The following is a 40660-nucleotide window of genomic DNA, read 5'->3' on the forward strand; positions in this document are numbered from 1 at the left end:
CACCCCACCCCGCTCGCTGCGCGAGCGACCCTCCCCCTCCAGGGGAGGGTGATCCTATAGCTCGCTACACCACCGGCTCGGGCGCCGGGCCGATGACCACGCCCTCGTTGCCGCGCAGATCGAGCGTGGCGCCGATGCGTTCGCCGGTGCGGTCCATCAGGGTGGAGAGCAGCACCTCGCCGTCGAGCCCGAACGCGTCCGACGCCGCCGACACCGGCTCGTCGCCGAGATTGAGCGCCACCAGCAGCGACCGGCCGTCGTGCTGGCGGCGATACAGCAGCAGGTCGCCTTCGGCCGCGAGTGGCTGGTAGTCGCCGCGGGTCAGCTGCGGATGGGCGCGGCGCAGCCGCAGCAGCGCCCGATAGAGGTTGAGGATCGACTGGCCGTCGGCGCGCAGATTGGCGACGTTGTCGCGCGCCGCGTCCTCGGCCAGCGGCAACCACGGCCGCCCCTCGCTGAAGCCGGCGTTCGGCGAGGAGTCCCACTGCATCGGCGTGCGGCAGCCGTCGCGGCCGACGCCGATGCCCGGCACGTTCTTCTCGAACGGGTCCTGCACGTCCTGCGGCGCGATCGGCACCTGCGGCATGCCGATCTCGTCGCCGTAATACATCGTCGGGGTGCCGCGCAGCGTCAGCAGCAGCATCGCGGCGACGCGCGCCTGCGCCTCGCCGACCCGGCTCGCCACCCGCGGCCGGTCGTGATTGCCCAGCACCCAGTTCGGCCAGGCGCCGACCGGCAGCGCCCGCTCGTAGCGGTCGATCAGCGCGGCGATTTCGCGAGCGTTCCACGGCGTCGACAGCAGCGCGAAATTGAACGGCAGCTGCGCGCCCTTCAGCTCCTTGCCGTAATAGGCGACCAGCCGCTCGATCGGCAGATAGATCTCGCCGATCAGCAGGCGGTTGTCGAACTCCTCCAGCACGGCGCGCATCTCGGCGACGACGTCGAGCGTCTCGAGTTGGTCGGTCGAATACATCGGCTGCAGCGCGGCGTGCGGCGGCATGCCGGGGGCGAAATCCGGGTTGGGCGGGTTGTCGCGAAACTGATCGTCCTTGATCAGGTGCCAGATCACGTCGACGCGAAAACCATCGACGCCCTTGCGCAGCCAGAACCGCATCGCCTCGTAGATCGCGGCGCGCACCTCCGGATTGCGCCAATTGAGGTCGGGCTGCTGCTTCAGGAAGGCGTGGTAATAATATTGGCCGGTCGCCTCATCCAGCTCCCAGGCGCTGCCGCCGAATTCCGACAGCCAGTTGTTGGGCGGCCCGCCATCCGGCGCCGGATCGCGCCACAGATACCAGTCGCGCTTCGGATTGTGGCGCGAGGCGCGGCTCTCGACGAACCACGGATGCTGCTCGGACGAATGGTTCGGCACCAGGTCGAGGATGACCTTGAGGCCGCGGGCATGGGCGGTCAGCACCAGCGCGTCGAAATCCGCCATGCTGCCGAAGATCGGATCGATCCCGACATAATCGGCGACGTCGTAGCCGAAATCGGCCATCGGCGACGGGAAGACCGGCGACAGCCACAGCGCGTCGACGCCGAGGTCGGACAGATGGTCGAGCCGGTCGATGATGCCGCGGAGGTCGCCGATGCCGTCCGCATTGGAGTCCTGGAACGAGCGCGGATAGATCTGGTACAGCACCCCGCTGGCCCACCAGGACGGGCTCGACACGCTCTCCATCGGCTTTCCTTTTCTTGTTGTGCGTCACACAAGCCCTGGCGGGCCGCGTTGTTCCGCCGCCCCGGACTGCGCCTGATCGCACACAGATGCGTCGGCGGCGTGAACCCCTGTCCGGGCGACGCCGGACAGAATTCTGCGGCGCGATCGGCTAGGCGTCTTCGCAAGCGACTTGCATCAGCAGAAGGCCGGGCCACCGGATCGACGCATCCAGCACCTTGATACCGACAGACGAAAGTCGAGGTAATTTAGTCCGCAGCGGATTGATCCTGAGCAAGCGCATTCACGCGACGCTTACTTAGTCTTGTGCGACGCGTTGTCACCGGTACGCCAATGCCTAAATTAGCTTGCCGCAACGCGAAAATGTGCGAGATTGGGAACCGGGTCACGGGCCGTCGAATTGTCGGTGAATACTGAGATTCCATTGCCCACCCACCACGATCGAGGAAGGTAAGCATGACGCAGATTGTAAAAGTGTATGACGACGCGAAGAAGGCTCAGGCGGCCGTCGCCGAGCTCAAGGCAGCCTCGTTCGACAACGCCGAACTGATCACGAATGGTACAAACGGTACGCTGGTAAGCGTCGATCCGCCGTTCGGCAAGGGTGCCCAGGCCGAAGCCATCCTGAAGCGCCACGGCCCGTCGCAGACGGCGCCGAGCTACGCCAGTGGCTCGCTGAGCTCGTCCGCCAATCTCACCGGCGCGCCGCGGCTGACCGATTCCCGCACCACGCTGGGCGGCATCTTCCCCGAGCTGACCAGCCCGAACTTCTTCCTGTCGTCGATGTTCGGCCCGCTGCTGTCGGCCTCGCAGAAGCCGTTCTCGTCGCTCGCCGCCAGCCAGAAGCCGTGGTCGTCGCTGGCCTCGAATCAGAAGCCGTTCTCGCAGCTCGCCGCTAATCAGAACGGTTCGGCCAAGCTGATCAACGATCCGGCGCCGTTCTCCTCGATGCTCGGCCTGCCGGTGCTGCTCGGCCGCTGAACGCGCCGCCGAATTTCCGAATTGATACCGAGCGCCGGGCCACCGCCCGGCGCTTTTGTTTGCGCGCATCTCGGCCGCGCCCGAGAATCAGCTTGCGCGGCGGACGGCATTCCGGAATCAATTAGTTCCCGAGGGCCGAGGATGCGACTTAGTTGTACTCGACATGCTGATCGGACGGGCGGGCTGGACTTAGCAGCCCGGCGCCCGGCGTCGTCTCGGCCGCTTTGCCCGGCGACGGCGGCTGGCGATGCTTGACGCGACGATGCTTGAAGCGCCGATGCTTGAAGCGCCGATGCTGGAGGCGACAATGCTGGAGGTCGGCATTCTCGGCGTCATCGCGCTGGCGGCCGCGTATTGGATGGCGCTGTGGCTGGTCGGACGCCACGAGGATGTGCTGTACGGCTCGTTCGTGACGCCGTCCGCAGGCATCTCCGGAAGCGAGCCGCCCGCGCCCGAACAACATCCCCTGCAGCAGGTCGCGCGGTCGCAGCCGCCCGAGCAACCCCGCCGGCCGCGCGGCGCGCCGTCCGGCGCTCTGCCGGACGCATCCGCCGCCAAGCCGGAAACCCCGGCGCTGCGGACATCAGTGCTGCGGCCGGGACTTGCCGCAGTGCAGCGTAGCGAGGCGGCCGGACGGACTGACCCACCGCAGCAAACCGAGCTACTGGTGTCCCTGCTGGAGACGATCAAGCGGGACCTCGGCGAGAGTCCCCGCCGTTAGCAGCTACGGTGACTTGCGAGCTGTCTGGCCCGGACGGCCGTCGCTGTTGCTTAGTCGCGATGCCGCGGCGGCATCGCAGCCTTGGCGTGCTGATGCTCCGCCTCATGGTCGCTCATGATCACCACACCGAACAGGATCACAGCGGTGGACAGCGCCCCGGCTGCGATCAGCAGCATGTCGAAATTCATCATGATCGGATCCCCCTGCACGAGATGCAGTGGCAGCAGCTTCGCGCTGCTTCGGCACCACGACGTTGACGCCGATCAACTCCGCCCCCCGTCTTTAGGGGGCAGCGATGCGATCGGCGCTTAGCTCGCGGCCGTAGCCGCCACCCGACGGAGTACTTGGCCGACCGCGTCAGCGCGCGCGGACGTGGAGCCGCAGCAGCGTCGCCACCGCCCGCAGCGTCGGCATCGGCTGGCCGACCAGTTCGGCCAGCTCCAGCGGCGCCTGGGCGATGGCGCCGAGTTCGGGCTCGCGGCCGTGGCGGACGTCCTGCAGCATCGAGGTGGCGAACGGGCCGGCGCTGCGCAGCACGGCAAGTAGCTCATCGATCTCCGGATCGACCGCGCGGCCGACGCGCGCCGCGAGGTTGGAGACTTCCAGTGCGATGTCGGTGACCAGGCGGATGGTCTCGGCATCGTGGCCGAGCTGCTCCAGCGTCGCGCCGGTCAGCGCGGTGACGACGTTGGTCGCCGCATTGCGGATCAGCTTGCGCCAGACGGCGCGGCGGATATCCGGCTCGACCCGGACGGCGATGCCGGCGTCGGAGAACTGCGTAGCGAGGGTCGCGAGCGGCGGCGCGCCGCCGACGGCGCCAAGCTGCAGCTCCTGCCGGCCGCTGACGATGACGTGGCCGCTGCCCAGCATCGTCACCCGGCTGTAGACCACGCAGCCGATCAGCCGCTGCGGCGCGAACAGCGGCAGCAGCGCGCCATCGGGATCGACCGCCGCCAGCGGCCGGTCGCCGAGCGGCGCGCGTTCGCCGAGGGCGTACCACCACGGCAGGCCATTGATGGCCGGCATCAGCAGCGCATCCGGCCGCATCGCCGGCGCCAGCCGCGCCGGCAGCGCGCCGGCCTTCACGGCGACGATCACCAGATCATAAGGCGACAGGTCGGCAAGATCGGCCAGCGCCGGGCGGAAGGCGAAATCGCGGTCGCCGTCGCGCAGCGTCAGGCCGTGGGTGGCGATGAAGGTCTGCCGCGCGCCGCGCGCCAGCACCGCGACCTCGTGGCCGCCGGAAGCGAGCCGCACCGCCAGCGCGGTGCCGATCGCGCCGGCGCCGACCACGCAGAGTTTCAGGCGAGCGGGCGCCACCGATGCCCCGATGGCGCCCGTGCCTTGCGCCCCGCCGCTCATGGCGTTCAGAACGCCGGCCCCTGTGCCTTGGTCATCCGCCGCACCGCGGCGTCGAAGAACAGCCGCGCGAAGGCGCTCTCGGCGATCAGGTCGCTCGAGCTGTCGACGCATTGCTGTTTGACCTGATCCGGCAGCGGCGTATCGGCGCCCGGAATGCCGCCAGCCGCGCACTGGATCTCGCAGGCGCGCTGCACCGTCCACAGCAGCATGAAGGCGCGCGGGATGTCCGGCGCGCCGACCGCGACGCCGTGGTTGCGCAGGATCAGCACGTCGCCTTGGCCGAGGCTGGCCAGCATGCGCTCGCGCTCGTCGTCGTACAGCGTGATGCCCTCGAAGGTGTGATAGCCGACGCGCCCGGTCAGTTGCGCGCCGTAGAAGCTGTCGTGGCTCAGCCCGCCGGCCTTCTGCGCCACCGCCGACATCGGCGTGGTGTGGGCGTGCAGCACGCAGTGCAGATCCTCGCGCGCCGAATGGATCGCGCCGTGCAGCGCGAAGCCGGCCGGATTGGGCCTGTAGTTGGAGGTGCCGATCAGCTCGCCGGAGACGTCGACGGTGAGCAAATTGTCCGGCGTCACCTCGTTGTAGTTGAGGCCGAACGGATTGACGAGGTAGCGCTTCTCGGCGCCGGGCAGCCGCACCGAGACGTGGTTGAAGATCATCTCGGTCCAGCCGAAGAAATCGATCAGCCGGTAGCACAGCGCCAGCTCGGTGCGGAGCTGGGCTTCGGTCATGTGGTCCAACTTGGCATGCGCGTTCATGAGCGGTCGCTCCTGGTTGCTGCGAAACTCTGTCCCCGCCGGAGCGACGCTTCGGCGGGCCGCGTGTCAGTGAGCGTCCGCCGCCGCGGCGGTGCGCACGCCCAGATAGGAGGCGATGACGTCCGGATTGGCCGCGATCTCGGCGGCCGGGCCTTCCAGCACGAAGGCGCCGGATTCCATCACATAGGCGTAGTCGGCGATGCGCAGCGCCGCCTTGGCGTTCTGCTCGACCAGGAGGCACGACATGCCGAGGTCGCGCAGGCTCGCCACAGTCCGGAGAATGTCGCGGGTGATCAGCGGCGCGAGGCCGAGGCTCGGCTCGTCGAGCAGCAGCAGCTGCGGCTTCGACATCAGCGCGCGGCCCATCGCCAGCATCTGCCGCTCGCCGCCCGACAGCGTCTTGGCGGCCTGCGCCTTGCGCTCGCGCAGCCGCGGCATCAGCGCATAGACTTCTTCGAGCCCGGCATCGAGATCGCGGTGGCCCTGCTGATAGCGCGCGAAACCACCGAGCAGCAGATTGTCTTCGACGCTCATTGGCCCGAACAATTCGCGCGTCTCCGGGATCAGCGTCACGCCGCGCCCGACCAGCGCCTCGACGCTCGGCTGCTCCGTCGCGGTCTCGCCGAAGAAGGTCAGCGCGCCCTTCACCGGCAGCAGCCCCATCAGGCCGCTGAGCAGCGTCGTCTTGCCGGCGCCGTTGGGGCCGATGATGGCGATGATCTGGCCGCGGCGCACGGTCAGGCTGACGCCGTGCACGACGTCGACGCGGCCGTAGCCGATGCTGATGCTATCGGCTTGCAGCAGAAGGTCGCTCGTCGTCGCGGTCATTCGGCGCCTCCGAGATAGGCCTCTATCACGGCCGGGTTGCGCTGGATCTCGCACGGCGTGCCTTCGGCGAGCTTCTGGCCGAACTGCATCACCACGATGCGGTCGGCGAGGTTCATGACGAAATCCATGTCGTGCTCGACCACGATCACCGCGATGCCCTCGGCCTTGAGCTGCTTTAACAACCGCGCCAGCGCCTGCTTTTCGAGATGGCGCAGGCCGGCCGCGGGTTCATCGAGCAGCAGCAGGCAGGGATCGGAGGCGAGCGCGCGGGCGATCTCCAGCACGCGCTGCTGGCCGAGCGACAGGCTGCCGGCCGTCTGCGTCGCGCTGGTGTCCAGCCCGACGCGGCCGAGCTGGCGCAGCGCCTCGCCGATCAGCCGGGCTTCGGTCGGCCGGTCAAGCCGCAGCGCCGCCGCCGCGAACGAGGTGTCGACGCGGGCGTGGGTGCCGAGCGCGGTGTTCTCCAGCACGGTCATTTCGGGAATGATGCGGACGTGCTGGAAGGTGCGGCCCATGCCGGCGCGCGACAGCGTCCGCGGGAAGTAGCTGCTCTCACGGCCGAGGAAATGTACGGTGCCGCTCGACGGCCGCTGCACGCCGGAGATCAGGTCGAACAGCGTGCTCTTGCCGGCGCCGTTCGGGCCGATCAGCGCCAGGATCTCGCCGGCCCGCGCGTCGAGGCTGATGTCGCGGTTGGCGGCGATGGCGCCGAAATTCTTGGAGACGCCGCGCACCGCCAGCACGGTCTCGCCCGGCTGCGGCTTGTCGCGCGCCGGCAGCGGCGCGGTGTCGGTTGACATCGACCAGGCCTTGGGCAGCCGCATCCCGGTGAGATCGAGCAGCGCCGGCCAGATGCCGCGCGGCAACAGCTGCAGCATCGCCATCGCGACGACGCCGAAGATGATCACCTGGAAATCGCCCTGCATGCCGAGCAGCAGCGGCAGGTTGGTCTGCAGCCACTGATTGGCCAGCACCACGATGCCGGAGCCGACCAGCGCGCCGCCGATCGAGCCGGCGCCGCCGATCACCGCCATGAACAGATATTCGATGCCCTGGTTGAATGAGAACGGCGACGGATTGAGGAAGCGCTGGTAGTGCGCGTAGATCCAGCCCGCGAGCGCCGCCAGCAGACAGGCGATGACGAAGGCGGCGATCTTGGCCTTCCAGGTATCGACGCCGAGGCTCTCGGCCATGATGGTGCCGGACTTCAGCGCCCGGATGGCGCGGCCGGGGCGGGAGTCGAGCAGATTGGTCATCGCCAGCTGCAACAGCAGCAGCGTGCCCCAGATGCCGATGTACCAGGCTTTCGGGCTGTGGACCGCCCAGCCCGCGATGGTCAGCGGCGGGATGTTGGTCATGCCGGCCTGGCCGCCGGTCTGCGGCAGCGCGGCGAACAGATAATAGGCAACGACCGCGAGCGACAGCGTCGCCAGCGGCAGATAGTGACCGGACAACCGCGCGGTGATCAGCGAGCCGAACAGCGCCAGCACGAACGCGACCGCGAGCGCCAGCGGCAGCGTCAGCCACGGCGACAGGCCGTAGGTCGAGGACACGTAGCCGGTGATGTAGGCGCCGATCCCCACATAGGCGGCCTGGGCGAACGAGGTCAGCCCGGCGACGCCGGTGAGCAGCACCAGGCCGAGCACCACGATGGCGGCGAGGCCAACATAGTTCAGCAGCGCGATCTCGTAGTCCGAGATCAGAACCGGCGCGGCCGCGACGGCGAGCACGAAGGCGATGCCGAGCCCGGTCTTGATGCGGCGGCGAAGCTGCAGCGCCTGCGGCGACCAATCGGGCTGCGCCGGCAGCGCCTCGGCGCCGTGATCGTCGTCCTCCTTGATGCGGTGCTGGCGCAGCGTCTGCACCAAGAGGATCGGGATGATCAGGCTGAAGACGATGACTTCCTTGTAGGTCGACGCGAAGAACGACGAGTAGCTTTCCAGAAGGCCGATCAGCAGCGCGCCGAGCGCCGAGATCGGATAGGAAGCCAGACCGCCGAGGATGGCGCCGACAAAGCCCTTGAGGCCGAGCAGGAAGCCGGTGTCGTACAGGATCGTGGTGGTGGGCGAGATCAGCACGCCGGCCAGCGCGCCGATGAAGGCGGCGACCAGGAACGAGGCGCGGCCGGCCAGCGAGGTCGAGATGCCCATCAGCCGCGCGCCGGTGCGGTTCAGCGCCACCGCCTGCATGGCCTTGCCGTACAGCGTGTGCTGCGAAGCGAAATACAACGCGGCGATCACCACCACGGTGACGCCGAGGATCAGCAGCGTCTGGCCGGCGATCGGCACGCCCATCACCGGGAACGTGATGTCGAGCAGCGGCGCCGAGCGCTGGCCGCTCGGGCCGAAGATGTACAGCGCCAGCCCGGTCATGACGAAATGCAGCGCCACCGACACGATCAGCAGCACCAGCACCGAGGCATCGGCGAGCGGCTGATAGACGATGCGATACAGCAGCGGACCGGCGGCGGTGACCACCGCGATCGCGATCACCGCTTTCAGCAGCAGCGGCAGGTCGAAGCTGGTGGCCGCATAGGCCAGCGCCAGCACGATCAGCGCAGCCGCGACGCTGCGCAGGCTCGCCAGCAGCAGAGCAGCCGGCCTCTGTTTACGCCAGCCGCCGACGAAATCGAGCACGACATGCAGCGCGATCAAGAGGCCGAGCAGCGGGATCGTGCCCGGCCGCTGGCCGTCCTGCATCGTCACGAAGGTCAGCGCCCCGTAGGAGACGAACTCGCCCTGCGGCACGAAGGTGATGCGGGTGACCGAGAACAGCACCACGATCGCCACCGCCAGCAGCGCATAGACCACGCCGTTGGCGATGCCGTCTTGAGCCAGGAACAGAGCGACGACGAGATTCACGAAGATCCTTTCGGCGACGCGAGCGGTGCGTCGTCTGCCGTGCGGTGGTTCAGCAAGGTGGCGGCCGGAACTGAGCGCGCCGCGGGCCGCGCGAGGCGATCCGCGGCGAGCGAGGCTGTTACTTCAAGAGCTGCCAGGCGCCGTCCTTCACCGTGATGGTGACGATGCTGCGGGCGTCGAAGCCGGAGTGATCGGCGGGGGTCATATTGTAGACGCCCTGCGCGCCGGTCAGCTCCTTGACGTTCTCCAGCGCGTCGCGCAGCGCGGCGCGGAATTCAGGCGTGCCCGGCTTGGCCTTGGCGGCCGCGATCGGCACGGTGCGCTCGAGCAGCAGGCCGGCATCCCAGACGTTGGCGCCGAAGGTGCCGGGGGCGACGTTGTACACCTTGGTGTAGGCGTCGATATACGCCTGCCCCGACGCCTTGGACGGCACGTCGTCGCCGACCTGCGACTGCACCAGCATCGGGCTCGCGGCGAGAATGGTGCCCTCGACCTTCTTGCCGCCGAGCTTGAGGAACTCCGGCGTCGCGGCGCCGTGGGTCTGGTACAGCTTGCCCTTGTAGCCCTGATCGACCAGCGTCACTTCCGGCAGCACCGTGGTGGCACCGGCGGCGCCGACCAGCACGGCGTCCGGCGAGGCCGACAGGATCTTCAGCGCCTGACCGGCCACCGACGTATCGGAGCGGCCGAAGGTTTCCTCGGCGACGAGCTTGATGCCTTCCTTGTCGATCACCGACTTGAACGCCTTGGCGAAGTTGGCGCCGAGCGGGTCGTTGGTGCCGATGAAGGCGACCGTCTTGACGCCGTTCTTCTTCATGTGCGCGACCAGCGCGTCCATGACGAGATTGTCGTTCTGCGTGGTCTTGAACACCCACTTCTTCTTCTCATCCATCGGCAGCACCACCGCGGTCGAGCCGACCGGGGCGAGCATCACGGTCTGGGCGTCGGCGATGAACGGCAGCACCGCGACCGCATTGGGCGAGCCGGACGGGCCGATGATGGCGTCGACCTTGTCCTCGATCAGGAACTTCTGGACGTTCTTGGTCGCCTGTGTCGGGTCGCTGTTGTCGTCCATGTAAATGTAGTCGACCGTGACGTCGCCGATTTTCTTGGGCAGCAGCGCCACCGTGTTCTTCTGCTGCAGGCCGACCACCGAGATCGGTCCGGTCGACGACGCGATGACGCCGACCTTGACCTGGGCCATCGCCGGGCCGGCCAGCGCCGTCAGGATCGCCGCGGCCGCGAACGCCTTGAATGTCTGCATGAGTCCCTCTTCCGATCCGTCGTTGCGGGCCGCTGCCGGCTTCGCGGCTGCGGCCGCTCGGGTCAGGCGCGGGGGTGGTGCAGAGGGTTTTGAACGCGACTAATTCCCGTCTGCATGACGGGTCTAATTAGTGAAATATTCCAGCGAACAATCAAGCAACTTATAACGGCGGCCTGCACAATATCTCGCGACGGTTTGCTGCTTTCGCAGTCAAATTGCCCGTGTGCGGCGCACGCACAAAGTCCCACTCGGCGTCCGCTCAGCCACGAAAATGATCGCGATTTCCGTGACTTGCTGACTCGGCGGGCTATGGCGACAGGTTGTCGTAGATCTTGACCGACAGTGTATTGAGAAGTTGCACCTCGGCCTTGGTCAGCCCGCGCAGCGCTTCCTTGAACAAATAAGCGACCTTGTCCCGCACCAGTTCGAGCACCTGCTCGCCCGCCTCTGTGATGAACACTTCGGTCGAGCGGGCGTCGGTGCTGGAGGTGCGGACCGTCACCAGGCCGTCGTCGGTCATCCGGTTGATGATCTTGGCCATGGTGGAGATATTGACCACCGCCTCGTCGGCGATCTGCGACACGGTGATCGGCCGGCCTTCGACCAGCAGCATCAGCACCCGCCATTTCGGCACGTCGAGGCCGGCGGGTTTCAGGATCGCATTCATCCGCGCCGAATAGCGCGCCAGCATCCGCACGTTATGAAAGAACGGCGAGCGGTTGGAGAGAAACCGGCTGTCATCGGCCCGGATTCTCCGCTTCATGCCGTCGTTCTTGCTCTGCATCTGTCCGTCCTGGTCGATCCGTGGCGCTGCAGCGCCGCTCGCTGCAGCGCACGACACTTCCCGAGATTGTGGAAAATGACAATATCTCAGCCCGCAAATCGACAACTATTCCAGCCGGAGCCACACGACATATCGTGAAGAATGCCGAGCAGTTCCTGCCGTCGTCAGCTACGCGAGGGCTTTAGGTCGAGCCAATGCTAGCGCAGTTGCGCCTCTAATAGGATCAGAGCTGGCAAAGATGGCCTAACCACAGGCACACCTCATGGTGAGGAGGCGCGAAGCGCCGTCTCGAACCATGGGCCGCGAGTCCCGCGCGGCCCATCCTTCGAGACGCCCGGCTTCGCCGAGCTCCTCAGGATGAGGATTCAGTGCCTGTGGAGAGCGACAGCGCATCAAATCAATCTATGAACCGCTCTAGCCGCTGCGCGCGTCGTGCAGCGTGCGCCGCAGCATCGCCCGATTGCCTGTCCGGTTCGCACGATGAGCAGATCGCGTGCAGGCAAACGCCCGAAATTGATGCGCGGACGCTCGATAATTCACTGGAATGTTCGAGTAGTTCATGATTGTCTTTTGCAGGTAGCGAGGTCGTCGATGCGAGGTTCGCAGCATCGAAGGTCCTCACAGCGCGGACGCCAGCGCCAACCGCAAAGAGGACACCATGACCGACGTCGCCAGCGTGATCCATTTGAAGCCGGCCGCGCCGATCGAGGATTTCGACGCGCTGGTGGCCGATGTCCGCGCCCGCCGCGCCGAATTCAGCAGCCAGCAGCACGTCTCGCAGGACATCATCGAACGGCTGCGCAAGGCCGGCATCTACCGGGCGATGGTGGCGCGGATGTTCGGCGGCGACGAGAAGAGCCCGGCGGAGTTCTGCCGGATGATCGAGAAGATTTCCCAAGCCGACGGCTCGACCGGCTGGGTCGCCAGCTTCGGCGCCGCCGCCACGTATCTCGCCGCACTGCCCGAGCCGACGCTACGCAAGCTCTACGCGAACGGCCCCGACGTGGTGTTCGCCGGCGGCCTGTTTCCGCTGCAGCCGGCCAAACGCACGGCCGATGGCTTCCTCGTCAACGGCACCTGGAAGTTCGGCAGCGGCTCGACCGGCGCCTCGCTGATCGGCGTCGGCATCCAGGTCGAAGGTGATAGTGCCGGCGGCCTGCCGCGGGTCGCGGTGATGCCGGCCGACAAGGTCGAGATTCGCCCGAACTGGAACGTGATCGGCCTCGAAGGCACCGGCAGCCACGACCTCGTGGTCAAGGACGTCGTCGTCCCCGAAGAATGGACGCTGATCCGCGGCGGCGCCGCCTCGGTCGACGCCGACATCTATCGCTATCCGTCGCTCGGCCTCGCCGCGCAGGTGCTGGCGGTGGTCGGCCTCGGCGTCGCCCGCGCGGCGCTCGACGATGTCATCGAGATGGCCGGCGGCCGGGTGTCGATCACCGGTGCGCCGAAGCTCGCCGATCGCGGCTATGTGCAGGTCGCGGTCGCCAAGGCCGAAGCCGAGCTGCGCTCCGCCCGCGCCTTCTTCTACGAGGCGACCGACGAGGTCTGGGACATCGTCCGCGCCGGCGACAAGCCTTCGGTGGAAACCACCACGGTGCTGCGGCTCGCCGCCAGCCACGCGGCCAAGACCGGCGCCACCGTGGCGCGGATGGCGACCGAACTCACCGGCACTACCTCGATCTATCAGGGCCATCCGCTGGCCCGCGCGCTGACCGACAGCTTCGTGGTGGCGCAGCACGCCTTCCTCAACGAGGGCACGCTGCAGAGCGCCGGCCGCGTGCTGCTCGGCCTGCCGAGCGTCCCCGGCTTCCCATGATGCCGCGCCTCCATCCGCTTCCGCCGATTTCCCAGCGACAAGGACCCGACCGATGACCAGCCTCGCGGAGCTCACCAGCAATCCGGACGAATTGATCCGCAAGGATCGCGTCCGCACGCCGCTCTACACCGACCCGGCGATCTTCGAAGCCGAGATGACCAAGATCTTCCACAACACCTGGGTCTGGGTCGCGCATGTCAGCGAGATCCCGAACAACGGTGACTTCAAGATGGCGCAGGTCGGCCTCGAGCCGGTGATCGTGGTGCGCGACCGCAAGGGCGAGGTTCACGTCCATCTCAATCGCTGCCGTCATCGCGCCGCCACGCTGTGTGAAGTCCGCAAAGGCAAGACCTCGAGTTTCGTCTGCCCGTATCACGGCTGGGGCTACTCGCTGGACGGCAAGCTGCGTGGCGTGCCGTATGAGAACGGCTACAACGAGGAGCAGATCGACCGCAGCAAGCTGTCGCTGAAGTCGCTGCGCGTCGAGGAATATAACGGCCTGCTGTTCGCCACCTTCCGCGACGATATCGAGCCGCTCGCCGACTTCCTCGGCCCGGCCAAGAAGTGGATCGACCTGTTCATGAAGCAGGGCGGCGGCTATCCGGTGAAGACGCTGGGCGAGCACAAATTCCGTTTCCCCGGCAACTGGAAGATCCAGCTCGAGAACACCACCGACGCCTATCACTTCCCGCTGGTGCACAAGTCGTTCCTGACCGCGGTCGACAAGGAAACCGAGCAGCAGCTCGACATGCTGAACAATGGCGGCTTCGTCGAGGACCTCGGCAACGGCCACAGCGTCATGGTGATGATCCCTGAACTGATCGACCTCGACGACAATCTCGAGGCGCCGATCCCGGAGAAATTCGCCGACCTCGCCAAGGAGCTGGCGGCCGAGGGCTACTCCGACCTCGAAGTCCGCCGCATCGTCCGCGCCGTCGGCGGCTCCGGCTTCAACATCAACCTGTTCCCCAACCTCGCCTGCTCGATGGCGTTCTTCCGCGTGCTGCAGCCGGTGTCGGTGAACGAGACCGAGATCCGCCATATCGCGATCGGCATGGACGGTGGCCCGGCGGCCGCCAACCGCGCCCGCATCCGCCTGCACGAATTCTTCCAGGGCCCGATGGGCTTCGGCAGCCCCGACGACGCCGAAGTGTGGGACCGCGTTCAGCACGGCGCCAAGGGCGGCGAGGATATGTGGATCATGCTCCACCGCGGCCTCAACAAGGAAGACAGCCTGCCCGACGGGCGGCACCGCAGCGACGTCAGCGCCGAGACCGGCATGCGCGCCGCTTATGATCAATGGAAGCGGATGATGACGGTCTGACCATGAACATCGCCATGACAATCCCCACCACCACCGCCACGACCATCACGCTCGCCGAGGCGATGGAATTCGCCTGGACCGAAGCCGATCTGCTCGACCATGCCGTTTACGAGGAGTGGCTGTCGCTGTGGACCGACGACGCCCGCTACATCGTGCCGATCGAGCCCGGCGTCACCGACTTCGAGAACGCCGTGAACTACGCCTATGACGACCACGAGATGCGCAAGAAGCGCGTCGAGCGGCTGCTCAGCGGCCAGTCGGTCTCCGCCTCGCCGGTGGCCCGCACGGTGCGCTCGCTGTCGCGCTTCCGGATGTTGAAGACCAGCGAGACGGCGTGCGAGCTGCGCTGCGCGCAGATCATCACCGAATTCCGCCGCGGCCGCGAGCGGACCTACACGGGCGACGTGGTGTTCGAGCTGGTGCGCGGCGAGTCCGGCCTGAAGATCCGCCGCAAGGTGATCTGGCTGATCAACTCGACCGAGGCGCTCGGCGGTATCGGCTACATCCTATGAGCGCTGCGCCGACCAACAGCGGGCGCGTTGCGCTGGTCACCGGCGGTGGCGGCGGCCTCGGCGCCATCATCGCCGCGGCGCTGCACGGCGCCGGCTATCGGGTGGCGATCGGCGATATCGACGAGGCGGCCGCCAAGGCCGTCGCGACGCGGCTGGATGCCGCCGGCGCGGCGACGCTCGGGCTGAAGCTCGACGTCCGTCGCAAGAGCGATTTCGATGCCGCGCTGGCGGCAGTGCTGTCGCGCTGGAACGCCGCGCATGTGCTGGTCAACAACGCTGCCGTCACGGTGGCGCGGCCGGTGATGGAGATCTCGCCGGAGGAATTCGACGAGGTGATCGCCGTCAATCTGCGCGGCACCTTCCTCGGCTGCCAGGTGTTCGGCGCGTACTTCCGCGACGCCGGCCACGGCCGCATCGTCAACATGGCGTCGCTCGCCGGCCAGAACGGCGGCACCGCCACCGGTGCGCATTACGCCGCCTCGAAAGGCGGCATCGTCACGCTGACGAAGGTGTTCGCGCGCGATCTCGGCAAGTCGGGCGTCACCGTCAACGCGATCGCGCCCGGCCCGCTCGATCTGCCGATCGTGCACAAGACCGTGCCGGCCGAGCGCTTCGCCGAGTTCAAGGCGAACATCCCGGTCGGCGACATCGGCGATCCCGCTTTCGTGGCGCAGATGGTGCTGCAGCTCGCCTCTGCCGAATCCGGTTTCGTCTCCGGCGCGACCTGGGACGTCAACGGCGGCCTGTTCATGCGATGAGGGCGGCGATGATGACGACGGTCGAACGCAGCGAATTTCGCGAGGCGATGAGCAGGCTGGGCGCAGCCGTCAACATCATCACCACCGATGGCTCGGCCGGGCTGCACGGCCTGACCGCATCGGCGGTGTGTAGCGTCACCGACGATCCGCCGACGCTGCTGGTCTGCGTCAACCGCGCCTCCAACGTCCACGCCGCGCTGTCCGCCAACGGCGTGCTGTGCGTCAACGTGCTGGCGAGCCGACATCAGGACCTATCCAATCTGTTCGGCCGCGGCGGCATCCCGGTGCACGAGCGCTTCGCCGGCGCGGAATGGCGCGTGCTGCATACGGGTGCGCCGGCGCTCGCCGACGCCGTCGTCAGCCTCGACTGCAGCATCGCGCAGGTGACGGACGTCGGCACCCACAGCGTATTCTTCTGCCGCGTCCAGGCGATCGCGCTCGGCGCGCATCCCGAAGGGCTGATCTACTTCAACCGCGCCTATCACGACATCGCGCCGCGCGCGCACGACGTCTGCCATTCGTAACGAGGCTCGCATCATGACCATCGACCAACTCGCCGCTACCGTGCAGGCGCTCCAGGACCAGGTTGCGACGCTGAGCGCCGAAGCGGAGATCCGCCGCATCCAGGCACGCTACATGTTTCTTTGCGATACGCCCTGTCCGGAGTTCGGCGTTGAGGACGACGCCGAGCGGATCGAGCGCATCGTCGATCTCTACGCCGAGGACGCGATCTGGGAAGGCGTCGGCGCCTATTACGACAATCAGTTCGGCCGCAGTGTCGGCAAGGCGGCGATCCGCAAGCACTTCCAGGGCTTCTGGGGGCAGAAGCGCGATCCCGCGCTGGTGCTCAACGTTCACTATCTCACCTCGGAGCAGATCCACGTCCGCGGCGACGAGGCCGATGGACAGTGGGTGCACTGCCAGCCCTGGATCTTCAGCGACGGCTCGTCGCTGCTGCGCTCCAGCCGGCTGAACAATCTGTTCCGCAAGGAGGCCGGCGTCTGGAAGATCGCCCGCACCCGCACCGAGAACCTGTTCGTGGCGCCGCTCAAGGCGGGCTGGGCCGAGAGCGTGCCGGAGAAATCCGTGCTGATGCGGCCCTGAGCGACTACGCCTCATTCGACGATTGAAGGACACCCGATGACCACCACGCCCGCTCTGTCATTCGCCGACGCCGTCCCGCTCGAAGCCGACGCGCTGCACCGCCTGCTGCAGGCCTGGTTCCGCGCCGAGGGCAGCGACGATCCGGCGGCCATCCGCGCCCGCTTCGACGACGGCTTCAACATGGTGAGCCCCGCCGGCAAGGTGCTGCCGTTCGCGCAGTTCTCCGCCGGCCTGCCGGCGATGCGCGGCTCGCGGCCGACGCTGATCATGGAGATCAGCGAGGTTGTGGTGCGCTATCAGGACGAGAAGACGGCCGTCGTCACCTATCGCGAGCGCCAGATCCAGGACAGCGGCACCACCGACCGCCTCTCCACCGCGCTCCTGATCAAGCGCGACGACCGGCCGACGCCGGTGTGGCGGCATCTGCAGGAGACCTGGATCACCCCGTGACCGCCGTCACGCCCGACACGACAGAGCTGCAGGAATCTCCGATGGCCGAGGCCGAGATGTGGAAGACCTATCGCTACAACGGCTTCCGGGTGATGGTCATCCAGCAATGGGACGACCCCTTCGGCCGCCGCATGGTCCGCATCGAAAGCCTCGACGACGGCGGCGAACACGCCACCGGGATGTTCGAGGCGGATTTTTTGAGGGATGCGGAGCCGGAATAGCGGGCGCTGATCGGGCCGCCTACAAGCGAAGTGCGTTTACAGCCTCGCTGGGCCTGCTGACTCCTCGTCCGGATCGACTCCAGCAAGGATCGGCTCTTCGCCGAACGGACGGTTGATGATGGCGAGTGCTTCGGGCGCCGCGTAGACGCGGTTGCGCGCGTATCCGGTCCTCTCTTGCAGAATGCCCACTTCCTGCAATTGCGCGATGGCCTGATTGATCTGCGCCGGCGTGACATCGAGGAGTTGGCCGAGGCGCTTCGCCGTCACCACCGGATAGTTGTGCAGCTCGTCCAAGGCGCGTAGCGCCGCGGACCCCTTTCGAAATTTCCTGCGCTCCCTCCAGCGCTCGGACAGTTCCGACAGCGCCGTCCGCGTGCGCATCAGCTCTTCGACGGTACCGGTCACGGCGTCGGCCATGAACATGATGATGGGCTCCCAGTCGAGCCGTTGCTGGGCGTCTTTCAGCGATGCGTAGTACGTGCCCTTTCGGCTTTCGATGTAGGGCGACAGATACAGCGGCACGTGTTTCTCGGCCGCCATCATCAGGGGAAGCAGCAGGCGACCGACGCGGCCGTTGCCGTCGCGGAACGGGTGCACGGCCTCGAAATGGGTATGCGCGATCGCCATACGCGTGACGAACCCTTGGGTCATCTGCTGCATGCCTTCGTTCCGGAGATAGTCGACCGTCTGGGCGAGACAGTCCGGGACATCTGCGGGAGGCGGAGGATTGAGGCTCGAATAGGCGATGCCCCCGTTCCCACCGATCCAGACGACGCGCGTTCGGAGTTCTCCAGGAATGTCCTGATAGTCGGGATCATCCTTCATCACGGCGCGATGCAGATCCTTGATCAGGTCCAGCGTGAAGATGCCGTATCCGTCCGCGGCGGCCTTCGGAATGAACCCGTCCAAGGCGACCGCGTAGTTGCGCACTTGGCGCGCTTCTTCGCGCGAGCCCTCGTCGCCCGTCTCCTCGACGGACAAGAGTTCGTCGAGGGTGCTCTGTGTCCCCTCGATGGAAGAGGAACTGACCGCCTCGCGCCGGGTCAGGACCCGGCTGACGATGTAGGGGTCCTTCATCTGGGCCGCGATCGCGTCAACCTTGCCGAACGCCGCTTGAGCGGCTTCCAGGGCTTTGGTCGCCCCTGGGGCAAAGACGCCGCCTTCAGGGGGCGCCGGCGGGACGATCCCATAATGGGCCTCGTAGGGCGGCGGCAGCCGCTTCAGGGCCTCGCGGATCGTATGGCTGAGGTCGCTGCGCTTCATCGGAACCCAAACTAAGAGCCGCGCTCCCGCTTTCATATTTTGGCTTTTATAAAAAAACCATAACATAAAGCGATTCCACTGACCCTTCTTTTGGCTTTTTGTCTTTCAGCCGGGCCCCGCCCACGGCGGGGTGCGTATGCGGAGAGCGGACGGCGGAGAGGGCGGAGGTAACCGCTCTACGGCGGACCCGAGCATGAGCCGCCGATCTGAAGGATGAGCCGGGAACTTAGATGGATCGGCTGGAGCGGGCGAAGGGAATCGAACCCTCGTATGCAGCTTGGGAAGCTGCCGTTCTACCATTGAACTACGCCCGCGCACTGGCGCGAAAGCCTGACCGCGTCGCGGCCGGTCCCTCTGATTAGCCGAGACGGCGGCCATCGCCAAGAGGCTGCGGCGCGATCCGCTGACGCGGCGGCTTCCCGCATTTGCCGTATTCCGCGGCGCAAACTGCGACGCTCGTATCTGAAATTAACAATTCGGTAAGAATTCAGATGCGCGGCCCGAGCCCGTTGGTATATTCGCGCCATGGCGGGGGCTGCGTACACGATCTTCGATACGCTGATGGGCCGGTGCGGCATCGCATGGGGCGACGACGGCGTTCTCGCCGTGCAGCTCGCCGACAGCCGCGAGATCGACACCCGGCGCAGGCTGCTGCGGCAGTGTCCCGACGCCCGCGAGAGCCGGCCCTCGGCCGAGATTGCCGGCGCGATCGACGGCATCGCCGCGACGCTGCGCGGCGCGCCGCATGATTTTTCCGATGTGTCGCTCGATCTCGGCGGTCTGCCGGCGTTCGATTGCCGGGTCTATGCGGCGATCCGGGCCATTCCGCGCGGCGAGACCGCGACCCACGCCGAACTGGCCAAGCGGGTCGGCTCGTCCGGGGCGCTCTACGCCGTGGGCCACGCCATCCGCCGCAATCCGTTTGCGCTGATCGTGCCGTGCCACCGCGCGCTGGCGACGGCTGGCGACACCAGCGGCATCTGCGCCAATGGCGGCGTCATCACCCGGCGCCGGCTGCTGGCGATGGAAGGTGCGATTGCCGCCGGCGGCCCGAGCCTGTTCGACGTGCTGCTGACGGCCGCACCACGCCAGCCGGAGCGCTGAGCAACAGCCCTCAGTCGACCATCGGCGGCGTGATCACCGCCACCTTCTTCGGCTCCCAGCGCGTCACCAGCACGCTGAGGGCGCAGCCGAGGCCGAGCAGCACCATCGAGGCGGCGGCCAGCGCGAAGAAATTGCCGGCGGTGCCGTGGCTGGCCATCAGCAGCCAACCGCCGATCACCACGAAGACCAGCCGCGCGGTCTGCGCCAGCACCGGGCCCAGCACCTTGGCGGCGCCCTGCGCCGAAAAGTACAGCGAGATCGACAGGCCGATGAAGGCATAGAACGGCGCCGCCACCTGCAGATAGCGCTCGCCGGCGAGCTTGACGCCTGGATCGCTAGAGAACAGATCGACCCACAGATGCGGGAACACCGCGATGGCGCAGCCGAATACGCCCACCGACAGGAACGACACCAGCGCCGCCGTCCAGGCGATCCGCCGCGCCCGCGCGATCCGGCCGGCGCCGATCGCCATGCCGATCATCGGCACCGAGGCGATGCCGACCGCGAACGCGACCGAGGTCAGCATGAACTCCAGCCGTGCGCCGATGCCGTAGCCGGCCAGCACCGCGGTGCCGAAATGCGCCAGCATGTGGGTGAAGATGGTGATGGTCAGCACCGACTGCAGCGGCGTGAAGCACGCCACCGCGCCGACCTTGAGGATGTCGAAGAACATGCCGCGCTCGATCCGCAACCCGCTGAAGCTCGGCTGCACCCGGGCGCGCCCGGAGAAAATGTACCAGGCCATCACCGCAACGCTGGTCGAGAACGCCGTCAGCGTGCCGGCGGCGACGCCCGGCATGCCGAAGCTCGGGATCGGGCCGAGCCCGAGGCCGAGCGTCCCGCCGAGCACGATCTGCAGCACCGCCGAATTCAGGATCATCAGCGACGGCAGCTTCATGTTGCCTGTGCCGCGCAGGATCGCCGCCAGCGTGTTCATCAGCCACGGCACCACCGCGCCGGCGAAGAAGATGTGGACGTAGCCGATCGCCTGCGCCAGCACGTTGCCGCGGCCGCCGAGCAGTTCCAGCGCCCGCGCGCCGAACATCAGCATGCCGACCGTGAACACGGCGCCGAAGCCCAGCCCGATCAGCAGCGCGTGCATCGCCAGCAGCGCGGCGCGGTCCGGATCGCCGGAGCCGAGCGCGCGGGCGATCGCCGAGGCGACGCCGCCGCCCATCGCGCCGCCCGACATCGTCATGGTCAGGATCACGAACGGGAACACCAGCGCCATCGCGGCCAGCGCCTCGGTGCCGAGCCGGCCGATATAGGAGGTCTCGGCCACCACCACGCAGGTGCCGGCGGTCAGCGCCAACACGTTGGGCCAGGCCAGCCGCAGCAGCGTCGGCAGGATGGCGTCGTCGAGCAGCGGATTGTGCGGAGGCGGCGGCTCGGCGCCGGGCCGCAGCAGCGGCTCGGCCGCGACGGGCGGCAGTTCGGCGACGGCGACGTCGGACATGTTTCCTCCGGGGCCCGGTCTGACCGCCGTGCCTCGGCTCGTTCCTAGCATCGATCCGCCGCAAAGCGAGCGCGCCGGACGCATAGGTGAAGGCCGGGAAGATCAGGGCGCGATCAGCGCACCGACCACAGCAGCGACGCCGGACCGTCCGGCTGCGACAGCCCGACCGCGATCCGCCGCCCGCAGGCCGCCGCCAGCCCCTCGACCAGCCCCTCCAGCATCCGGACGCAGACCGGGTGCGCATCGGCGACGCCGTCCATCAGCTTCCAGCCGCTCTGCCGCAGTTCGAAGCCGCCGCCTGCGCGTTGCAGATCGACGGCGTCGTCCTGCGCCGCAAGCAGCGCCTGCAGCAGCCGCGCGAAGCCGGCGGCATCGCGGCCGGTCTCGCCGAGGCCGGGTGCGAGATCGTCATACGACTGCATGCCAATCAGCTTGCCGGTGAGATGCAGCAGATAGGACGCGTCGACCGGGCCGAACAGCTGCACGGCGACCGGCGCGGCGGTGCGGACATATTCCATCGCGTAGTTACGATAGGCCTTCTCCAGCCGCGGCCGCGGCCAGCTCTCGACCGGCAGCGCCGGCGCCTGCGCGGCATCGAACAGCGGCGCCTCGAGATGCCGCGCGAACACCACGCGCTGGTCGAGTTCGAGCGGATGATCGTAATCGTAGTAATAGCCTTCAAGGCCGTCCTGACCGTCGACGCTCTGCTTGGTGCAGACGAAACCGAGGCTGGGATGGCCGAGCGCCACGCCGTTGTTGCCGTGCCAGCCGCGCAGCATCGCCTTCGAGACCTCGCTTGGCACGCCGCAGATCGCGGTGCCGCGCCAGATCCAGCGCGGCGGCGGATAGCGGATCCACGCCTTGCGGTCGCTCTCGTGCATGTACTCGACGTGGACGCCGCCGATCCAGTTCGACAGATAGTGATACTGCGCGGCCGCGACGGCCGGCGGCAGATGCGCGATCCCGAGCTTGGCGAGGCCGGCGACGAACCGCTCCTGTTGCTGGCGGCGAAACACTCTGAACACGAATTCGGCGGCGCCCGGCGTGCCGCGGCGGCTCACCAGCGTCAGCACCAGCCCGGTGAAGCAGGCGTGGTACAGATCGGCCACGCTGCGCCAGCGGCGCCACTGCGCCTCGCGTTCGGCATCGGACATTTCGTCTCCCGTTCCCGCGGCGTTGATTGTCATTTTGTCGCTGCGTCACTGCAGCAAGCCGCCTCACAGACTTTTCATGGCTTCTAAACGAACGCAACCCGGCCTGCGCGATTGGCGTTGCGTGATTGCCGAGTGGAGAGACGTGATGCACCGACCGACGATCAGCCGCCTTGCTTTGTGTGTCGCCGTGGCGCTGCCGCTGGCTGCCTGCGGCGACCAGAGCCAGATCGCCAAGGGCGAGGATTACGGCCCGTCGCCGAAACTGCCGGAGCCGAAGAACCAGTTGCTGCCGACCGTCAACATCGCCCCCGCGACCCGTTTTCCGGAGGGCGGCAAGCCGAAGCCCGCCGAGGGCATGGCGGTCACCGCCTTCGCGCAGGGGCTCGACCATCCGCGCACGCTGCACGTGCTGCCGAACGGCGACGTGCTGGTCGCCGAGACCAACGCGCCGGAGCGGCCCGAGCAGGGCAAGAGCATCAAGCGCATCGTCGCCGAATACGTGATGGGCCGCGCCGGCGCGCGGACGCCGAGCGCCAACCGCATCACGCTGCTGCGCGACGCCGATGGCGACGGCGTTGCGGAAGTCCGCACCACCTTCCTCGACGGCCTCAACTCGCCGTTCGGCATGGCGCTGGTCGGCAACGATTTCTACGTCGCCAACACCGACGGCATCATGCGCTTCACCTACAATCAGGGCGATACGCGGATCACCACGCCAGGCACCAAGCTGGCCGATCTGCCGGCCGGGCCGCTCAATCATCACTGGACCAAGGATCTGATCGCCAGCCCCGACGGCAGCAAGCTGTATGCGACCTCCGGCTCCAACAGCAATGTCGGCGAGCACGGCATGGATCAGGAGGTCGATCGCGCCGCGGTGATCGAGGTCGACCGCCAGAGCGGCGCGACGCGGCTGTTCGCGACGGGCCTGCGCAATCCGAACGGGCCGGCCTGGGAGCCGCAGACCGGCAAGCTGTGGGTGGTGGTCAACGAGCGCGACGAAATCGGCAGCGACCTCGTGCCGGACTACATGACGTCGGTGCAGGACGGCGGCTTCTATGGCTGGCCCTACAGTTACTTCGGCCAGAATGTCGACGAGCGGATCAAGCCGCCGCGGCCCGATCTGGTGGCCAAGGCGATCAAGCCGGACTACGCGCTCGGCAACCACACCGCCTCGCTCGGCCTCGCCTTCAACACCGGCGACCTGTTCCCGGCCGAGATGAAGGGCGGCGCCTTCATCGGTCAGCACGGCTCGTGGAATCGCAAGCCGCATTCCGGCTACAAGGTGATCTACGTGCCGTTCAAGGACGGCCAGCCCTCCGGCCCGCCGCGCGACATCCTCACCGGCTTCCTCAACGACAAGGAAGAAGCCATGGGCCGCCCGGTCGGCGTCGCGATCGACCAGCGCGGCGGCCTGCTGGTCGCCGACGACGTCGCCAATTCGGTGTGGCGCGTGACGCCGGCGGGACGGGAGCAGGCGGCGCGGTAGGACGGAGTTTGCAGGGTCGGCAAAGCGGAGCGTGCCCCACCATTACGACGCAGGATCGAATTCTAAGCGATCCGCGTGGGCACGGAGCTACGGCCCTTGCCACCCTACGAATGCCTTCGCCGCGAACTAACTACACCTTGAAATGCTTGCTCAGCTTCAGGCTTTGGCCCTGATAGTTCGAGCCGATGCGCTGGCCGTAGAGCGAGGCCGGACGTGAGAGCATCTTTTCGTAGATCAGGCGGCCGACGATCTGGCCGTGTTCGAGGATGAACGGCACTTCGCGCGAGCGGACTTCCAGCACCGCGCGCGAGCCGAGGCCGCCGGCGCCCTCGTAGCCGAAGCCGGGATCGAAGAAGCCGGCGTAGTGCACGCGGAATTCGCCGACCAAGGGATCGAACGGCACCATCTCGGCGGCGTAGTCCGGCGGCACCTGCACCGCTTCCTTCGAGGCCAGGATGTAGAACTCGCCGGGGTCGAGGATCAGCGTGCCATCGGGCCGCGCCGCGATCGGCTCCCAGAATTCGCCGACCGCATAGCCGCCGCGGCGGTCGATATCGACCACGCCGGTGTGGCGCTTGGCCCGGTAGCCGACGAAGCCGTTGGAATTGACGCCCGACAGATCGACGCTGACCGCGACGCCGCCATTGAGGTCGGCATCGTCGGCATCGACCAGCCGCTCGGCGTCGTGCAGCGCGTCGAGCTCGTCGGCGTCGAGCGCGGCGCGGCCGACGCTGAAGCGGACCTGCGACAGCCGCGAGCCCTCGCGCAGCAGCACCGGAAAAGTCTTCGGGCTGATCTCGGCGTAAAGCGGGCCGTGATAGCCGGCGCCGATCATGTCGAAGCGGCGGGTGCCGTCGGCGATCACGCGGGTGAAGACGTCGAGCCGGCCGGTCGAGCTTTTCGGATTGGCGGCAGCCACGATGCTCTTCGGCAGCGCCAGGCTTTCCAGCAGCGGCACGATGTAGACGCAATTGGTCTCCAGCACCGCGCCGTCCGACAGATCGATCTCGTGCAGCTTCAGCTCGTCGATCCGCTCGGCGACGGTGCAGTCCGGTCCCGGCAGGAAGCTGGCGCGGACCCGGTAGGCGATCGGGCCGAGCCGCAGATCGAGGCTGGCCGGCTGGATCTGGCTCTCGACGAACGGATATTCCGGCAGGATCAGCCCGGCCTCCGCCATCGCCGCGATCATGCGGTCGGGCAGGATTCCTGCGGCATCGGGCGGCAACGCAAACGGCACGGCGATCCTCACGGCGGGACGGGCCGCCAGACGCGGAAAATACTGGATTTCACCGGTTATCCGAAGGCTGCCTTGACGGGAAGTGTGCGGAGGATTATGAGCCGACTTATCCCGTGGTGATTTGAGCCGGCCGGCTTGCAGCCACGTTAAACAAGTCGCTAAACAGGCCGGGGACAGTGCGCTCCCGGCCCGAGGGTTGATCCCCAGGCCGGTTTTTTTGTGCCCGCGCCGCCCGGCGTGGTCACGAAGGGAGACCACATGTCCGACACCACCACCCCGGCTGCGAAGCCTTCGATTGCCATTCCCGATACCGCGCATTTCCGCCGCGAGACCCGCCTGGTGCATTCCGGCAGCCTGCGCTCGCAATATGGCGAGACCTCCGAGGCGCTGTTTCTGACCCAGGGCTTCGTCTACGACAGCGCCGAGCAGTGCGAGGCGCGGTTCACCGGCGACGACGCCGGCTTCCAATATTCGCGCTTCTCCAACCCGACCGTGTTCAGCTTCGAGCAGCGCATGGCCGAGTTCGAGGGCGCCGAAGCGGCGCGCTCGACCGCCACCGGCATGGCGGCCGTCACCGCCGCGATGCTGGCGCCGCTGCGCGCCGGCGATCACGTGGTCGCCTCCAAGGCGATGTTCGGCTCCTGCCGCTACGTCGTCGAGGACCTGCTGCCGCGCTACGGCATCGACTCGACGCTGGTCGACGGGCTCGATCTCGACCAGTGGCAGAAGGCGGTGCGTCCCAACACCAAGACGTTCTTCCTCGAGAGCCCGACCAATCCGACGCTCGACGTGCTCGATATCGGCGCGATCGCCGAGATCGCGCACGCCGCCGGCGCGCGGCTCGTCGTCGACAACGTGTTCGCGACGCCGATCTGGCAGAGCCCGCTCGAACTCGGCGCCGACGTGGTGGTGTACTCCGCCACCAAGCACATCGACGGCCAGGGCCGCTGTCTCGGCGGCGTGGTGCTGTCGTCCCAGGCGTTCATCGAAGAACACATCCAGATGTATCTGCGCCAGACCGGCCCGTCGCTGTCGCCGTTCAATGCCTGGGTGCTGCTCAAGGGCCTCGAGACGCTCGCCGTCCGCGTCCGTCAGCAGACCGAGAACGCCGCCGCGATCGCCGAGGCGCTGGCCGGGCATCCCAAGGTGCCGCGGCTGGTGTATCCGGGCCGCGCCGATCATCCGCAGGCCGCGACGGTGAAGAAGCAGATGGGCGCCGGCTCGACGCTGGTCGGCTTCGAGGTCAAGGGCGGCAAGGCCGAGGCGTTCCGCTTCCTCAACGCGCTGGAGCTGATCAAGATCAGCAACAATCTCGGCGACGCCAAGAGCCTCGTCACGCATCCGGCGACCACCACGCATCAGCGGCTCAAGCCGGAGGCCCGCGCCGAGCTTGGTATCAGCGAAGGCTTCATCCGGCTGTCGGCCGGGCTGGAGCACAAGGACGATCTGGTCGACGACCTGATCGCCGCGCTGGAGAAGGTGTGAGCTCAAGAGGCACGCCGACCAGGCCGAAAAGACGGCCGCAGGGACCCTGCAGTTCCGCTCTTACTTCCGTCATGCCCGCGCTCGTCGCTGGCATGACGCGGGGCGAGATCATCGATCAATGCGATGGCTGACTACGCGGCGCCCCCGCGCAATTAGTTGCGACACCACCACACCCGGAACTCGCGGGCGTCGACATGCCGCAGTTGCGAAGCGTCGCGCGGACGGCCGGTGATGCTATCACCTGTCTGCTGCCTCGGTGACGACGCAGCGATGCGTCCGACGAGGTTGCGGCCGCGCCAACGCCGGTCCAGAGATAGGGGCGCGGCCGAAGCGAAGCCGTCAAAGCGAAATCAGCGAATTCGATTGTCCCAATGAAATTTCCCGCCCTGCTTGTCCTCGCTGCCGCCGCGCTCGCGCTCGGCGGCTGTGTCACCGATTCCCAGTCGCCGATCGGCGTCTCGCCGTCGCTGGTGAGCCCGGCGGTCGCGGCGCGCTATGCGGCGATCGACACCGAGAAGTTCCCGATCGACGGCATCGATGCCGGTGACCTCAACCCGGCCTATGTCCGGCAAGTGGTGGACTACACCGGCGGCGAACCGCCCGGCACGGTGGTGGTCGAGCCGCGCAAGCGCTTCCTCTATCTGGTGCTCGACGGCGGCAAGGCGCTTCGTTACGGCGTCGGCGTCGGCAAAGCGGGGCTCGCCTTCACCGGCACCGCGCAGGTCGGCCGCAAGGCCGAATGGCCGAACTGGACGCCGACCTCGAACATGATCGCGCGCGAGCCGGAGCGCTACGGCAAATGGGCGAGCGGCATGGCGGGCGGCGCCAACAATCCGCTCGGCCCGCGGGCGCTATATCTGTATCGCAACGGCAAGGACACGATGTTCCGCATCCACGGCACCACCGAGCCGTGGACGATCGGCGAAGCGGTGTCGTCCGGCTGCATCCGGCTGCTCAATCAGGACGTCGTCGATCTCTACGAGCGGGTGCCGACCGGCGCCAGGGTCGTGGTGCGCTGAGCAATATGCTCGGCGCAGTCCGGGCTTACGACGTCGCCGCTGCGTCATCGCAGCCAAGCTGTCTCGCTGTTTGAACCGCGAAGGGGCTGCGGTCCGGGGCGCAGGAGAGCTTCACTTTCTCCCCGAACGCTTTATTGGTGACGGTCAAGCCCGCGGGCGCTCACGACACGTCCGGACATGCAGCGTCCTTCAGGGCCGTCCTGGCCGATCTATTACTTCGATATCGTCCACGACTATCCCGGGATGGGAGGCGTGGTCGAATTCTCGCGGATTCTGTTTCGCCAGCTCGCGGCGCATTACCAGCAGCGGCTGGTTTCCGTCCGCGCGTTCACGGCCGCTCTGGGCTGCGCGCATGACGACATGCTGTATCTGGACCGCGAGCGCAAAGTCGCCGAGATCCTGGCCGGAATCGAGCCGAACGCGGTGTTCTTCTTCCCGAATTTTCAGTCGCCGGTCGCCAGACAGCCGAACACCGCCGGCCCGGCGATCATCAATGTGATCCACGACCTGCAGTTCGCCTTTCTGCCGGACCTGTTTCCACCGGAACGACGCAGCTGGCTGCACCAGACCTTCGCGGTGACGAAGCGCAACGCGGACCGGATCGTGTTCATCAGCCGGAGCACGAAGCAGGACTTCATCGACCTGTTCGGCAAGCCGCGGCGTTGCAGCGTGATCTACAATCCGATCGAGGCACATCCGGTCGCCGATCTTTCCGACGCTGCGGACAACGAAGCCCCGTTCCTGCTGGCGTCCTTCCATCACCATCCGCACAAGAATTTTCCCGCGCTGCTGGAATTGTTCGCAGCGCTGCTCGCGCTCAGGCCGGGCTTGAGGCTGGTGGTGACCGGGCATGGACAGGAGCGGCTTGCAGAGAATCTGGCGACGCTGCCGGACGCGGTCAGATCCGCCATCCGGCATCTCGGCTACGTCTCACGCGGCGAACTCGACGCGCTGTATCGCCGTGCTGATGCGTTCATTACGGTGTCGCGCTTCGAGGGTTTCAACATGTCTGCGGCCGAGGCGGCATGTCATGGCACGCCGCTGATCCTCTCGGATCTGCCGGTGCATCGCGAACTATTTGGCCCCAATGCCTGCTTGGTCGATCTGACGGATTCGTCCGCCAGATCCGCCGAGAGAGTTGCGGTCTATCTTGAAAGCCGCCCGCGCCGGACCAGCTGGCGGTTTCGCAGCCAATGCGAGCCGTCCAGCGTCCGGGAGGCGTACGTTCGCGTCATCGACTCCTGCAGACCGGCGGCGCGCTGACCGCCCGCCGCCGCAACCGTAAATCAGCTTTGATTGAGTCCGCGTGAGCGGACTCAATCAAAGCGAGGCAGCACTCACCATTGATAACGGACGACACCCTTGCCGGCATAGGATCGGGTGACGTCCGAGAATTCTCCCTCGAAGATCGCCGCTACCGAGAAGCCGCTGTGCCACTTGATTTCGGCGGAAGCGGAGGTCAACGCCGCGTCACGAGCCTGCTGCGCGCCGTTGACGATGAAGGACGCGCCCGGCACCGACTGGAAGGTCGCCGCCAGACTGCGATCGGTGTTGAACTCGTGCGCCCAGGCGAGGCGGCTGCGCAACGTCAGGATCGAATCGGCCAGCAGGTAGGCTTTGTCGGTGCGAACACCGAGTTCGCTGCGCGTGGACGTGACGTCCTTGCCGGCGTAGTTCAGCGCGAACACGCCCGGACCCGAGATCACCTGCTCGCTATACGCCGGCAGATCGAACACCGTGACCTGAACGCCCGCGTAAGGCGTCGCGCCCACGCCCATCCAGGGCGTGACGTAGCGCGTCCCGGCTTCGAGCCGGCCGGTGAAGGCATTGACGTTGAACCGGGCCTGCAACTGATCGATCCCGGCGACGTTGCGGGTCGTCGTCACATCCTGCCACGCGTAGCTCATCGCCGCGGCCAGATAGCTCGCGCCGAAGCTGTGCCGCATGAAGCCGCCGAGCTGGAACATGTCGGACCGGCCGCTGCCGCTGTTGGCGACCGAGAAGTTGGTGCCGCCGCCCGACATCGCAAAGCCGGCGACCGTGCTGGGCGAAATCCGATAATCGAGTCCGACCGCCGCGCCGTAGATCCGGCTGGTGGAGGTGTTGGTGCCCGCCGACCCATTCCCGTCGGTGGTCTGCGAGCCGCCAAATCCGGTCGCCCACACCGACCATTGCGGCACTGGCGGAGCGGCCTTCATCGGTACGGCCTTGGCGAACATCGCATAGGCATCGCGCGGATCAGGCTGGCCGGCATACGACATCAAGCCACTGCCGCCAGATGCGCCCGCCTCGCTACGCCCCGCCGCGAACGGATCGATCATCGCTCCCATGAACAGGTTCATCGCATCGAAGGTGGTCTGCTGCGAGCCCGTCGCCGTCTCGCCGGCTGCCTGGGTCAGCCCCGCCGGCGTGAGACTACCCAGCACCACCGGAATCGGACGGCCGGCATTGAAGGCGCCGGTCAACGCGTTGGCGACGTTGAGCTGATTCTGGTTCAGCGGGGTGAACACCGGCCCGGACGGGGTCGGCGTGTAGTTCAGCGCGAGGTCGAGATAGACGTTGTTCGCGCCGTAGCTCAGGCTGGACGTGAAGTTGGCGGGCAGGTTGGTGTTGACCAGCGACGAAAACGTGCCGCTGACCGCTCCGGTCGAATTCAGGATGGTGTACTGCTTGGTCACGTAGCTGCCGGACGCGAACACCGCATTGACGGTCGCGCCGCCCAAGGTCGTGGCGCCGTTGACGGTCACGCGCCCCGATGACGCGGGCGAGACTTCGACCATGTAGGTCGATGCGGCCGTGAAGGTCAGGTTTCCATTGAAAGCGAGCGAGTTCGTGCCGTTGACGGCAGTGAGCGTGCCGCCATTGATCAGCGTCTCGCCGACCCGGCCCGCGCCAGTCAGAACGCCGCCGGCATTCACCGTTGTCAGCGATGCGGACGAAAGATCGCCGTCGACGCGCGCGGTGCCGCCGATCGTCCACGGATTCGTCGACGTCGCGGTCCCGGTGAGCGTCCAGTTGCCGCCGGCAGCCACGCCGTATTTGCCGAAGCCGATATAAGGCGCGGTCGTCCCGAGCGTCGATACGTCGAACGAACCGGCCGTCGCGCCGCCGAGGCGGAACGTATCAGCCGCCGAAAATGCAACGACGTTGCCGAGGACCGTGCCGCCGGACTGCAGTTCGAAGACGTTGGTGCCGCCGGTGAAGGTGACGGCATTGGCCCGCGTCACGCCGTCTCCGCTCAGCCCGCCGGCGATGCTGCCGGTGGATCCGAGGATCACCGTCAGATTGCTGGCGCCGGTGAGGCCGACGCCGCCTGCTCCGTCCACGGCCGGAAAGAAACCGGTGCCTGCGGCACCGCCGTTGCCGCCCGTCACGGAGCCCAGAATGGTCACGTTGTAGGAGGGCGACGCGAGATAGAGACCCGTGCCGCCCGATCCGCCGTTGCCTGGATTGCCGATGGCGTTGCCGCCGGCACCGCCGGCGCCGGCGCTCACATTCGCCGAGAACGTCCCGCTTCCGCCGCCGCTGATCACCGCGCCATAGCCGCCGCCACCACCGCCGCCGCCATAGTAATCGCCGTCACCGCCCGCGCCGCCATTGCCGCCGGTCACCGCCGACGAAGGCGCAAGGCTGCCGACATAGCCATGAGCGCCACCGCCGCCGCCGCCACCGCCGCTCGTGGCGCCGGCTCCCGACGCGCTTGCTCCCGCCGAGCCATCGGCTCCAGCCGTTGCGCCGCCAGCACCGCCCGGGAAGACGCCGCCTCCCATCGAGGTTCCCTGACCGCCGCTGCCGCCGATGGTGCCGGAGCCACCGCCGCCGCCGCCGCCACCACCGCTGCTATTGCTGCCCGCGGTGCCCGCGCCGCTGACGGAGTCGCCGCCACCGGCGATACCAGACCCGCTGGCGCCACCGGCCGCGAAGGCCGGCTCCAGCGCAGACGATGTCGCGATCGCGAAGGCAACAACGCCCGCAAGTCCGCTCAGCGCCGTGGTGCGCTTCAGGCGGGACGTCGAGGAGCGCAGCCGTCCAGCGGCTCCGACGTGTCGCGGACCTGCCCCGGGGCGTTCGTAAACTTGCATTCCCTGCCTCTGCGATTCGCCGAATCCGGCTGCGCGTGAACCTTTCCGGGAAAGGTGCACGGGCCGGACAGGGCGAAAACCGCGCGCACGAAATACGTATTCGGATTGCGAACGGGGCCTTCAACAAAACAGGGGTGTGTTGGATTTGTATCACGCAACCAGCGCGGGCTTACAACCAGTGAGGGAGTTCGCTTACTTGGTTCGCCTGCGTTCCATCGTGACGGACGGCAGTTCGCCGAATCTCCGGCGATATCTCTGGGCGAAATCGCCGAGGTTGCTGAAATAGGCGGAGGCGATGGCCGAGACGCGGGAGCCGGGAGGCGCTCCCTGAATGAGTGCGCGCACCTGTTCCAGCCGCTGATCGTTGACCCATTGCATCGGCGAGCAGCCGAAGCGTTCGCGGAAAGCGTATTGCAGCACGCGCGACGACAGCCCGCTGATCGGCTCCAGATCGCTCAGCGTGAGTTTCTGGTCGAGATTGGCCAGGATGTAATCGCAAACGTCGTCGATCTGATAGCGACGAGGAGGCTTCGGCCGGACCGGATCGCCCAGGAACATCTCCGGCTGCAGCAGCATCACCAGCAGGCGGTGGAGCGCGTCGTCGAGCCCGCTTCGATCGAGCATCTGCGGCGCAGCGCTGCACTGGTCGATCGCGAACAGAAGATGGGTGAACGCGGTGCTGAACCGCACGTTGCCCCAGACGAGCTGTAGCTCGCGCGGCGTGGACAGATCGAGTCGCGCCGGGCCACCCGGATCGCGGTCGAGCATCCGGGCCGCGAGATTTTCGAGCAGATCGGGCAGCACCGGAATCCCCACCGCGGAGCGGCTACTGAAGACGCCGGATGTATCGGCGGCCGGAAGGAAGGCCGCGCAGGCATCCGCCCGCCACGTCAGTTGCCGCTTGTCCTGCGTGATCAGCGCGTCGCCCTTCAGCGGCAGCATCACGATCGAATGGGCGGGGTCGATCGATGTGAATTCGACCGCCGTGCAGGCATTCGCCACGATCGTCGAGGTACCGACCTGCTTGATCAGCGAGACGCTGCGAAATTCCGCATCGCGGGTCGGCAGTCGATAGCTGGTCTTCGACCGGCCGTTCGACAGGCGTTCCGACATCACTTCGATATCCAGATCCTCGACCGCGTTGGCGATGCGAAACGGCAGATGCGGCAGCGGGATTCTGGAACGTGACATCGGCCTCTTGCTTCATGCAAGTTGAGCGCGGGCCTCGATCGAGGCCTTCGCGGAAGTTCCTGCGTCGTCGGCGAACGCGTACGCAGCAACTATCTCGCCGAGGTCAGTCTGTGTTCGATCTTCTGATTAGATCAGCTCGACGAACGATCGCAAGAGCGGCGTCATGCCGCGAAGCGCAACTGAGTCATGATGAATGATAACAGCCGCCAGTTCGCAGCCGGGGATTGCACCGAGCGGCCAGCGCAACAGAGTGCAGGCGATTACATCGGCCGATAGGCGCGCACGTCCGCCGGGACGGTGACGCCGAGCTTGATCTGCCCGACCGAGCGGATGATGTCGTCGCCGAGCAGTTGCGCGAAGCAGGCGTAGCCCCAGTCGTTCATGTGCAGCCCGTCGGCGGTGACGAAGCTGTCGAACGGCAGCGCCTGGCGCTCGTGCCAGTCCTTCATCACCTCGAAGCGCGGGAAGATGCCGACGCGGCGCAGCTCGGCGAGCCGGCCGAGCGCAGCGATCATCTTGCCGGCACTCTCGCCGCGCTCGTTGACGCGCGGCACGTATTGCGGATCGACCAGCACGATGTCGGAGCCGGCGGACTGGATCGCCGAGATGCCCTCCTCGACCAGCTTGCCGGTCTCGGCCGGATCGAGGTTGCGCAGGATCGCGTTGGTGCCGACCTGCCAGATCACCAGGTCCGGCTTGGCGTCGAGCACGGTGCTCTTCAGCCGCGCCATCATCTCGGGCGCGTCCTCGCCGCCCTTGCCACTGTTGATCACCGTGATGTCCGCGGTCGGATATTGCCGGCGCAGGCGCTGTGCGAGACGGTTGGGATAGTTGTAGGCGGGCGAGGTCGAGCCGTAGCCCTGGGTCGAGGACGAGCCGAACGCCACGATGACGACCGGCTCGCCATCGGCCAGCTTGCGCGCCACGTGCGGCAGCGAGCCCATCGACTTGCTGCCGCCCTTCGGCGGCAGGCAGGGCACGCGGGTGAGGATGTCGCCGGCCTGCTTGGCGGCCTGCTTGACCTTGTCGATCGCCTGCCCGGCGAGCCCCTTTTGGGCCGGCGGAGCCGCCGGAGCCGTGTCTTCGGCGCGGGCCGGCGCGGGTTCGGTATGCGCGGTCTGCGCGAAGGCACCGGATATCAGCACGCCGAACGCCATCGCCGCCCAGATGCCCAGGGCGGCGGACTTTGCGCCAACTCGTCTCCTCATCTCAACGCAGCGTCCTCAGCTCCGACGGATTGATATGCGTCGCGTCGAGCACGAACGTCGACAGCGCACGCGCCAGGCACCCGTGAACCCGCATCGCGAGGTCGATTCCCGGCGCCGGGCTGAACAGGTCGAATTCGCCGGTCTCGTTCCAGTGCCGCATCAGGGCGAAGCGGTCGAACAGCGGCACGTCGTGCTCCTGCGCCACCACCCGCATATTGTCCAAATACGGCGTGGGGTTGATCATGGTCTCGGTGCGGGGACTGTATTGCAGATTCATGAGAATAACGTCGGCGCCGGCCTTCTGCGACGCCTCGATGCCCTCGCCGAGCGCGCTGCGGAAGTCGTCCGGGTCGATCGAGCGGATCGCGTCGTAGGTTCCGGTCTGCCAGATCACCAGGGAAGGTTTGCGCTCGGTCACGAGCTGGCTGATCCCGGAAGCGACCTCGGCGGCGGTCCGCTTCATCCGCATTTCCAGGGTGACGTTCACGTTGACGCCAGGCAGCTTGTCGCGCAGCAGCGCCTGCAGCCGCGCCGGATAGCCGGTGTTTTCCGCCGCGCTGATGGTCGAGGAGCGGCTGCCGATCACCAGGATGTCGAGCTTGCGGTCGTTCTTGAGAGAGGCCACCACCCGGTTCAGGGTCAGGTCGGTCGCCAGCATATAGGCCGGGGCTTCGCAGCCGACCGACGCCACCTCCGGCGCCGCCATGGCGGGCCGCACGGACAGCAGCGCCAAGCCCAGGACGCCGGCCAACGCGCCGATCATCGGGCCCGTCAGGACACGCATCTCTCTCCAGCTGGCCATCCTGCCGGCCATCATGCATCGCCTCCCGCGAGGTCGGCGTCGGGGCTCCCCTTGGGGGTTCCGCCCTTGGCCACCTCGTTCTTGTACCACGAAAAAAGCCACGCCGCGGCCGACATGATAACGATACCCGTTAGGCTGACGAAGAAATGCATAACGGGCCCACCCGAGACCTCCGCCAGCACGAAGTAGCCTGCGAAAGCAAGGAAGATGCCGATGCAGAAGATCTCGAGCGAGTGCTGACCGCACAGGATCAACGGCCGCAACCAGGGCGAGTTCAGGCCGCGCCAGTCGCGGTGCAGGAAGCGCACGGTGATGGCCGCCAGCGCCAGGAAATGCGCGAACCGCAGCACGTCGAGGTTCGGCTTGTCGATCGGGTACATCCACTGCTCCAGCCATTTTGGCAGGATGTGGAACAGCTGCGGCATGTGCCAGGTGAGCGTGACGAAGAACGCCGCCAGCAGATAGGCGACCGACACCCACAGGGTGATGGGCGAGGCAAGCACACGCGCAAGTCGCTGCGCTCCGCCCATCGCGCACCAGACGCCGAACACAAACAGCAGCTGCCATGCGTAAGGATTGAACGCCCATACGCCGCTTGGATAGGCAGTGAGATGCAGATCGAACTGCCAGGTCGCGGCATACAGCGCCGTGGCCAGCGCCAATGCGATGTCGGGTGAGCGACGGGTGATCCAGAGGATCGCCGGCAGGAAGAACATCAGCACGATGTACAGCGGCAGCACGTCCATATTGACCGGACGAAACCGCAGCAGCAGCGCCTGGACGATGGTGACGTCGGGCTGCTTCAGGAAATCCAGAATGCCCATTTCCTCGGTGTAGAGCGGGTTCTGGAAACTGGTGGCGACGTAGGAGATCTCGGCCAGGAAGATCGTGAACAGGAACACGTGGGCGACGTAGATCTGCCAGACCCGCTTCATGATCCGCGCCGACGCCACCACGAAGCCTTGGTCGCGCATCGCCCGGCCGTACACGAAGGCCGCGGTGTAGCCGGAGATGAAGATGAATATCTCGGTGGCGTCGGAGAAGCCGTAATTGCGGATGGTCAGCCAGGTCAGCACGTTCGCCGGCAGATGATCGATGAAGATCAGCCACAGCGCCAGGCCGCGGAACAGGTCGAGCCGCAGTTCCCGCTTCGGCACCGTCTTGCGGATCGCCGGCTTCGGTGGAGGAGCCGGCGGCGGCGCGGCGTCCGTCGGCGGGGAAATCTCCGCGAGCGGCGTTGCAGCAACCGGTTCGGCGACGGTGGAGGCGACGGGAGTCATGGGGCTCCGGACGGGCGCAGCATCGCGCCGTGACGCTGATATACCAGCCTGCTTCGGCACAGGCGAGATGTTGCGAAGCGCCGCACCTCACAGCCGAACGGCGACGGCAGCGACCGCAGGACGGCGCGCCCCGCACCATGCCCGGTTTCGTGCAGACCGTCGGTGCGACCCGGCGTCGCCGCGGAACTACGCCGCAACTATGTTGAAACCGCGGCCCGTCGCGCGCCGTAGACTGAAAATCGTTCCGAGCGGCTGGTTTCGAAATGGGAATTTGCGATATGATTGCGACGCAAGCTGGAACAACGTCCATGTACCGCGCCATAACCCGCCAGATCGAGGTGACCGTCGAGCCGAACTACCTGCCGGAACGGTCGTCCGCCGAGAACCGACAGTTCTTCTGGTCCTACACCGTCGTCATCACCAATGCGGGCGACGAGACCGTGCAGCTCCGCACCCGGCATTGGGTGATCACCGACGCCTCCGGCCGCACCCAGGAGGTGCGCGGCGAGGGCGTGGTCGGCGAACAGCCGGTGCTCGCGCCCGGCGAACGCTTCGAATACACCAGCGGCGTCCCCCTCCCCACCGCCTCCGGCTTCATGGCCGGCCGCTACCAGATGGAAAGCGAAACCGGCGAACGGTTCGAAATCGACGTGCCGGCGTTCTCGCTGGACAGCCCGGAGGGCAAGCGGACGTTGAATTGAGGGGGCACACGCGGATGTCTGCGTGCCCCGGACGCTGCGCAGCGCGCCGAAGGCGTGGTGCGCTGGAGATCCGGGGCCCCGGTTGGGATCGACGAAGCAGCTTCGAGATATGTCGTATCGGGCGGAGTCACCGGGGTCCCGGATCTGCGAAGCAGCACTGCGTGCTGCATCGCGTCCGGGACACGGGGGCTGATGGCGAGGAGCGAACTACTCGTTCGGCGCTGCGCCGGTCGCCTCTGAGTTCGTCGCTTCTGCACCCGGCTCCACCCCCGCCTCTTCCGGCGTGAATTCGTAGACCGAAGAGCAGAACTCGCAGGTCACCACGACCTTGCCGTCCTTGACCATGTCGGCGCGATCCTGCGCGGAGAAGCGGGACAGCATGCCGGAGACGGCGGTGCGCGAGCAGGAGCATTGCGCGCGGAGCGGCAGTGACGAGAACACGCGGACGCCGCGCTCGTGGAACAACCGATACAGCAGCCGCTCGCCGGACAGGTCCGGATCGATCAGCTCGATGTCTTCGACGGTGCCGATCAGCGACTGGCCTTCGACCCAGGCGTCGTCTTCCGTGACGGCGTGAACTTCGGCGCCCTCGGGCGCGTCGCCGGGATGCAGATCGGGCTGGCGCGCACGCTCCGGCGCCTTCGGCAGGAATTGCAGCAGCATGCCGCCGGCGCGCCAATGGTGTCGGCCGCCCTCGCCGCCGCGCCATTCCTCGCCGACCGCGAGCCGCACCTTGGTGGGGATCTGCTCGGAGCGCAGGAAGTATTCGTGCGCGGCCTCCTCCAGCCCGCCGCCGTCGAGCGCGACGAGGCCCTGGTAGCGGCTCATGTCGGGGCCCTGGTCGATGGTCATCGCCAGATGGCCCTTGCCGAGCAGCGCGCCGGAACTCAGCCCCGGCTCCAGCCGGCTCTCGTCGAACCGCGCATAGGCACGCAGCCGGTCGGGCGCCTGGAAGTCGACGATCAGCAGCGAGACCGGACCGTCGGTCTGGGTCTGCAGGATGAAGCGGCCATCGAACTTCAGCGCCGAGCCGAGCAGCGTCGCCAGCACGACGGCCTCGCCGAGCAGCTTGCCGACCGGGGTCGGATAGGCGTGCTTCTCGAGCAGCTCGTCGAGCGCAGGGCCGAGCCGCGTCAGCCGCCCGCGCAGATCGAGCGGGCCGACTTCGAACGGCAGCACGCTGTCGTCGATCGGCACGGCCGACGGCGCGCGGATGGGCGTTTCGGGAGTGTGGGGATCGGGGGTCTGTGAGGTCATGGGCGCTTATCTGGGGGCGGGAGGCGGGGATCGAAAGGGCTGCGGGGGTCGAGCGACGTATGGCAGCCCTGTTGTACAACAGCCTTGCAACGCGCCGTTCTTCCTTCTCCCCTTGTGGGAGAAGGTGGCGCGGACGCAGTCCGCGTCGGATGAGGGGTCGAGAACAGCGCAGTGGCCGCCGCCCCCTCATCCGGCTTCGCTGCGCGAAGCCACCCTCTCCCACGAGGGGAGAGGGTTAGAAGAAGGAGCCGCCGGCTGCTACGCCACCGCGCCGAGGCACCAGGCCAGGATGCCCTTCTGCGCGTGGAGGCGGTTTTCGGCTTCGTCGAACACCACCGACTGCGGGCCGTCGATCACCTCGTCGGTGACTTCCTCGCCGCGATGCGCCGGCAGGCAGTGCATGAAGATCGCGTCCTTGTGGGCGAGCGACATCAGCTTGGCGTTGACCTGATACGGCTTGAGCAGGTTGTGGCGATGCTCGCCGTCCTTATCGCCCATCGACACCCAGGTGTCGGTGACGACGCAATCGGCGCCGCGCACCGCCTGTTCCGGATCGGTGCCGATGCTGATCGCCGCGCCGCTCTGTTTGATCCAGTCGCGCAGCGCCTTGTTGGGCGCGAGCTGCGGCGGGGTGGCGATGTTGAGCTTGAAGTCGAAGCGCTGCGCGGCGTGCGCGAACGACGCCAGCACGTTGTTGTCGTCGCCAGTCCAGGCCACGGTCGCGCCCTTGATCGAGCCTCGATGCTCCTCGAACGTCATCACGTCGGCCATCACCTGGCACGGATGCGACTTGCGGGTCAGGCCGTTGATCACCGGCACGGTGGCATTGGCGGCGAGCTCGAGCAGCGCATCGTGATTGAGGATGCGGATCATGATGATATCGACGAAGCGCGACAGTACCCGCGCGGTGTCGGCGATGGTTTCGCCGCGGCCGAGCTGCATCTCCTGGCCCGTCAGCATGATCGACTCGCCGCCGAGCTGGCGCATGCCGACATCGAATGACACCCGGGTGCGGGTCGAGGGCTTGTCGAAGATCATCGCCAGCGTCTTGCCGGCGAGCGGCTTTTCGTCGATCGCGCCCGCCTTGCGCTTGGCCTTCATCGACACCGACGCGGCCAGCATGTTGCGCAGTTCGGAGGTCGGCACTTCGGTGAGATCGAGGAAATGCCGCGGGGCTTTGAGAACGGCGTTGCTCATCACACCGCCTCCCGCTGCGTCGCCTGACCGCTCAGCACCGTGCAGGCCTGCTCCAGCCGCGTCACCGCTTCTTCGATCTCCGCCTCGCTGACGATCAGCGGCGGCAACAGGCGAACGACGTTGTCGCCGGCCCCGACGGTGAGCAGCTTCTGATCGCGGAGCGCAGCGACCAGATCGGGCGACGGCACCACAGCCTTGAGGCCGATCAGCAGGCCCTCGCCGCGGACTTCGCTGAGCACCTGCGGATGGCGATCGACCACGCCGGCGAGTTTCTGTTTCAGCAGCAGCGAGATCTTCTTCACGTGATCGAAGAAGCCGGGCTTCAGCATCACGTCGAGCACGGCGTTGGCCGAGGCCACGGCCAGCGGGTTGCCGCCGAAGGTCGAGCCGTGCGAGCCCGGCGCCATGCCGGACGCGGCCTCGGCGGTCGCCAGGCAGGCGCCGATCGGAAAGCCGCCGCCGAGCGCCTTGGCGAGCGACATCAGGTCGGGTGTGACGCCGATCCGCTTGTAGGCGAACAGCTCGCCGGTGCGGCCCATGCCGGTCTGCACCTCGTCGAAAATCAGCAGCAGGCCGTTGCTATCACACAGCTCGCGGAGCGCGCGGAAGAACGCGATTTCCGGGGAGCGCACGCCGCCCTCGCCCTGCAGCGGCTCGATCAGGATGGCGGCGGTGTGCGGGCCGATCGCCTTCTTGACCGCCTCGATGTCACCGAGCGGGACCTGGTCGAAGCCGCTCAGCGGCTCGCCATAGCCTTCGAGATACTTGGCCGAGCCGGTGGCGGCGAGCGTTCCCAGCGTGCGGCCGTGGAACGCGCCCTCGAAGGTGATGATCCGGGTGCGCTCGGGATTGCCCTTCGCGAAGTGATAGTGCCGCGCCATCTTCAGCGCGCATTCCATCGCCTCGGCGCCCGAATTGGCGAAGAATACCTTGTCGGCGAAGCTTTGTTCGCACAGCCGCGCCGCCAGCCGCTCGCCATCCGGGCTCTTGAACAAATTGGACATGTGCCACAGCTTGGTGGCCTGCTGCTGCAGCGCCTCGACCAGATGCGGATGGCAATGGCCGAGCGAATTGACCGCGACGCCGCTGGTGAAATCGAGGTAGCGCTCGCCGGAGGTCGCGTGCAGCCAGACGCCCTCGCCGCGCTCGAAGGCGACATCCGCCCTGGCGAATACCGGCAGAAGATGGGACGTAGAAGCTGCGCTCGACATGGCCGATCCAATCGGAAAAGCGGGCCGCGGGCCGGCCGCCTTGCGATGCGGTCGCGGACCAACGTACCCCGAAAACGAAACGTGCCGCCTTTCCAGGCGGCA

General features: G+C 67.1%; 36 protein-coding genes, 1 tRNA gene and 1 riboswitch. Of the genes, 16 read left to right on the forward strand and 21 right to left on the reverse strand.

Annotated elements, in window-relative coordinates:
• Window positions 1-64: 64 nt before the first annotated feature.
• Window positions 65-1681: an alpha-amylase family glycosyl hydrolase gene (locus IP86_RS22100; protein WP_054164589.1), complete on the reverse strand. Its 1617-nt coding sequence runs from the start codon at window positions 1679-1681 to the stop codon at window positions 65-67.
• Window positions 1682-2134: 453 nt separating this feature from the next.
• On the opposite strand from IP86_RS22100, the gene IP86_RS22105 reads away from it, so the two are divergent.
• Together IP86_RS22105 and IP86_RS22110 are read left to right on the forward strand one after the other, a co-directional pair.
• Window positions 2135-2659 (forward strand): hypothetical protein, encoded by a 525-nt coding sequence (locus IP86_RS22105; protein ID WP_054164590.1) that lies wholly within the window; start codon window positions 2135-2137, stop codon window positions 2657-2659.
• Window positions 2660-2906: 247 nt separating this feature from the next.
• Window positions 2907-3380, forward strand: coding sequence for a hypothetical protein (locus IP86_RS22110; protein WP_054164591.1), 474 nt, complete (start codon window positions 2907-2909; stop codon window positions 3378-3380).
• A 50-nt stretch (window positions 3381-3430) separates the two neighbouring features.
• On the opposite strand, the gene IP86_RS29165 is transcribed toward IP86_RS22110, so the two are convergent.
• The 7 genes from IP86_RS29165 to IP86_RS22140 all read right to left on the reverse strand — a co-directional run bounded on the left by IP86_RS29165 (window position 3431) and on the right by IP86_RS22140 (window position 11237).
• Window positions 3431-3571: a hypothetical protein gene (locus IP86_RS29165; RefSeq protein WP_197279953.1), complete on the reverse strand. Its 141-nt coding sequence runs from the start codon at window positions 3569-3571 to the stop codon at window positions 3431-3433.
• A gap of 166 nt (window positions 3572-3737) precedes the next feature.
• On the reverse strand, window positions 3738-4700 hold the full coding sequence (locus tag IP86_RS22115; protein WP_197279955.1) for a ketopantoate reductase family protein: 963 nt from the start codon (window positions 4698-4700) through the stop codon (window positions 3738-3740).
• A 47-nt stretch (window positions 4701-4747) separates the two neighbouring features.
• Window positions 4748-5500, reverse strand: a complete 753-nt coding sequence (locus IP86_RS22120) for a class II aldolase/adducin family protein (protein WP_054164593.1) — start codon at window positions 5498-5500, stop codon at window positions 4748-4750.
• A 66-nt stretch (window positions 5501-5566) separates the two neighbouring features.
• Entirely contained in the window at window positions 5567-6328 is a 762-nt protein-coding gene (locus tag IP86_RS22125) for an ABC transporter ATP-binding protein (RefSeq protein ID WP_054164594.1), read from the reverse strand.
• Window positions 6325-9189 carry a branched-chain amino acid ABC transporter permease/ATP-binding protein gene (locus tag IP86_RS29655; protein WP_054164595.1) on the reverse strand — a complete coding sequence of 955 codons (2865 nt, stop codon included), beginning with the start codon at window positions 9187-9189 and terminating at the stop codon, window positions 6325-6327. The genes IP86_RS22125 and IP86_RS29655 overlap by 4 nt, the downstream gene beginning before the upstream one ends.
• 118 nt (window positions 9190-9307) lie before the next feature.
• On the reverse strand, window positions 9308-10453 hold the full coding sequence (locus tag IP86_RS22135) for an ABC transporter substrate-binding protein (protein WP_054164596.1): 1146 nt from the start codon (window positions 10451-10453) through the stop codon (window positions 9308-9310).
• Window positions 10454-10760: 307 nt separating this feature from the next.
• Entirely contained in the window at window positions 10761-11237 is a 477-nt protein-coding gene (locus IP86_RS22140) for a MarR family winged helix-turn-helix transcriptional regulator (RefSeq protein ID WP_054164597.1), read from the reverse strand.
• Between the two features lie 658 nt (window positions 11238-11895).
• On the opposite strand from IP86_RS22140, the gene IP86_RS22145 reads away from it, so the two are divergent.
• From IP86_RS22145 to IP86_RS22180, 8 genes are read left to right on the forward strand one after another with little or no spacing between them, the layout of a single operon-like run.
• Window positions 11896-13056, forward strand: coding sequence for an acyl-CoA dehydrogenase family protein (locus IP86_RS22145; RefSeq protein ID WP_054164598.1), 1161 nt, complete (start codon window positions 11896-11898; stop codon window positions 13054-13056).
• 52 nt (window positions 13057-13108) lie between these two features.
• Window positions 13109-14380 (forward strand): aromatic ring-hydroxylating oxygenase subunit alpha, encoded by a 1272-nt coding sequence (locus tag IP86_RS22150; RefSeq protein WP_054164599.1) that lies wholly within the window; start codon window positions 13109-13111, stop codon window positions 14378-14380.
• 14 nt (window positions 14381-14394) lie between these two features.
• Window positions 14395-14892, forward strand: a complete 498-nt coding sequence (locus tag IP86_RS22155) for an aromatic-ring-hydroxylating dioxygenase subunit beta (protein WP_245290710.1) — start codon at window positions 14395-14397, stop codon at window positions 14890-14892.
• Entirely contained in the window at window positions 14889-15650 is a 762-nt protein-coding gene (locus IP86_RS22160) for an SDR family NAD(P)-dependent oxidoreductase (protein WP_054164600.1), read from the forward strand. Before IP86_RS22155 ends, IP86_RS22160 begins: the two co-directional genes overlap by 4 nt.
• 8 nt (window positions 15651-15658) lie before the next feature.
• On the forward strand, window positions 15659-16174 hold the full coding sequence (locus tag IP86_RS22165) for a flavin reductase (protein ID WP_245290711.1): 516 nt from the start codon (window positions 15659-15661) through the stop codon (window positions 16172-16174).
• 13 nt (window positions 16175-16187) lie between these two features.
• Window positions 16188-16754 carry a nuclear transport factor 2 family protein gene (locus IP86_RS22170; protein ID WP_054164602.1) on the forward strand — a complete coding sequence of 189 codons (567 nt, stop codon included), beginning with the start codon at window positions 16188-16190 and terminating at the stop codon, window positions 16752-16754.
• 36 nt (window positions 16755-16790) lie between these two features.
• Window positions 16791-17204, forward strand: a complete 414-nt coding sequence (locus IP86_RS22175; protein ID WP_054164603.1) for a DUF4440 domain-containing protein — start codon at window positions 16791-16793, stop codon at window positions 17202-17204.
• Window positions 17201-17425, forward strand: coding sequence for a hypothetical protein (locus IP86_RS22180; protein ID WP_054164604.1), 225 nt, complete (start codon window positions 17201-17203; stop codon window positions 17423-17425). The genes IP86_RS22175 and IP86_RS22180 overlap by 4 nt, the downstream gene beginning before the upstream one ends.
• Before the next feature lie 36 nt (window positions 17426-17461).
• Here the strand turns inward: IP86_RS22180 and IP86_RS22185 are convergent, their stop codons facing one another.
• Together IP86_RS22185 and IP86_RS22190 are read right to left on the reverse strand one after the other, a co-directional pair.
• Window positions 17462-18688 (reverse strand): Fic family protein, encoded by a 1227-nt coding sequence (locus IP86_RS22185; RefSeq protein WP_054164605.1) that lies wholly within the window; start codon window positions 18686-18688, stop codon window positions 17462-17464.
• 240 nt (window positions 18689-18928) lie between these two features.
• A tRNA-Gly gene (locus IP86_RS22190) sits at window positions 18929-19002 on the reverse strand.
• A gap of 211 nt (window positions 19003-19213) precedes the next feature.
• On the opposite strand from IP86_RS22190, the gene IP86_RS22195 reads away from it, so the two are divergent.
• Window positions 19214-19792: a methylated-DNA--[protein]-cysteine S-methyltransferase gene (locus tag IP86_RS22195; protein ID WP_054164606.1), complete on the forward strand. Its 579-nt coding sequence runs from the start codon at window positions 19214-19216 to the stop codon at window positions 19790-19792.
• Window positions 19793-19802: 10 nt separating this feature from the next.
• Here IP86_RS22195 and IP86_RS22200 read toward each other — a convergent pair whose 3' ends face one another.
• A complete protein-coding gene (locus IP86_RS22200; RefSeq protein WP_054164607.1) occupies window positions 19803-21248 on the reverse strand; it encodes an MATE family efflux transporter in 1446 nt (481 codons plus the stop codon).
• Between the two features lie 113 nt (window positions 21249-21361).
• On the reverse strand, window positions 21362-22402 hold the full coding sequence (locus IP86_RS22205) for a hypothetical protein (RefSeq protein WP_054164608.1): 1041 nt from the start codon (window positions 22400-22402) through the stop codon (window positions 21362-21364).
• A 145-nt stretch (window positions 22403-22547) separates the two neighbouring features.
• Between IP86_RS22205 and IP86_RS22210 the strand changes: the two genes are divergently transcribed.
• Entirely contained in the window at window positions 22548-23888 is a 1341-nt protein-coding gene (locus IP86_RS22210) for a PQQ-dependent sugar dehydrogenase (RefSeq protein WP_082364196.1), read from the forward strand.
• 130 nt (window positions 23889-24018) lie between these two features.
• Here IP86_RS22210 and IP86_RS22215 read toward each other — a convergent pair whose 3' ends face one another.
• Entirely contained in the window at window positions 24019-25125 is a 1107-nt protein-coding gene (locus IP86_RS22215; RefSeq protein WP_054164620.1) for a 2'-deoxycytidine 5'-triphosphate deaminase, read from the reverse strand.
• Between the two features lie 103 nt (window positions 25126-25228).
• Window positions 25229-25308, forward strand: a riboswitch (SAM riboswitch).
• Between the two features lie 75 nt (window positions 25309-25383).
• Between IP86_RS22215 and IP86_RS22220 the strand changes: the two genes are divergently transcribed.
• From IP86_RS22220 to IP86_RS22230, 3 genes are all read left to right on the forward strand, one after another.
• The gene (locus IP86_RS22220; protein WP_054164621.1) at window positions 25384-26610 is read left to right on the forward strand and encodes an O-succinylhomoserine sulfhydrylase; all 1227 of its coding nucleotides are present in this window, start codon (window positions 25384-25386) and stop codon (window positions 26608-26610) included.
• 371 nt (window positions 26611-26981) lie between these two features.
• Window positions 26982-27629, forward strand: coding sequence for a L,D-transpeptidase (locus IP86_RS22225; RefSeq protein ID WP_054164610.1), 648 nt, complete (start codon window positions 26982-26984; stop codon window positions 27627-27629).
• Between the two features lie 177 nt (window positions 27630-27806).
• Window positions 27807-28892, forward strand: a complete 1086-nt coding sequence (locus IP86_RS22230; protein WP_082364198.1) for a glycosyltransferase — start codon at window positions 27807-27809, stop codon at window positions 28890-28892.
• A gap of 74 nt (window positions 28893-28966) precedes the next feature.
• Here IP86_RS22230 and IP86_RS22235 read toward each other — a convergent pair whose 3' ends face one another.
• The 5 genes from IP86_RS22235 to IP86_RS22255 all read right to left on the reverse strand — a co-directional run bounded on the left by IP86_RS22235 (window position 28967) and on the right by IP86_RS22255 (window position 36192).
• The gene (locus IP86_RS22235) at window positions 28967-31711 is read right to left on the reverse strand and encodes an autotransporter domain-containing protein (RefSeq protein WP_082364200.1); all 2745 of its coding nucleotides are present in this window, start codon (window positions 31709-31711) and stop codon (window positions 28967-28969) included.
• Between the two features lie 192 nt (window positions 31712-31903).
• Window positions 31904-32902, reverse strand: coding sequence for an AraC family transcriptional regulator (locus IP86_RS29170; protein WP_197279957.1), 999 nt, complete (start codon window positions 32900-32902; stop codon window positions 31904-31906).
• Between the two features lie 260 nt (window positions 32903-33162).
• Window positions 33163-34059, reverse strand: coding sequence for an SGNH/GDSL hydrolase family protein (locus IP86_RS22245; protein WP_245290713.1), 897 nt, complete (start codon window positions 34057-34059; stop codon window positions 33163-33165).
• 52 nt (window positions 34060-34111) lie between these two features.
• Complete coding sequence (locus tag IP86_RS22250) at window positions 34112-34894, reverse strand: SGNH/GDSL hydrolase family protein (protein WP_054164613.1); 783 nt, start codon at window positions 34892-34894, stop codon at window positions 34112-34114.
• Window positions 34895-34923: 29 nt separating this feature from the next.
• Complete coding sequence (locus IP86_RS22255) at window positions 34924-36192, reverse strand: OpgC domain-containing protein (protein WP_054164614.1); 1269 nt, start codon at window positions 36190-36192, stop codon at window positions 34924-34926.
• A 308-nt stretch (window positions 36193-36500) separates the two neighbouring features.
• Between IP86_RS22255 and apaG the strand changes: the two genes are divergently transcribed.
• The gene (apaG, locus tag IP86_RS22260; protein ID WP_054164615.1) at window positions 36501-36893 is read left to right on the forward strand and encodes a Co2+/Mg2+ efflux facilitator ApaG/CorD; all 393 of its coding nucleotides are present in this window, start codon (window positions 36501-36503) and stop codon (window positions 36891-36893) included.
• Window positions 36894-37100: 207 nt separating this feature from the next.
• Here apaG and IP86_RS22265 read toward each other — a convergent pair whose 3' ends face one another.
• From IP86_RS22265 to IP86_RS22275, 3 genes are all read right to left on the reverse strand, one after another.
• Complete coding sequence (locus IP86_RS22265) at window positions 37101-38150, reverse strand: Hsp33 family molecular chaperone (protein ID WP_054164616.1); 1050 nt, start codon at window positions 38148-38150, stop codon at window positions 37101-37103.
• Window positions 38151-38408: 258 nt separating this feature from the next.
• Window positions 38409-39347, reverse strand: a complete 939-nt coding sequence (gene argF, locus IP86_RS22270; protein ID WP_054164617.1) for an ornithine carbamoyltransferase — start codon at window positions 39345-39347, stop codon at window positions 38409-38411.
• Entirely contained in the window at window positions 39347-40558 is a 1212-nt protein-coding gene (locus IP86_RS22275; RefSeq protein ID WP_054164618.1) for an aspartate aminotransferase family protein, read from the reverse strand. Before IP86_RS22275 ends, argF begins: the two co-directional genes overlap by 1 nt.
• Window positions 40559-40660: the final 102 nt, after the last annotated feature.

Origin of the sequence: Rhodopseudomonas sp. AAP120 (genome assembly GCF_001295845.1) — a bacterium.
In the GTDB taxonomy this organism is placed as follows: domain Bacteria; phylum Pseudomonadota; class Alphaproteobacteria; order Rhizobiales; family Xanthobacteraceae; genus Rhodopseudomonas.

What these genes read in the sequence shown, in the direction of transcription:
- IP86_RS22100 (WP_054164589.1), bottom strand. Translation starts at nt 1,681, where the DNA reads ATGGAGAGCGTGTCGAGCCCGTCCTGGTGGGCCAGCGGGGTGCTGTAC.
- IP86_RS22105 (WP_054164590.1), top strand. Translation starts at nt 2,135, where the DNA reads ATGACGCAGATTGTAAAAGTGTATGACGACGCGAAGAAGGCTCAGGCG.
- IP86_RS22110 (WP_054164591.1), top strand. Translation starts at nt 2,907, where the DNA reads ATGCTTGACGCGACGATGCTTGAAGCGCCGATGCTTGAAGCGCCGATG.
- IP86_RS29165 (WP_197279953.1), bottom strand. Translation starts at nt 3,571, where the DNA reads ATGATGAATTTCGACATGCTGCTGATCGCAGCCGGGGCGCTGTCCACC.
- IP86_RS22120 (WP_054164593.1), bottom strand. Translation starts at nt 5,500, where the DNA reads ATGAACGCGCATGCCAAGTTGGACCACATGACCGAAGCCCAGCTCCGC.
- IP86_RS22125 (WP_054164594.1), bottom strand. Translation starts at nt 6,328, where the DNA reads ATGACCGCGACGACGAGCGACCTTCTGCTGCAAGCCGATAGCATCAGC.
- IP86_RS22135 (WP_054164596.1), bottom strand. Translation starts at nt 10,453, where the DNA reads ATGCAGACATTCAAGGCGTTCGCGGCCGCGGCGATCCTGACGGCGCTG.
- IP86_RS22140 (WP_054164597.1), bottom strand. Translation starts at nt 11,237, where the DNA reads ATGCAGAGCAAGAACGACGGCATGAAGCGGAGAATCCGGGCCGATGAC.
- IP86_RS22145 (WP_054164598.1), top strand. Translation starts at nt 11,896, where the DNA reads ATGACCGACGTCGCCAGCGTGATCCATTTGAAGCCGGCCGCGCCGATC.
- IP86_RS22150 (WP_054164599.1), top strand. Translation starts at nt 13,109, where the DNA reads ATGACCAGCCTCGCGGAGCTCACCAGCAATCCGGACGAATTGATCCGC.
- IP86_RS22155 (WP_245290710.1), top strand. Translation starts at nt 14,395, where the DNA reads ATGACAATCCCCACCACCACCGCCACGACCATCACGCTCGCCGAGGCG.
- IP86_RS22160 (WP_054164600.1), top strand. Translation starts at nt 14,889, where the DNA reads ATGAGCGCTGCGCCGACCAACAGCGGGCGCGTTGCGCTGGTCACCGGC.
- IP86_RS22165 (WP_245290711.1), top strand. Translation starts at nt 15,659, where the DNA reads ATGATGACGACGGTCGAACGCAGCGAATTTCGCGAGGCGATGAGCAGG.
- IP86_RS22170 (WP_054164602.1), top strand. Translation starts at nt 16,188, where the DNA reads ATGACCATCGACCAACTCGCCGCTACCGTGCAGGCGCTCCAGGACCAG.
- IP86_RS22175 (WP_054164603.1), top strand. Translation starts at nt 16,791, where the DNA reads ATGACCACCACGCCCGCTCTGTCATTCGCCGACGCCGTCCCGCTCGAA.
- IP86_RS22185 (WP_054164605.1), bottom strand. Translation starts at nt 18,688, where the DNA reads ATGAAGCGCAGCGACCTCAGCCATACGATCCGCGAGGCCCTGAAGCGG.
- IP86_RS22195 (WP_054164606.1), top strand. Translation starts at nt 19,214, where the DNA reads ATGGCGGGGGCTGCGTACACGATCTTCGATACGCTGATGGGCCGGTGC.
- IP86_RS22200 (WP_054164607.1), bottom strand. Translation starts at nt 21,248, where the DNA reads ATGTCCGACGTCGCCGTCGCCGAACTGCCGCCCGTCGCGGCCGAGCCG.
- IP86_RS22205 (WP_054164608.1), bottom strand. Translation starts at nt 22,402, where the DNA reads ATGTCCGATGCCGAACGCGAGGCGCAGTGGCGCCGCTGGCGCAGCGTG.
- IP86_RS22210 (WP_082364196.1), top strand. Translation starts at nt 22,548, where the DNA reads ATGCACCGACCGACGATCAGCCGCCTTGCTTTGTGTGTCGCCGTGGCG.
- IP86_RS22220 (WP_054164621.1), top strand. Translation starts at nt 25,384, where the DNA reads ATGTCCGACACCACCACCCCGGCTGCGAAGCCTTCGATTGCCATTCCC.
- IP86_RS22225 (WP_054164610.1), top strand. Translation starts at nt 26,982, where the DNA reads ATGAAATTTCCCGCCCTGCTTGTCCTCGCTGCCGCCGCGCTCGCGCTC.
- IP86_RS22230 (WP_082364198.1), top strand. Translation starts at nt 27,807, where the DNA reads ATGCAGCGTCCTTCAGGGCCGTCCTGGCCGATCTATTACTTCGATATC.
- IP86_RS22235 (WP_082364200.1), bottom strand. Translation starts at nt 31,711, where the DNA reads ATGCAAGTTTACGAACGCCCCGGGGCAGGTCCGCGACACGTCGGAGCC.
- IP86_RS29170 (WP_197279957.1), bottom strand. Translation starts at nt 32,902, where the DNA reads ATGTCACGTTCCAGAATCCCGCTGCCGCATCTGCCGTTTCGCATCGCC.
- IP86_RS22245 (WP_245290713.1), bottom strand. Translation starts at nt 34,059, where the DNA reads ATGGCGTTCGGCGTGCTGATATCCGGTGCCTTCGCGCAGACCGCGCAT.
- IP86_RS22250 (WP_054164613.1), bottom strand. Translation starts at nt 34,894, where the DNA reads ATGCGTGTCCTGACGGGCCCGATGATCGGCGCGTTGGCCGGCGTCCTG.
- IP86_RS22255 (WP_054164614.1), bottom strand. Translation starts at nt 36,192, where the DNA reads ATGACTCCCGTCGCCTCCACCGTCGCCGAACCGGTTGCTGCAACGCCG.
- apaG (WP_054164615.1), top strand. Translation starts at nt 36,501, where the DNA reads ATGTACCGCGCCATAACCCGCCAGATCGAGGTGACCGTCGAGCCGAAC.
- IP86_RS22265 (WP_054164616.1), bottom strand. Translation starts at nt 38,150, where the DNA reads ATGACCTCACAGACCCCCGATCCCCACACTCCCGAAACGCCCATCCGC.
- argF (WP_054164617.1), bottom strand. Translation starts at nt 39,347, where the DNA reads ATGAGCAACGCCGTTCTCAAAGCCCCGCGGCATTTCCTCGATCTCACC.
- IP86_RS22275 (WP_054164618.1), bottom strand. Translation starts at nt 40,558, where the DNA reads ATGTCGAGCGCAGCTTCTACGTCCCATCTTCTGCCGGTATTCGCCAGG.